The organism is Pseudoxanthomonas sp. 22568 (assembly GCF_052044485.1).
Taxonomy (GTDB): Bacteria; Pseudomonadota; Gammaproteobacteria; order Xanthomonadales; family Xanthomonadaceae; genus Pseudoxanthomonas_A; species Pseudoxanthomonas_A beigongshangi.
In genome coordinates, this window is record NZ_JBQENC010000005.1 from 223498 (window position 1) to 280420 (window position 56923).

Below are 56923 nucleotides of genomic sequence, written 5' to 3' on the forward strand. Positions count from 1 at the left end.
GAAACACAGGCCGATCCGCTGCAACACGCCCCAGGGCCGGAACCACGGCTTGTCGAGCCACCAGAACGCCAGCAGGTGGAGCAGCAGGCCGATGGCGATGATCTTCGTGCCGCGCCAGAGCACCGCGCGCAGCAAGGCACCGCGATCGCCGCCGGCTTCCAGCCGCGGCGAGACACCCAGCGAAATCGACACGCCGACGATGAACAGGAAGAACGGGAAGATCAGATCGGTCGGCGTGCAGCCATGCCACTCGGCGTGCATCAGCGGCGCATACACATGCCCCCAGTCGCCGGGATCATTGACCAGCAGCATCGCCGCCACGGTGAGGCCACGCAATGCGTCTACCGAAGAGAAGCGCTGCGGCGCCTTCGTGCTCATCTCCACTGCGCTCCGTCGGCGACCGCGATATCAGCCCGCGTGCGCGGCGTGCTGGCCGTCGATCCAGGTCGCCGCCACCTGCAACCGCTCGTCCAGCGCGACCAGGTTCGCGCGGAAGCCGGTGGCGATACGGCCGTGGGTGGCGGACAGTCCGAGGAACTCGGCCGGATAGGTCGAGGCCATGCGCGCGGCTTCGGCCAACGGCAGTCCCAGCAGGTTCACCGCGTTGCGCACCGCCATCGCCATGTCCAGCGCGGAACCGGCAAGCGAACCAGCCGCGTTGCGGACCACGCCGTCCACGGCGGTGATGGTCTCGCCATACAGTTCGTAGCTGGGATCGTCGGAACCCACCGGCGGCATCGCGTCGGTTACCAGGAACACCTTGCCGCGCGGCTTGGCCGCCAGCGCGACCCGCAGGCTGCCCGGATGCACGTGGTGGCCGTCGGCGATGATGCCGACCCAGCTGTCGGGATCCTCCAGCGCGGCGCCGACCGCGCCGGGTTCGCGTCCCTGCAGCGGCGACATCGCGTTGTACAGATGGGTGAAACCGCGGATGCCCACGGCCAGGCCGGCGCGGATTTCCTCGTAGCTGCCGGCGGTATGGCCGGCGGCGACGACCGCGCCGCGCGCCACCAGCGCATGGATGGTTTCGGTCGGCAGGCGTTCGGGCGCGAGCGTGATCAGGGTGACGCCATTGTCCAGCGACGAGGCGAGTTCGATCTCCGCCGCGTCCGGCACGCGGAACTTGCCCGCATCGTGGGTGCCCTTGCGCGCCGGGGCCAGGTACGGCCCTTCCAGGTGGATGCCGAGCACCCCGGGCACGCCCTCGGCGATCGCCTGGCGGGTCGCGGCGACGGCTTCGCGCATCACTTCGAGATCATCGCTGATCAGGGTCGGCAGGAAACCGGTGGTACCGAACCGGCGGTGCGCTTCGCCAATGCGGCGGATCGCCTCCACCGTCGGCGTATTGTTGAACAGCGCGCCACCGCCGCCGTTGACCTGGGCATCGATGAAGCCCGGCACCAGCCATGCACCGCGCAGATCGTGGCGCGGCAAATCGGCGGGCAAATCCGCTTCCGGCAGTATCGAAACGATATCGCCGCCGTCGATGACCACCGCCACGCCCTCGGCGAAGCCCTGCGCGGTCAGCACGCGGCCTTGGACAAGCGCGGTGCTCATACGGTTTCGGTGACCTTGTTCAGATGCGGCGGCACGTCGGGGTTGTAGCCGCGACGCAGCGCCAGCGCGTTGATTGCACGGTAGTAGCTCTGGATGGTCAGCAGCGGAGAGCAGGCCGGATGCGGTGCGCGCACCAGCGGCAGCGACTCGCCGGGACCGGCGGTCGGATCGGCTTCCTCCGAAGCCACCCACACCTGCGCGCCGCGGCCGCGGAACTCGCGCGCCAGCGCCAGGGTTCCGGCGCCGGTTTCATCCGGCTGGGCGAAGCACAGCACCGGGAAGCCCGGACCGACCAGTGCCATCGGACCGTGCTTCACTTCGGCCGAGCTGTAGGCTTCGGCGTGCAGGCCGCAGGTTTCCTTGAACTTGAGCGCGGCTTCCTGCGCGGCGGCCAGGCCCAGGCCACGGCCAAGCACGAACAGGTTGTGCGCATCCACCAGGCCGTCGGTGACCGGCGACCAGTCCGCCGCCCACGCCTGCCGCAGCGCGTCCGGCAGCAGCGGCAGCGCATCGCGCAGGGTCGCCTCGTCCTTCCAGTACGCGCCCAGTTGCAGGATCGCCGCCAGCGAACTCAGGTAGCTCTTGGTCGCCGCGACGCTGCGCTCCGGACCGGCGTGCAGCGGGATCACCGTGTCGGCCAGTCCCGCCAAAGGCGAATCCTCGACGTTGACGATTGCCACCACCCGCGCACCGGCCTCGGCGGCGGCGCGCGCGTTGTGCAGCAGATCCGGACTCTTGCCCGACTGCGAGATGACGATGTACAGCGCGTCCCTGAGCTTCTGCTTCGCTTCGTACACCGAGCCCACCGAGGGCGAGGCCGATGCGGTGACGAAACCCAGCTGGGTTTCGAACAGGTACTTGGCGTAGGTCGCGGCGTGATCGGAACTGCCGCGTGCGCAGGTCACCACGAACGGCGGCGGATTGGCGCGCAGATCCGCGGCCAGCGCGCGGATCGTGGCCTCGTTGCGCTGGTACTGCGCAGCGACCACGTCGGCGGTCTGCTGCGCCTCCTGGAACATCAGCGTATCGGCGGGAGCGGGAAGTGGGGAAACGTCGGTCATGTCGTGGGGTCGGGGCGTTCGGCGCGCAGGCGGACCGGCGCGGTGGATCCGCGCACCACCAGTTGCGGCACGAAGCCCTGGTTGTGCACGGGAGTGGGGTTGTCGTCGTAGGCGTCCTGCCGCAGCGTGGCGATCAACAGGCGCGCGGCCTGCTTGGCGATGTCCTCGGTGGCCTGCTTGGCGGTGGTCAGCGGCGGCCAGGACTGGCGCGAGAACGGACTGTCCTCGAAACCGGCGATGGACAGGTCGTAGGGCACGTTCATGCCCGCCGACTTGGCCGCCGCCAGCACGCCGGCGGCGATTTCGTCGTTGGAGCCGAAGATCGCCGTCGGCGGTTCGCGCAAGGCCAGCAGCCGGCGCGCACCGCGGAATCCGTCATCGAAGGTGTAGTCGCCGGGCACCACCAGGTGCTTGTCCAGCGGGATGCCGTAATCCTTCAACGCCTTCTCGTAGCCGTTGTAGCGCTCGATCGAGGAACGGTGCGCAAGCCCGCCCCAGAGGAAACCGATGCGCTGGTGGCCCAACTGGATCAGGTGCTCGGTGATCTCGTAGGCGGCGTCGTGATCGTCCACGTAGACGCAGGGCTGTCCGTCCTGCGGATCCTCGGTGGCGGCGATGATCCGCACCATCTTGACGCCGCGCGCGGCCAGCGCGTTCACCAGTTCCATCCGTTCGGACATCGGCGCGGTCAGCACCAGTCCGGCCAGGCGCGAGCGCTGCACGAACTCGGCCAGTTCCTCGGCCAGCAGCGGTGAAGTCGAGTCGCAGGGATGGATCTGCAGGCCGAAACCGGTTTCCCGGCACGCCGCCAACACGCCGTTCTGCACGCCGATGATGTGGTACGGGTTGGGGTTGTCGTAGACCAGCCCGATCACGAACGGCGTGCCGCTGCGCAGGTTGCGCGCGGATTGATCCGGTTCGTAGTCCAGTTCGGCGATGGCGTGCAGGACGCGCGCGCGCGTGCCCTGCATCACCGACGGCTCGTTGTTGATGACCCGCGAGACCGTCTTCAGCGAAACCTTGGCCCGCTCGGCGACATCCTTGATGGTGGGCCTGCGCATGCCGTTCTCAGCCATGGGAAATCTCCACGCGGTCCATGGCCGCTCAACCCGCCTTCACGCGGCCGACATTATGGCCGCGCAGGGCGAAGAACAGGATGTACAGGTAGCAGGGCACCGCCAGCGCGGTAAACACCAGCTGGAAATCGTGGCTCTGCTTGAACACCGCGAACAGCTGCGGAATCACCGCGCCGCCGGCGATGCCCATGATCAGCAGCGCCGATCCGGTTTCGGTGAAGCGGCCCAGGCCCTGGATCGCCAGCGGGAAGATCGCCGGCCACATCATCGCGTTGGCGAAGCCGAGCGCGGCAACGAAGCCGACCGACACATAGCCATGGGTCAGGAACGCGCCGATCGCGAACACGATGCCCAGCACGGCCGACACGCTGAGGTAGCGCTCCTGCGAGATGAAGCGCGGGATGGCGACCAGGCCGAACAGGTAGCCGATCAGCATCGCGCCCAAAGTGTAGGAGGTGAACACTTTGGTCTTGTCGAGCGGGAGGCCGAAACCTTCACCGTAGATGCCGATGGCGTCACCGGCCAGCACCTCCACGCCGACGTAGACGAACAGGCAGATCACGCCCAGCAGCAGGTGCGGGAACTGGAACACGCTGCGACGGTTCGACTCCGTGCCGCCCTCATTGGCGTTGGCTTCGGCCGTATTCACTTCCGGCAACGGCGAGAACAGGATGCCGACCGCCAGCAACACCAGCAGGCCAGCCATCACCATGTAGGGCCCGTAGACGCGGGCGGCGAACTCGTTGAGCAGGAGTTCCTCCGCCTCCGGGGCGGCAGCTTCAACCTGCGCGGCGAGGTCACCCATGCCGTGCATCACGAAAGCCGCCAGCGCGATGGGCGCGAGCATGCCGGCGACCTTGTTGCAGATGCCCATCACCGCGATGCGCTGCGCCGCGCCCTCGATCGGGCCAAGGATGCTGATGTAGGGATTGGCCGCGGTCTGCAGGATCGCCAGGCCGGCGCCGATGGTGAACACGCCACCCAGCGCGCCGGGATACCAGCGATGGGTGGTGAACTGGCCGAACACCAGCGCACCGATCGCCATCACGAACAGCCCCAGCGCCATGCCCTTCTTCATGCCGGTCTTGCGCAGGATCACCGAGGACGGCAACGCCAGGCAGAAATAGGAAATGTAGAACGCGCTGGGAATCAGGAAGGCGTAGGTCTCGCTGACATTGAACGCCAGCTTGGCGAAGGTGATCAGCGGCCCGTTGAGCCAGGTGACGAAACCGAAGATGAAAAACAGCAGGCCGATGATGGCAATGGACACGTATTGTCGCGAGCCTTGTACCGCAGTCATGTCTGGCGAACTCCCCTCTCTCTGATTGTGATGGCCGATCCGCGACCGGCGTCCACGCCCTGCCGCTGCGTGGCTCCCTCTGGAAACAACGTTGTCACAGAATCGTCCGCGAAGCCACCCGCGACCGGTTTCTCCTTGCACGCGTACAGCACGCTGGGGTTTCCGGATTTGTGGCACCGCAACAACGGGCACGGCCCGAAGGACGCCTCAAACCCTTAAATCTGAATGTATTTCTTCAGTTTTGAAACTGAACAGGAGAGTCTGCATCGGATCACACGCAAATTTGATCCGAGCACCACCCGCCCTGCCTGTATTTGATGACAGAGTGTTGACAACGTTGTCAAACCCCTCCCACACTCCGGCGCCATCGGGGCTGTTCGTTTTCGCCCCTTCGCGGACATGTGGGGAGACGTGTGGTCGCAATCGCCAATCCATTGCCGGTGGATCCCATGAGCCGGGCAGGCGACGCCTTCATTGCGGCGGATGTCGGCGGCACCCACGTCCGTGTCGGACTGGTGCGCGGCGGCAACGATCCGGCCGTGCCCATCAACGTGCTGGAATACCGCAAATACGCCTGCGCCGATTACCCGGGGCTGGCCGACATCCTGCAGGACTTCCTGGCCGGTCTGGGTGGCCTGCCTGTGAATCGTGGCGTGATTGCCAGCGCCGGCTACGCGCTGGAAGACGGTACCGTCATCACCAACAACCTGCCCTGGCGCCTGTCGCTGGCCGAACTCCGCGCGCGCCTGGGTTTCGATGACTTCCAACTGGTCAACGACTTCGAAGCGGTCGCGCACGCCGCCGCGCAGGTCGACGCCAGCCAGGTGCTGCAGCTCGCCGGCCCGGTCGGCGCGCCGCCGCGCGGCCCCATCCTGATCCTGGGTCCGGGCACCGGTCTGGGCGCGGCGGTGTGGATTCCGTCGGGCAAGCGCTCGGTGGTGCTGGCGACCGAAGCCGGCCAGGCCGCGCTCACCGCCGGCAACGCGCTGGAAATGGCGGTGCTGACGGAAATGCTGAAGACGCGTCCGCACGTGCCGATCGAACAGGCGTTGTCCGGCCCCGGACTGGTGAACCTCTATACCGCGCTGTGCGCCGTGCGCGGTGGCGTGACGCCCGCCCATTCGCGTCCCGGCGATATCACCGCCGCCGCCCTCGCGGGCGAAGACGCGCTGGCCCGCGAGACGCTCGACGTGTTCTGCGGCCTGCTCGGCAGCGTGGTCGGCGACATGGCGCTGCTGTACGGCGTGCAGGGCGGCGTCTACCTGGCCGGCGGCATCCTGCCGAACATCCGCGAATTCCTTATCCAGAGCAGCTTCGTACCGCGTTTCCTCAACAAGGGAACGATGCGCGAGGCGCTCGAACGCATTCCCGTGAAGCTGGTCGAGCACGGGCAACTGGGCGTCATCGGCGCCGCCAGCTGGTACCTCGATCAAACCGAAAGCAACTGAAGAAAAAAAGAAAAGAAACGAAGGCGTCGGGACAGGCGCCCGCAAAAAGAAACGGGTCGGAGCGGTCAGCCGATTCCCTGGCAGCAAAGGCAGCAATACGGCTCCGGATCACGCCCCGGCCGACAACCAAAAATCATGATGGGAGAGACACCATGAATCACCGTAAATCGCTACTCGCCGTCGCCGTCGCGACGGGCCTCGCGGTCTCCATGCACGCCCAGGCGCAGGACGCGGCCACCCAGCAACAGGCCCAGCCGGCCGCGCAGCAGCAAGCCACCGATCTGGACACCGTGGTCGTCACCGGTATCCGCGGCTCGATGGAGAAATCGCTGGATACCAAGCGCGAGGCCAATTCCCGCGTGGAAGTGGTCACCGCCGAAGACGTCGGCAAGCTGCCGGCCCATAACGTGGCCGACACCCTGCAGCGCCTGCCGGGCGTGAACATCAGCTCGTCGTCTTCCGATGAAGGCGGCTTCGACGAAGCCGACCGCGTCAGCCTGCGCGGCACCAGCCCCAGCCTGACCCAGACCCTGATCAACGGCCACACGGTCGGCTCGGCCGACTGGTTCGTGCTCAGCCAGGGCAACAACGTCGGTCGCAGCGTCAGCTACACCCTGCTGCCCTCCGAACTGGTCAGCTCGGTGGAAGTGCACAAGTCCTCGCAGGCCAAGCTGCCCGACGGCGGCACCACCGGCTCGGTCAACATCATCACCCGCAAGCCGCTGCAGTTCGCCGACAAGATCACCGCCGAAGCCTCGCTGGGCGTGGTCAACGCGGAACAGGCCGATTCCACCGACCCGCAGATCTCGGGCCTGTTCAACTACAAGAACGACGCCGGCACCTTCGGCGTGATGGTCCAGGCATTCAGCCAGAAGCGCGAACTGCGCCGTGAAGCGCAGGAGGTTCCGGGCGGCTTCTTCCAGATCTCGGCCACCGATCCGGCCGGCATCAGCAATCCGGATCTGGTTGGCGTCTGGGCCCCCGGCCTGCTCGGCTCGACCCTGTTCGAACAGACCCGCGAGCGCAAGGGCGGCCTGATCGAACTGCAGTTCAAGCCCAACGACGACCTGACCCTGGGCCTGAGCGGCTTCCGTTCGGACATGGACGCCAACAACTACAACCGCAACTTCATGATGTGGGGTGGCAATTTCGCCCGCGCATGGGCTCCGGATCCCGGCTACGTGGTCAAGGACGGCGTGCTGACCAACGCCACCTATACCGGCCAGGCCGGGCAGAACTACGCGGTGTACGACATGATCTACCGCGAGGCGTCGGCCAAGAGCGAATACGTCACCTTCGACGTCGACTGGCAGATCAACGACAACCTGAGCTCCAAGTTCCAGGTCGGCACCACCAGCGGCGAAGGTTCCACCCCGCGCCAGTTCATCGCCGAACTGAACATGGCCAATGGTGGCGGCGCCAGCTGGACCAGCCATGGCGCCGGCTCGCCGGTGGACTGGAACGTGGGCGGCGATCTGAGTCCCGCCAGCGCCACCTGGGGCGGCACCTGGGGTAACCAGGAGGTCACGGCGAAGGACGACGAGGACTGGTTCACCGCCGACTTCACCCATTACTTCAATGGCGGTGTGCTCTCCTCGCTCGACTTCGGCGCGCGTTACGCCGACCACACCCGCGAGGCGCTGTCGCCGGAAGGCGCCAGCCCCGGGGCGGGCATCTGGGACGCGCTGCAGAATGGCGCCACCGCGCCGTATCCGGGCGGCTTCGCCAGCAGCATCGGCGGCAGCTTCCCGCGCGATCTGTGGTACTTCACGCCGGGCGCGCTGAAGGACGCGATCATCAACAACTCGACGTGGCTGTACAACAACGATGGTCCGACCGGTCGCCACAACTACGGCGCCGAGTGGAAGGTGGAGGAGAAGAACCTCGCCGCCTACATCCAGGCCAACTTCGTCGGCGACAACTGGAGCGGCAACATCGGTCTGCGCTACGTCAACGTCGACCAGGACATCAGCTCCTACCAGGCCGTCGCCAACGCGGCCAATGCCGATGTCTCCAGCCTGTTCGGCCAGTGGATCCGCAAGTTCACCAACAACAAGCACAGCCGTGTCCTGCCCAGCGCGAACATCAAGTTCGACATGGGCGAGAACCTGGTGTTCCGCTTCGCCGCCTCGCAGACGCAGACCCTGCCCGACTTCTCCGCGCTGGGCGCTTCGTCCTGGGGCTCGGATCTGAACCGCACCGGTGGTGGCGGCAATCCGAACCTGGATCCGGTGGTCTCCACCAACTTCGATGCCAACATCGAGTGGTACTTCATGCCGCGCGGCCTGCTGTCCGTCGGCGCCTATTCGATGAACATGAAGGACTACGTCGCCTTCGGTACGGAAAAGCAGATGCTGTTCAGCGAGTTGACCAACCAGCTCGAGGAATACCTGGTGTCCGTGCCGGTCAACTCCGACGGCAAGGTCACCGGCGTGGAAGTGGCCTACGAGCAGCCGATCGGTGACAACTTCGGCGTGGTCGCCAACTACACCTACGCCAACGGCAGCACCTCGCACACCTGGGCCGACGGCAGCGACAATCTGCTGGGCACCTCGAAGAACACCTACAACGTGGGCGCCTACTTCGAGAACGACACCTTCGGTGCGCGCGTGAGCTACACCCGCCGCTCCTCGTTCCTGATCGGCCTGTCCGGCGCCAACCCGTACTACCAGGATGACTTCGGCACCCTGTCGGCGGCGCTGAGCTACAAGTTCAACGACCACCTGAGCTTCTCGCTGGATGCGCTGAACCTCAACGATCCGACCATCAAGTACTACCAGAGCGCGGCCATCCCGACCTCGTTCTACAGCAATGGTCGCCAGTACTACTTCAACGTCCGCCTGAAGTTCTGATGGCGGCCATCTGACAGAGCGCTCCCTCTGCGGGGCCTGGACTTGTCCAGGCCCTTTTTTTTGCTCGCCATTCCGGACTACAGGCGACGGAAAGCCGGCCGGGCCTCGATTGCCCGGGCACACACGGTTCGAGATCGCCTGCGGAACCACTGAAGACACGACCTGCGATGTGCCGGTCGCGCTCCCAATCCCCGGGCATGGCAGCATCCCGCGCCGATGGGTGACGACGACCGCGCGGACTGAAGACCACGGTACCGTGGTCCATCCAGCCGATGCGAATACACCCGTCGTGTTCGTCGCCGGATAGCCGCGCAGCCGCCGCGCGTTCGCGCTGGACGCGAAGCACCAGTCCGGCGCACGTCGAGCGTACTGGCGATTCGCGTGGACAAAGGCGCTTCCATCTGGCCGGCGGGAATGCGCTGTTGATGGACCCGACGACCTTGAAAGACGTACCCGACCTTCCCTGTCGCATGCCGGCACCTGGCGTGGTTTCAACAGCCGCACCTCGTGCCAAATCGCACCGGTCAACCTGCGGTACGGGGACATGCCGACCGATGCCATCGATTCACCGGCGGCACCGCGCCTGACGACGCCTTGTCTTCAACGAGCCACGTCGAAGGGACGCGACTTCCGAGTGGCTCACAGAGGATTTCGTTCCAGATAATTTTTTACAAGCAACAGCACGAAAACGACAATTCCCGGATATCCATAGGGGCATTTCCGGACACTCCAGCGCCGTAGCTAACAAAAACCCAGTCAAATCAACCATCTTATTGATGCGGCGCAGCACATCTTTTATGAAAATTTTTTGCAATTTGCTTGACAACGTTGTCAGCACTCTCCCACACTCGGCTTCGAAGGGGGCCTGAGGGGGCTCCCGTCTGCGGGACATGTGGGGAGACGTGTGGCTGCCATCACCAATCCAGCGCCCAGGGTGGAATCGCGACTGCGGGAAGAGTCCCTGTCCGCGGCCGCCGCCATGACCTGCTCGCCCGTCCGCACGGGCTCGATGCGCGCCGCCGATGCCTCCGTTCGACCGGCCATCGCCATCACCGACCTGGTCGCCGCCCGCGGAACACCGCAGGGCAACCCGCTCGAATGCATTCCCGCGACGCTGGCCATGGCTGGGCAACGGGACGTCGCCGACGCCCCCCGTTGGCAGCCCGGCCGGATCGCACCTCGGTAAGACAGCGGCGAGTTGCCCGCCGTGGGAGTCAGGCAACCGCACGACCCGCCAGCAAGGCGGGCCGACCACAAAAATCATGATGGGAGAGACAGCATGAGCCACCGCAAGACCGCACTATCCGCCGCAATCGTGATGTGCCTGAGCATCACCGCGCACGCGCAGGATGCCGCCCCGGCGCAGGCCGCCGCCGACACCGGCGAAGCCGTCGAACTGGACAAGGTCGTCGTCACCGGCATCCGCGCCAGCCTGCAGCAGTCGCTCGACACCAAGCGCAACGCCGACGCCATCGTCGACGTGATCACCGCCGAGGACGTCGGCAAGTTCCCCGCCACCAACGTGGCCGAGGCGATGACGATCATTCCCGGCGTGGCGATCGACCGCGCATTCGGCCAGGGCGAGAAAGTCAGCATCCTGGGCACCGATCCCTCGCTCAACCGCACGCTGCTCAACGGCCAGTCCATCGCCTCCGGCGACTGGAACATGTCCGAATTCCCGACCCGCACCTTCAACTATTCCCTGCTGGCGCCACAGCTGGTGGGCAAGGTGGAGGTGTTCAAGTCGCCGGAAGCGCGCATCGACGAGGGCTCGATCGGCGGCACCGTGATCATCAGCACCCGCAAGCCGCTGGACATGGCCAACGACATCACCATCGCCGGCCAGATCAACTATGTTCGCAATGACCGCGTCGAGGACACCGACCCACAGGCTTCCGCCCTGTTCGGTTGGAAGAACGACGCCGGCACTTTCGGCTTCATCGTGTCCGCGCAGAAGGCCAAGGAACAAATCCGCCGCGACGGCATCGAGTCCTATGGCACCGTCACCGCCGCCCAGTTCCGCGACGGTTCCGGCGGCGCGCCGGGCTCGGTCGGTTCCGGCAACTGCACCGGTACCTGCGAACAGACGCTGACAAACAACATGACCGCGGTCGGCCCCAACTCGATGAGCGCGCATTTCTTCGAGCAGGAGCGTGATCGCCGTACGTATTCGGCCTCGTTGCAGTTCAAGCCGGTCGAACAGCTGGATATCGAACTCAATGCGCTGAAGATCGACTCCAGCTACGATCACTCCACGCAGTCGATGTTCGCGATGCAAGGCAACACCTGGAACAGCCTGAGCAGGCTGACCGACGTCACCGTCCAGAATGGCCTGATGACGCGCGGCACCATGAACGACGGCCTGGTCATCTTCGACCTGCAGCATCGCGAAGCCTCCGTCGAGTCCGAAACCTATGATCTGAAGGCCACCTGGAACGACGAGCGTTGGTTCGCCTCGACCCAGTTGGGCTCGACCAAGGCCGATGGCGGCCCGCGCCAGGTGTTCGGCGAATTCCTTGCCCGCGCCGACTACACCTGGGACATCAGCAATGCGCCCAAGCATCCGGGCAGCCTGACCTTCCACGGCGCCAATCCGTTCCTGGATCCGGCGTCCTTCCAGATGGATGCGGGCTGGGGTGGCAACGTGGTGGAGAAGCCGACCCTGGACAAGGAGAAGTACGGCCAGGTCGATTTCGGCCTCAAGCTCGACTCGCCGGTCTATCTGCTCCGTTTCGGCTACAAGAAGCGTGATCACGAGACCAGCCAGATCCAGCGCGGCGTGATTCTTTCCGGCGTCACCACCGCCGCATCCCGGTTCAGCCCGCGCTGGCTGCCGGGCAACTACCTGGACGGCTTCAGCGGCTACGGCGATCTCGGCCGGCGCTTCACCATCGACGGTTCCCAGTTGGCCGACTATATCCTCGGCGGTGAATGGCTGCCGCCCGGCCAGAGCATGACGCCGATCTCCACCTTCAACTCGGCCGAGTTTGTCCGCAACACCTGGTCGATCAATGAAGACATCCAGGCTGCGTACGTCCAGGCCGATTTCAGCTTCGGCAAGCTGCGCGGCAACGTCGGCGTCCGCCATGTACGGACGGAATCGGAGAACGGCAGCTGGAAGTGCTCGGTCAACGTCGCCAACTGCGCGGTCAGCCAGTACGTGCCGCAGGTGCTGAAGAAGAAGTACAACAACACCCTGCCCAACGTGAATCTTGTCTACGACGTCAACGACGAGTTCGTGCTGCGCTTCTCCGCGGCGCAGGTGATGGCGCGTCCCAACTACGCGGACATGTCCAGCTACCTGTGGCTGGCGGACGCCACCCTCAAGGGCGGTGGCGGCAATCCGGACCTCAAGCCTTACCGCTCGACCAATCTGGACCTGTCAGCCGAATGGTACTTCTCGCCGAACTCCATCCTGGCCGGCTCGATTTTCTACAAGGACATCTCCGACTACGTGCTGATGACCTCGGGCAAGGAAGATCACTGGAACATCAACCAGAACCAGGTCAGCACCTACGACGTGGATCGCCCGCGCAATGCCGGTGACGCCAAGGTCAAGGGAGCGGCGATCGCCTACCAGCAGGACATCGGCGCGGGCTTCGGCGTCCTGGCCAACTACACGTTCTCCGATGCCCAGGCCAACAGCGGCCGCGACCTGCCGTTCAATTCCCGCCACCAGTTCAACATCAGTCCCTACTTCGAAAGCGGCAACTGGACGGCCCGGATCACCTATGGATGGCGGGACAAGTACTTCACCCAGGTCAGCGGCGGGCGCGAAATCTGGGTCAAGGACTACGCATCGCTGGATGCCAGCGTCGGCTACCGCGTCAACGACTTCCTGAGCGTCAGCCTGGACGGCATGAACCTGCTCGACGAGGAATACCACAGCTATTCGGGCGTGGAGCAGCTGACCCGAGGCGTGTATCGCACCGGCCGCCGCTTCATGACCTCGCTGCGCGTGCAGTTCTGATGCCATCGCTTTGCCTTTGACATTATTGTCTCTCCACGGGTCCAGGACTTCTGGGCCCGTTTTTTTTGGAACAGGGAATCCAGGAAAACCATGACATCCACAAACCATCACTTTCCGCGCCGTTTCGTCCTGCACCTGGGCCTGCTGACCGCGTTGGTCGCGGCGCCAGCCCTGGCTGGAGACGCCGCAACGTCTCCGGCATTCGCGCTGATCCCCGCTCCCGCCAGCCTGCAGCCGAACGAAGGCGCTTTCATGCTGGATGCCGGCACCACCTTGCATGCCGAGGGTGAAGTCGCGCGCAGGGTCGCCGGCCAATTCGCGGAATTTCTAGCGACAACGCGCGGCACGCGTCTTGTGCTTTCCGGTCCGGGAGAAGGCGGCGTTGTCTTCGCACTCGACCCGACGGCTTCGACTTCCTCGCCGGAAGGTTATCGCCTGGAAGTGACGCCTGAGCGGGTCCGCGTCACCGCCGCCCACGAACGTGGGTTGTTCTATGGCGCGGTCACCCTCTGGCAACTGGCGACGCAGGCTTCCGCGCTGCCGGCGCGGATACCGGCCGCCAGCATCCAGGACGCCCCCCGCTTCCCCTGGCGCGGCTTCATGCTCGACTCCGCGCGCCACTTCCAGTCGCTCGACGAGATCAAGCAGATCCTCGACACCATGGCGCTGCACAAGCTCAACACCTTTCACTGGCACCTGACTGACGATCAGGGCTGGCGCATCGAGATAAAGAAGTACCCGAAACTGACCGAGGTCGGCGGCTGCCGGGTCGCCGCGGGCGAGGCCGGCGTCGGCACTGATGGCCAACCGAAGCCCTATTGCGGTTTCTACACCCAGGACCAGATCCGCGAGATCGTGAAGTATGCGGCCGATCGCCACATTACCGTGCTGCCGGAAATCGATGTACCGGGCCATGCGCAGGCGGCCATCGCCGCGTATCCGGAACTCGGCGTGCTGGGCAGTACCCCACCGGTATCCAACCAGTGGGGCGTGCACAGCTACCTGTTCAATACCGAGGAAAGCACAATCACTTTCCTGGAGGATGTGCTGACCGAGGTGATCACGCTGTTCCCCGGACGTTACGTGCATGTCGGCGCGGACGAAGCGGTCAAGATCCAGTGGGAAAACTCCGCGCGCGCGCAGGCGCGCATCCGCGAACTCGGCCTGAAGAACGAGTTCGAGATGCAGAGCCACATCATCAAGCGGCTGGAGAAGTTCCTGGAAGCGCACGATCGCCGCCTGATCGGCTGGGACGAAATCCTTGAAGGCGGCCTGCCACCCGAGGCCACGGTGATGTCATGGCGCGGTACCGAAGGCGGGCTGGAAGCGGCCACCCAGGGCCACGACGTGGTGATGACGCCCAAGTCGCACCTGTACCTGGACTACCACCAGACCACCTCGCCGAACGAACCGCCGGGCCGGCCGACCCAGGTGCCGCTGGAAAAGGTCTACGGTTTCGAGCCGGTGCCGGAAGCGCTGGCACCCTCGCTGCGCCATCACATCCTCGGCCTGCAGGCCAATGTGTGGACCGAACACACGCGCTACTACGCACGCCTGCAGCATCATCTGTATCCGCGCCTGGCCGCATTGGCCGAAGTGGGCTGGACGCCGGCGGAACGCAAGGATTACGCCGATTTCCTCAAGCGCCTGCCCGCCCAGTTGCAGCGCTACCAGGCGCTCGGCATCGCCTATGCGAAGACGCCGTTCGAGGTGATGGTCACCGCGCAGGAACAGCGCGCGGCCGGCAAGGCGCAGGTCACGCTCGCCAATCCGCTGGGCTATGAAATCCGCTACACCGTGAATGGCAGCGCGCCCGCCGCCACCTCGCTGCGCTACGCGCAACCCTTCACGGTGACGCCGCCGGCGCAGGTGCGCGCCGCCGCGTTCTTCGACGGCAAGCCGCTGGCGGATGTCACCGGGCAGCTCGTGGATCGCGAATGGCTGCTGCGTCGGACCAGCGACGCGCTGGCGAGTTGTCCGGAAGGTGGCCGCCTGCTGTTGCGGCTGGAGGACGACGGCCCGCGCGAGGGTGCGCGCGCGATGTTCAACGTCACCATCTTCAATCCATGCTGGCAGTGGCCACAGGCGGATCTGGCGGGCATCGCGAAGTTGCGGGTCCGCGCCGGACGTATCCCGTACTACTTCCAGCTTGCCCATGACGAGGTCAACCGCAAGTTCGAGCCGGCCCGCTCGGCGCACGGCGAACTGCTGGTCCGCGCCGGCAACTGCAAGGCCGAACCGTTCGCCACGGTGCCGCTGCCGGCCCAGCCCGACGCAGACGGTTTCGTGACCTTGGATGCGGCGCTACCCGCCGGAATATCAGGCAAGCAGGAGCTGTGCCTGGTGTTCACCGGCGACACGCGCCCGGAAATGTGGGTGCTTGACGAGGTGCGGCTGGTACCGCGCTGACGCATCCGCGCATCACCGTGGTCTGGTGAGGGGCCCTCCATCCCTCGCTCCGCCCCTCGTCCACGCACGGACGGGGGGCTTTATTTATCTGTGCCGCAAGCCCGCCTAGACCGGCTTGCGGACCCTGCCCTCAAGCCGCAGCAGCAGGTCCCGCAACGGCGTCAGCGCCGTGGACAGGCCCAGCAGCACGCCGACGGTGTTGGCGATGGCGTCGAAGGGATCGCGCATGCGGTCGGTGGTGTAGGCCCCCTGTGCGAATTCCACGCCGATGCCCACGAGCACCAGCGCAAGCCCGACGGTCATCCAGCCGCCGCGGCTGCGGAACAACTGCACCGCCCCGGCCGCCAGCAGGAAGTAGGCCAGGCCGTGCTCCAGCTTGTCGGTGCCCGAGGGCATGTCCGGGAACGGCGGCGGCGGTCCCAGCGACAGCGCGACCACGGTCGCGATGGCCAGCAGCCACAGGCACAGCCACAGCCGGGGATGGCGGAACGGTTTCAGCAGGGTCATCTCACAGGCGCCAGGTCAGATCGTTGGCAAGGAAGGCCGGACCGAACTCGACGTCGCGCGCGAATCCCATCACCTGGAACCGCTCGCCCATCTCGCTGGGCAGGGTCAATTTCTTCGCCTCGTTGCGGAAACGCAGTTTGGCGACGTCATCGGCCCTTTCCTCGATCTCCTGCAGGCGCTCGGGCAGGCCGTTGCCGAGCAGGAAACTGGCCTGGTCGCTGTAACCGGCCAGTTCGAAGCCGGCCTGGGTGCCGGCCTCGGCCAGCGCGGTGAAGTCCACCGACGCGGTCAGGTCCTGCAGGCCCGGCCACAGATAGGGATCGGCGTGCATGTGCTGGCGGTAGAATGCGCGCAGCGTGCCCTCGTCGCGATCCGGCAGGTAGTACTCGCGGCGCGGATAACCGTAGTCGACGAACAGCATCGCGCCGGCGCGCAGTCCACCCATGACCGCCTGGATCCAGTACGGCAGTTGCGGCAGCAGTTCGGAGCGATAGCCATCAGGGAAAGGCTGTTCGAGGTAGCGCTCAACGTGGCGGACCGCGGCCGCCAGCAACGCGTCGGCCGGACGATCGGTGCGGATGAAGCGTTCGCCCTCGTCCAGTGCCACGTGTTCCTCGAACACCTCGCCATCGCGCAGGGTGAAGCGCGGCGTGGGCAGCGCGTCGATCACCTCGTTGGCGAACAGCACCCCGTTCCAGGTTTCACCCGGCGGTCCGTCCAGCCATTCGACCAGCGCGAACACCGGTGGAATCAGCCGCTGTGACAGGCGCTCGCGCTGGCGTTCGCGCAGGTCGGCGCTGGGTTCGAGGATGGCGTAGCGCGCCGGCAGCGCGTCCAGTTCCAGCAGTCGCTTGAGCATCACTTCGGCGAAGGCGCCGCTGCCCCCGCCCAGTTCCAGGAATTCGGCCTCCGGCCCCAGTTCCTGCAGCACCGGCGCGACCGCGCTGGCGACGCAGGCGGCGAACAGTGGACCGAGCTCGGGCGCGGTGACGAAGTCGCCGGCATCGCCGAATTTGGCGCTGCCGGCGCTGTAGTAGCCCAGGCCGGGCGCATAGAGGCAGCGCTCCATGAAACGCGAGAACGGCAGGAAGCCGCCGCTGGCGCGGATTTCCTCGCGCAGCAGGGCCGCCAGCCGCTCGCTGTGAGCGAGCGCGTCGGCATCGGGAAGGGGTAACTGGGCCGGCATGGGGCCACTCGATGTCTGCGGATCCGGGACTTATTGTACGTGTCCGCGGTTCAGCCTAGCCAAGCGGCGAGGCCGCGCCTAGAATCATGATGCACGGCAACAACGGAACCGCCATGACCTATTGCGTCGGCATCGAGGTGGACGAAGGCCTGGTCTTCGCGTCGGATACCCGCACCAGCGCCTCGTTCGATGACGTGCGCGTGTACCGCAAGATGCATAGCTTCGAATACCCCGGAGAGAGGGTGTTCGTCATCCTGTCGGCAGGCAACCTTGCCACCACCCAATTGACCATCTCGCGTTTGCAGCGCGACGCCGGAGATGCCGCGGCCCCCCGCAGCCTGCGTAGCTTCGCCCACCTGTATGAAGTGGCCGAGTACGTCGGCGACGTACTCGTGGCCAGCCAGGCCAAGGTCAGTGACGAAGCGCAGCAGAGCGGCGTCAGCGTGCAGGCCACGCTGATCCTGGGCGGCCAGATCGCCGGCGAGCGGCCGGGGCTGTACATGATCTACCCGCTCGGCAACTGCATTGCCGCATCGCCGGAAACCCCCTACCTGCAGATCGGCGAATCCAAGTACGGCAAGCCCATCCTGGACCGGATCCTGCGCCCGCAGACCACGCTGGAGGACGCCGCCCGCTGCGCGCTTGTATCGCTGGATTCGACCATCCGCTCCAACCTTTCGGTCGGCATGCCGATCGATCTGACATTGCTGCGCGCAGGTGATCTCAGGCTGACCCAGACGCTCCGGCTGGAAAGCGACACGCCCTTGTATTCGGAAATCCACGAGACCTGGTCGCGCAAGCTGGAGGCGGCGGTGCACGGCCTGCCGCGTTTTCCGTGGGAACCCCCGCGCGAGGTCGAGGAACCGGCTTCCACAGTGCCGGCAATGCCGCCACGGCGCTTGCCGTCGCGACAGGATCCAGGCGACATGCAGGGCCAGCAGTAAACGCTCCGCATCCGCGGAAGCTGGCGCCGCCAATGTCGGCTCAACCGTGAAAGTAGCCTTCGGCGATGGCGTCGTGCAGTCGTCCCAGGTTGACCTGGATCTCGTCCATGAACGCCGCCGGGTTGCGTTGCGCCAGCGATACCGGATCGGCGTTGCGGGTCAGCCCGATCACCCGGTTGAGATGGCGATCCACTCCCGGCCGCGGCGGCATGGTCGGCAACACGTTCTGCACGCGTGACAGACAGAACTGCACGCTGCGCGGAAACTCGCCGTTCTGCAGCAGGAAACGCAGCGCCAGCTCGGCGCTGACCCGTTGGCGCACATGCCGACGGAACATCTGGTAGGCCGCCAATGAACGCAGCACGCTCATCCACTGCATGTTGCGGAAAGTCTCGCGATCCTCGTCATTGCGTGGCCTGACCAGGCCCGAGGCGCCTGCGTCGATGATGCGGGTGGTCATGTCGGCCTGTTCCAGCGCGGTGCCCAGACGCAGGAACTGGAAGCCGATGTCACGGCTGACGTTGGCACTGAGCAGACCGGACACCTTGAGGCAGCCATCGACGATGCGGTTCAGGAAATCGACGCGATAACGGCGGCTCAGGCCACGCTCGCCGGTAGTCTCGATCTGCTGGTGCAGATCGTTGATGGCTTCCCAGACCTCCTGCGGAAGGCTGTCGCGGACGCTGCGCAGGAGTTCGCGCGCGGCATCCACCGAACTGCGCAACGACGAGGGGTTGCGGGATTCCAGCAACAGGAAGCGCACCACGTCCGCGTCGCCCACGTCGTCACTGGACTGGGGAAACTGCTGGGCGAAAAACTCGCCGGCGCCCACCGTATCGATCATCGGCCGCCAGGTGAAATGCACCGAACGCGGCAGATCCAGCTGCAGTTGGCTGCCGACGCCCACGAGCCGCGCGGTGTTCTCCGCGCGCCGCACATAACGACTGAACCAGTACAGGTTGTCGGCCACGCGCGACAGCATCAGGCCTCCTCCTCGTCGACATCGACAACCCAGGTGTCCTTGGCGCCGCCTCCCTGCGAGGAGTTGACCACCAATGACCCCTTGGTCATCGCCACCCGGGTCAATCCACCGGTGGTGACATAGATGTCCTGCCGCGACAGCACGAAAGGACGCAGATCCAGGTGCCGGGGTGAGGGTCCCTGCTTGGAGACGATGGGTGCGGTGGACAACGACAGTGTCGGTTGCGCCATGTAGTTCCGCGGATTGGCTTCGATCAGCTGGCGAAACCTGTCGCGCTGGCGCTTGGTGGAGCGTGGACCGATCAGCATGCCGTAGCCACCGGATTCATTGGCCGGTTTTACCACCAGGTTTTCCAGGTGATCCAGCACGTACCTGCGTTCCTTGGGGTTGTGGCACAGGTAGCTGGGTACATTGGGCAGGATTGGTTCCTGATCCAGGTAGTACTTGATCATCTTCGGCACGTAGGCGAACACCACCTTGTCATCGGCGACGCCGGCGCCGGGGGCGTTCGCCAGCGCCACCTTGCCGGCGCGCCAGCTGCGGATCAGGCCGGGAACACCCAGCACGGAATCCGGATGGAATACTTCCGGATCGATGAACAGATCGTCCACCCGTCGATAGATGACGTCGACGCGCTGCGGCCCGTACACCGTCCGCATGTAGGTGCAGTCATCATCGGCAACGAACAGATCGCTGCCTTCCACCAGTTCGATGCCCATCGCCTGCGCCAGATAGGCGTGCTCGAAATAGGCGCTGTTGAACACGCCCGGCGTGAGCAGGACGATGCTGGGCGTGTCCCCCGGCCGCGGCGACAAAGCCGCCAGGGTGTCGTACAGCTGCGAAGGATATTCATCGACCGGCAGGATGGCGCTGGTTTCGAACAGTTCCGGAAACACGCGCTTGGCAACCATGCGGTTTTCCAGCATGTAGGACACGCCGCTGGGAATGCGCAGGTTGTCTTCCAGCGCATACAGGGTGCCGTCGCCGTCACGGACCAGATCGGAACCGCAGATATGCGCCCATACCCCCAGTGGGGGCGAAATGCCAACGCAGTGCGCCCGGAAGTTGACCGAATCCTTCAGCAGCATCGCCGGGAATACTTTGTCGCGGACGATGCGCTGCTCGCCGTAAATGTCGCCGATGAACAGGTTCAGCGCCTGCATGCGCTGCTTCAGGCCGGCTTCGGTGCGCTGCCATTCGCGGCGATCGATAACCCGCGGAATCAGGTCGAACGGGAGCGTGCGGTCGACGTTGCGACCATCGGAATAGACGGTGAAGGTGATGCCGTGGGCGCGGGCGACCACGTCGGCGGCAAGTTGGCGCTGGGCGAGTTCGCGGCTGCCCAGACCGGAGAGGTAGTCGACCAGACGGCGCGCGGCGGGACGCGGGCTGCCGTCAGGCTGGATCAGCTCGTCAAAGGTGGTGGTACGGTACTTGGCCCAGTCCATCCGCTCTTTCCGCGCCGCCACCGGCGACATGCCGGCGGGGTTATTGCATTGCAACATGCGCGAAACCCCGCGAGGCGTCAAGCGGCATGCCTCCCCCGGGCCGACCGGCGACAATGGGGCTCGTTTTCCAGGAGGTTCCACATGCCCGAGTCGTCCCCCGTCGCCCTTGTCACCGGCAGCGCCAAACGGGTGGGTGCGGCCATCGCCCGCGGCTTGCACGCCGAGGGTTACGATCTGGCCCTGCACTATCGCCATTCCGGCGAGGCGATGCAGGCGCTGGCCAGCGAGTTGGAGGCCGTGCGCCCCAATAGCGTGCTCACCCTGCACGCGGACCTGGCCGAATTTGATCGACTGCCGGAACTGATCGCGCGCACCGTCGGCCACTATGGCCGGCTCGACGCCCTGGTCAACAACGCCTCGGCCTACTACGCCACGCCGATTGGCCAGACCACACCACAGCAGTGGGACGAATTGTTCGCCTCCAACGCGCGCGCGCCGTTTTTCCTTGCGCAGGCCGCCGCACCCCACCTGAAGGCCAGCCACGGCGCCATCGTCAGCATCGCCGACATCTACGCCGAGCGCCCGCTGGGCGGACACACGGTCTACTGCATGGCCAAGGCCGCGCTGGTGATGATGACCAAGTCGCTGGCACGCGAACTCGGGCCGGAAGTGCGGGTGAACGCGGTCGCGCCGGGCAACGTGCTGTGGTCCGAGAATCCGGTCAAGGCGGAAACCCTGGAACTGGTGCATGCGCGCACCGCGCTCAAGCGCCAGGGCGCGCCGGACGACATCGTCTCGGCGGTGCGCTGGCTGCTGAGCGGCAACGGTTACATCACCGGGCAGGTGATCGCCATCGACGGCGGGCGCTCGCTGTTCATCTGACCGGGGCAACCTGCGCCGCAAGATCCACGAATACCGGGTGCCCGAGCTTGGCCGGGTTTTCCCAGCGCAATTCGCCGTCCGGGGCATACTCGCGGGCCAGATCCAGATCGATGGCGCAAGCCGCATCCCCGGGATGCCGGCCGAGTTCGACCTCCAGGGCCTTCAGTCGCGCGTTGAATGCGGTTCTTTCCAGCGCGGTTTCGAACAGCAGCGCCTGGTTGGCGTAGCGATGCGGATCGCCCGCCACCACGCTGCCACCGCTGATCATCGGCGACAGCGCCAGGATCCTGCCCTCGCCGGCCAGCGCGGCGCGCGCGCGCGCCAGTTGCGCCTCGCCATCGGCGCCGCTGCCCAGGATCAGCAGGTAGCGGTGCGCGCTCATGTCGAGGGCGAGGTCCGCTGGTCCGCCTGTTTCAATGCGGCGGTCGCCATCAGCGCGGCGGTGACGCCCGCGTCGGAGGATTCCTGGAACACCCGCAGGCCAAACTCCGGCAGGATCGCCAGCAGGTGGTCGAAGATGTCCGACTGGATGTTCTCGTAGACGCCCCAGCGGATGTCGCGGGTGAAGCAGTAGATTTCCAGCGGCAGGCCGGTGGATTCCGGCTGCTGCTGGCGCACCAGCAGGGTCATGTCCTGGTGGATGCCCGGATGCTGGCGCAGGTAGTTCTCCACGTAGGCGCGGAACGTGCCGAGGTTGGTCACCCGGCGCGCGTTCACCGGATGGATGCCGCGCTGTTCCAGATCGCTGTTCCAGGCGGAGATCTCCCTGCCCTTGTCGTTCAGATAACGGTCCAGCACGGTGAAGCCGTGCATGCGCCGCAGTTCCTCGTCGGTAAGAAAGCGCACGCTGTGCTGGTCCAGGTACAGCGCGCGCTTGATCCGGCGTCCACCCGCGTCGCTCATGCCACGCCAGTTCTTGAACGAATCGTTGATCAGCTTCTTGGTCGGGACGGTGGTGATGGTCTTGTCCCAGTTCTGCACCTTCACCGTGTGCAGGGCGATATCGATCACTTCGCCGTCGGCGTTGAGCTGGGGCATCTCGATCCAGTCGCCCACCCGCACCATGTCGTTGGAACTGATCTGCAGACTGGCCACCAGCGACAGGATGGTGTCCTGGAACACCAGGATCAGCACCGCCATCATCGCGCCCAGCCCCGACAGCAGGATCAGCGGCGAGCGGTCGATCAGGGTCGCCACCATCAGCACCGCCGCGATGGTGAACACCACGATCTTCAGCAGTTGCAGGTAGCCCTTGATCGGCCTGTTGTGGGCATCCGGACGGCGCTGGTAGATCTGGTTGACCAGATCCATCGCGCCGGAGAAGGCCAGCGCCAGGGTCAGGATGATGAAGGCGGTGCAGACGTTGCGCACCACCGTGACCAGGTGTTCCGGCAGATCCGGCACCGCCACCACGCCGGCCGAGAGCACGATTGCCGGGATGACGTTGGCCAGGCGTGGAATCACCCGCAGGCGGATCTCGTGCGGTTCGCCCAGAGGCAGCGAGTTGATCATCCGCCGCAGTCCCCGCAGTAGCACGCGCTTGGTCACCCAGTTGGCCAGCCAGGCGGCCATCACCAGCGCGCAGATGGTCAGCGTGGTGTAGGCCCAGGGATAGGGTTCCAGCCAGGCGCGCAGTTGTTCCAGCCGCTGGTTCATGCCGGCTGCACCGAACCGCGTTCGATGATCACGCCCACGCCCGCGGCATTCGCCACCGCGCCGGGCTTGGTCAGCCGCAGGCGCAGCCAGGCCACTCCGAATTCGTCGATCACCAGCGCGGCGCAGCGCTCGGCCAGGGTTTCGACCAGACCGAATTCGGATGCCTGGATGAAGGCGGTGAGGCGGCGGCTGATCGCGTCGTAGTCGAGCGTGTCGGCGACGTCGTCGCTGGCGGCGGGCTTGCGGTTGTCGAACCCGAGTTCGAGATCCAGGCGCAGGGTCTGGCGGATGCGCCGCTCCCAGTCGTAGATGCCGATCACCGCGTCGGCCTGCAGGCCGTCGATGAAAACCTTGTCCATGTGCAGCGGAAATCGAGAATGCGGAACCGGCATGGTACCCGCCCGTGGCCGAACCTTCCCTGTGCCGCGCCTGCGTCGTGCCTGTTACCCGCCTGCTCTCGCCTGTTACCGGGTGATTTCCGCCGGTTCCGGCGCCACCACCGGCGACAGTGTCGCCATGTCCCAGCGCGGCGTCACCTTCACTTCCGCGCTCTCGTGCTGGCCGGCTTCCAATCGCAACGCGCCGGCGAAGGCGATCATGGCGCCATTGTCGGTGCACAGATCCAGTCGCGGGAAACACACCCGCCCACCCGCGCGCCGCGCGGTCATCTCCTGCAAGCGCGCGCGCAGGCGCTTGTTGGCGCCCACGCCGCCAGCGACGATCAATGTGTCGCAACCGGCCTCATCGAGCGCGCGCCCGCACTTGATCGCCAGCGTGTCGACCACCGCATCCTCGAAACCACGTGCGATGTCGGCCTTGGTCTGCGGCTGCTGGTCGCTGTCGCGCCAGGCCAGCAGCACCTGGGTCTTCAGGCCCGAGAAACTGAAATCCAGCCCGGGCCGGTCGGTCATCGGGCGGGCGAACCGGAACCGTCCGGGCGTGCCGGATTCGGCCAGTTTGGCCAGTTGCGGGCCGCCCGGATACGGCAAGCCCATCAGCTTGGCGGTCTTGTCGAAGGCCTCGCCGGCCGCGTCGTCCAGGGTCTCGCCCAGCAGTCGGTAGCGGCCGATGGCGTCCACCGCCACCAGTTGGGTATGCCCACCGGAGACCAGCAGGGCCACGAACGGCGGTTCCGGCGGGTCATGCTCGATCAACGGGGCCAGCAAGTGGCCTTCCATGTGGTGCACCGCCACCGCCGGCAGGTCCAGTGCCCAGGCCAGCGCCCGCGCCACGCCGGCGCCCACCAGCAGGGCGCCGACCAGGCCGGGGCCGGCGGTATAGGCGACCCCGTCCAGATCGCGGGTGTCCAGGCCGGCCTCGGCCAGGGTCTGGCGGATCAGGGGCAGCAGCTTGCGGACGTGATCGCGGCTGGCCAGCTCGGGCACCACCCCGCCATACTCGGCGTGCAGGGCGATCTGGCTGTAGACCGCATGGGCCAGCAGGCCGTCCGCCCCGGCCCGGCCGGTGTCGTAGACCGCCACGCCGGTCTCGTCGCAGCTGGTTTCGATGCCTAGGACCTTCATGGGCGCTATGTTGCACTTTTCCGAGGGCCGCCGCTATAATGCGCGGCTCACCCGGTATGTCCGGGTCGTTTCCATCAACGAGATTACGTATGCCCAGCGTCAAAGTCCGCGAAAACGAGCCGTTTGAGTTTGCGCTCCGTCGCTTCAAGCGCACCTGCGAAAAGGCCGGCGTGCTGGCTGAAACCCGCAAGCGCGAGTTCTACGAGAAGCCGACCCAGGAACGCAAGCGCAAGGCCGCTGCCGCGGTGAAGCGCCAGCTGCGTCGCTCCTCGCGCGACGTCACCAAGCGCCAGCGCCTGTACTGAGCGACGGCGGTTCGCCAGAAGCCGGCACGCGCGAGCGTGGCCGGCTTTTTGCGTTTCTGGATCCCGTACATTCCCCATCCCTTTCCTGCCCCCCGGCAGGCCCCCGGAGAACCCCCATGCCCCTGAAGCAGCAGCTCACCGACGACATGAAGGCCGCCATGAAGGCGGGCGACAAGGACACCCTGGGCGTCATCCGCCTGGTCAACGCCGCCATCAAGCAGCGTGAAGTGGACGAGCGGGTGGAGCTGGACGACGCCGCGGTACTGGCCGTGCTGGAGAAGATGGTCAAGCAGCGCAAGGATTCGGTGAACCAGTACGAGGCCGCCGGCCGCGAGGACCTGGCCGCGGTCGAGCGCACGGAAATCGTGGTGATCGAGCGCTACCTGCCGGCCAAGCTGGGCGAAGCCGAGATCCTGGCCGCCATCGACACGGCCATCGCAGAGACCGGTGCCAGCGGCCCGGCCGACATGGGCAAGCTGATGGGCGTGCTCAAGCCGCGCCTGGCCGGCCAGGCCGACATGGGCCAGGTTTCGGCGCTGGTAAAGAAGAAGTTCGCGGGCTGAGCCCGCCTGGCCGGCGGGATGGCGGCGCGGCGCCGGCCGCTCCGCCTTCGCCGGTATGCTTGGGCCTCCCTCCACACCCGGCGGAGCAAGCTCCGCTCCACGATGTCCCCGACGATCCTCCTGCGGGCGGCGACCCGCGCCGACCTGCCGCACATCCTCGCCTTCATCCGCGAACTGGCCGAATACGAGCGGCTGGCCCATGAAGCGGTCGCCACCGAGGCGCTACTGGACCAGCATCTGTTCGGCCCGCGTCCGGCCGCCGAAGTGGTGATCGCCGAGGTCGATGGCGAACCCGCCGGCTTCGCCCTGTTCTTCACCAGCTTCTCCACCTTCCTCGGGCTTCCGGGCCTGTACCTGGAAGATCTGTTCGTGCGGCCGTCGTTCCGCGGGCTCGGCGTGGGCAAGCGCCTGATGATCGATCTGGCGCGGCGCGCGGTGGAACGCGGCTATGGCCGCTTCGAATGGTCGGTGCTGGACTGGAACGAACCGGCCATCCGCTTCTACCGCGGCCTCGGCGCGCTCGGCCAGGACGAATGGACGGTACAGCGCGTCACCGGCGACGCCCTGCACCGGCTGGCGGCAACCCCGGCGGACTGATCGCGCCGCACCCCGCGCTCACGGCGCGACGACAGGCGCCTGTCATGCTGGCAGCGTGTCTGGACCGATGCCGAATCCGATGCGGGGCCTGCGCGATCAGTTGCTGCGATGGCTGAAACGGTTCCACGGCAGCCTGCCGGTCGCGCTGGCGCGACGGTTCATCGAAATCGACGTGATGGCGCAGGCGGCGTCGCTGGCGTTCTACGCGTTGCTGTCGCTTGCGCCGTTGCTGGTGCTGCTGTTGTGGCTGACCACCGCGCTGTATCCCAGCGCGCAGGACGCGCTGCTGCGGCAGATCGGCGATCTGGCCGGACGGGATGCCGCCGACATCGCCACCACCGTCCTGCGCAACGCGCGCAACCGTCCCAGCGTCGGCTCGCTGGCCGGTGGCTGGAGCACGGTGCTGCTGTTCATCGGCGCCACCGCCGTGTTCGGCCAGTTGCAGCAGGCGCTGAACCTGATCTTCCGCACCGACGCCCAGCGCCTGGAAGGTCCGTGGGCATGGTTGCGCAAGCGGATCTTCTCGTTCGGCGTGGTGCTCGGGCTGGGTTTCCTGCTGCTGGTGTCGATGACCCTCAACACCCTGCTGCAGGTGCTGTTCGCGCGGGTGCCGTCGCTGTTGCCCGCGCTGGGCGACCTCGCCTCGCTGGCGCTGTACGTGTTCGCCTTCGCGTTGCTCTACCACTACCTGCCGGATCGGCGGGTGGCGTGGCGACGCGCCTTTCTCGGCGGCGCGCTGACCTCGGTGCTGTTCATCGCCGGCCGCTGGGCGATTGGCCTGTACCTCGCGCAGGCGGCGCCCGGTAGCGCCTATGGCTCGATGGGCACGCTGGTCATCCTGCTGGTCTGGATGTACTACGCCACGGTGGTGTTCCTGGTGGGTGCCCTGCTGACCGCGCTGATCGACGAACGGCTGGCCCGGCGCCGGCAGGCGGGCGCCCACCGGGCGTCCTGACGTCACCGGCCGGGCGTGGAATACTACGCAGTCCATGGCCCGCATCCCCGACGCCTTCATCGACGAACTGCTCGCCCGGACGGATATCGTCGAGGTGATCAGCACGCGCGTGCCGCTGAAGCGGCAGGGCAAGGAGTACTCGGCCTGCTGCCCGTTCCACGACGAGCGCTCGCCCTCGTTCACGGTTTCGCCGACCAAGCAGTTCTATCACTGCTTCGGCTGCGGCGCGCACGGCACCGCGCTGTCGTTCCTGATGAACTACGACCGCCTGGAGTTCCTCGACGCGGTCGAGGAACTGGCCCGGCGCAACGGCATGGAGGTTCCGCGCGAGACCCAGCAGCGCAACCAGGACAACGACACCCGCGATCTGTTCGGCGCGCTGGAAGCGGCCGCGCGCTTCTTCCAGCGCCAGCTGGAAGGCAGCGACAAGGCGCGCGCCTACCTGGACGGACGCGGCGTGGACGCGGCCACCCGGGCGCAGTTCGCCATCGGTTACGCGCCGGATGGTTTCTCCGCGCTGAAGGACGCGCTCGGCACCGACGAGCGGCGGATGAAGCTGCTGGATCGCGCCGGCCTGTTCTCCAAGAACGATCGCGGCCACACCTACGACAAGTTCCGGGATCGGGTGATGTTCCCGATCTACGACCGCCGCGGACGGGTGATCGCCTTCGGCGGCCGCGTGCTGCAGAAGGACGACGGCCCGAAGTACCTCAATTCGCCGGAGACCGCGCTGTTCCACAAGGGCCGCGAACTGTACGGCCTGTGGCAGGTGCGCCAGGCCAACCAGAAGATCGCGCGGCTGATCGTGGTCGAGGGCTACATGGACGTGGTCTCGCTGTTCCAGTTCGGAGTCAAGCAAGCAGTCGCCACGCTCGGCACCGCGACCACGCCCGACCACGCCGAACTGCTGTTCCGCAACGCGCCGGACGTGTACTTCTGTTTCGACGGCGACGCCGCCGGCCAGCGCGCCGCCTGGCGCGCGCTGGAATCCGTGCTGCCGCGCATGAAGGATGGCCGCCAGGCGTTCTTCCTGTTCCTGCCCGACGGCGAGGATCCGGACACCATCGTGCGCCAGGAAGGCGCCGCCGCGTTCGACGCACGCTTGCAGCAGGCAATGCCGCTGTCGGAGTTCTTCTTCCAGGAACTGGGCAAGGACATCCGCCTGTCCACCCTGGACGGCAAGGCGCGCCTGGCCGAGCGCGCGCGTCCGCTGCTCGCGCAGATTCCGGACGGCGCCTTCGGCGATCTGATGCGGCAGCGGTTGGGCGAGATCACCGGTGTCGGCGCCGCGTCCGCGCCCCCTCCCGCCCGGCCCGCTTCGCGCGCTCCCGCGCATCGCTCCGCCAACAACAAGCCCAGCCTGGTGCGCAGCGCGATCGTGTGCCTGCTGCACAAGCCGTCGCTGGCGCTGGCGCTGCAACCGCCGCATGCGTTCGCCGGCCTGCGCCTGCCCGGTGTCGAACTGCTGCTGGAATTGCTGGACATCGTGCACGCGCGCCCGGACATCACCACCGGCGTGCTGCTGGAACATTTCGCCGAGCGCGAGGAACTGCCCGCGTTGCAGAAACTGGCGATGCAGGAACTGCCCGGCGACGAGAACATCTGGCAGGCCGAACTGCTGGACGCCGCGCACCAGATGGAAAGACAGCTGTTGCAGCAGCGTATCGACGAACTTCAGGTGAAACAGCGCAACATCGGCCTGGACGAAGCCGACAAATACGAATTGCGCGCCCTGCTGCAGGCGCGCGTGGCCCGCTGAACGAGGAGATTCCCATGAACCGTGGATCCCGCCGCACCGTTGCATCGTTCCGTCACCTGCTGGGAAGCGCCGTGCTGCTGTTCGCCCTGCAGGTCCAGGCCGGTGATTTCACCCAACCGCGCCCCGGTCTGCATACCGGCGGCCAGCCCACCGCCGATCAGCTCGCCGATTTCTCCAGGCAGGGCGTGCGCACCGTCATCGATCTGCGCGCCCCGGGCGAGGATCGCGGTTTCGACGAAGCCGCGGCCGCCGAACAGAACGGCATGCGCTACGAGCGCCTGCCCATCGCCGGCGCCGACGACCTCACCGCCGCCAACGCCGCGGCACTGAAGAAACTGCTGCAGGAAGGTGGCGACAACGTGCTGTTGCACTGCGCGTCCGGCAACCGGGTCGGTGCCTTGCTGGCGCTGATGGCCAAACAGGAAGAAGGCGCCAGCAACGAGAAGGCGCTCGAACTGGGGCGCCAGGCTGGCCTGAAATCACTCGCGCCGGTCGTCGAGCAGAAGCTGCAGGCACCGTAAGCATTCACGGGGCGACCGGACGCGCTCCGGTCGTTCCCGCATCGCGGCCAACCTCCGACACTGGCCGGGAATGACGGAACGTGGTTAACCTCGGGCTCTTTCATCCCGGGGAGAACCTTCGCATGACCCGTCATCCCGGCAGATACCTGCCGTTGCTGCTGTCTGCGCTCACGCTTCCGGCACTGGCCCAGAGCACCGCGACGCCCTCCCAGGCGCAGGCACGCGAACAAATCGGCAATCGCATCACCGAATACGTGCCGGCGATTCCCGCCGAACTGACCGAGCGCCTCAACCGCTACCAGAACACGCGTGGCGCCGGCTTCGCCGGCTGGACCCGCGAAGGCTGCGTGCTGATCACCACCCGTTTCGCCGAGACGAACCAGGCCCATCGCGTCTGCCAGCCGATGGGCATGCGCGAGCAGCTGACCTTCTACCGCGAACCCATCAACAGCGTCGGCACCGCACCGGCGAAGTCCGCTCGGGATGGCTTCGTGTTCGGCAAGGACGTAGGCGGCAACGAGTTCTGGCAGTTGCACTGGTTCGACCTGGCGACCCGCGAAACCACTCTGCTCACCGACGGCAAGGCGCGCAACCAGGGACCGTTGTTCTCGCATGACGGCAAACAACTCGCCTGGAGCAGCACCGCCCGCAACGGCAAGGACACCGACGTCTGGGTGATGGATCTCGCCACCCACAAGGCGCGCACGGTGGTCACCGAAGGCGGCCAGTGGAGCGCGATGGATTTCTCGCCGGATGGCAAGACGCTGCTGGTCAACCAATATGTATCGGTCAATGAAACGCATCCGGGCAAGGTGGACCTGACCAGCGGCAAGCTCACCCTTTTCCCGATCGAGGGTGGCAAGGCGGCGTCCGGCGGATTCCGCTACGCGGGCGACGGCCGCGGGGTGTTCTACGTCTCCGACGAGAACCTCGACGGCAAGCCGCAGGAGTTCAGCACCCTGCGCTACCACAATCCCGCCACCGGCGAATTCAAGGTGGTCAGCGCGGACATTCCCTGGGACGTGGATCAGCTGGATGTTTCCGACGACGGTCGCCATGTCGCCTACGTGAGCAACGAGGACGGCATCGATCGCCTGCATGTGTTTGCCTGGCCGTCGTTCCAGCCGGTCGCATTGCCGGAACTGCCCATCGGCATCGTCGGCCGCATGGGCTTCTCGCCCGACGGCGGCAAACTGGCGTTGACCCTCAACACCGCCACCTCGCCCAGCGATGTCTACGTGATCGATCTGGCGGCGGCGAAGCTGGCCCGCTGGACACGGAGCGAAGTCGGCGGACTGGATGCCGGCGGCTTCGTCGCGCCCACGCTGGTGCGCTATCCGACCTTCGATCAGGTGGACGGCAAGCCGCGCACCATCCCGGCGTTCTACTACAAGCCGGCCAAGCCGGCGAAGAATGGTCGCCATCCGGTGCTGATCGACATCCACGGTGGTCCGGAAGGACAGTCGCTGCCGGCCTTCAATGCCATCATCCAGTACCTGGTCAACGAGATGGGCATCGCCGTTCTGGTGCCCAACGTGCGTGGTTCCACCGGCTACGGCAAGACCTACGTGCAACTGGACAACGGTTTCAAGCGCGAGGACTCGGTCAAGGACATCGGCGCGCTGCTGGACTGGATTGACCAGCAGCCGGAACTGGATGCCAAGCGCGTGGGCGTCTACGGCGGCAGCTATGGCGGCTACATGGTGCTGGCCTCGCTGATGCACTACAGCGATCGCATCCGCGCCGGCATCGACGTGGTCGGCATTTCCCACTTCGGCACGTTCCTGAAGAACACGGAAAGCTACCGCCGCGATCTGCGCCGGGCCGAGTACGGTGACGAACGCGATCCGGCGATGGCCGAGCACTTCGAGAAGATCTCTCCGCTCAATCACGCCAACCGCATCACCTCGCCGCTGTTCGTCGCCCAGGGACGCAACGATCCACGCGTGCCCTACACCGAGGCCGAGCAGATCGTGAAGGCGGTGCGCGGCAACGGCCAGCCGGTCTGGTACCTGGAATTCTCCGACGAAGGCCACGGCTTCCAGAAAAAGTCCAACAGCGATTACTACATCGCAGCTTCCATGTTGTTCTGGCAGCGTCACCTGCTGGAGTGACGCACCGCCACGCGTCCGGAAAACGGAAAGGCCCGCTCGCGCGGGCCTTTCTTCATTGCGGTGGGTTCATCCCGCGACTACAGCCAGTGATCCACCAGCAGGAAGGCGAACAGCGCCATCAGATAGACGATGGAGTAGTTGAACATCCGCATTGCGAAGAACTCGTCCGGCGGATCCAGCAGGCGCCAGGCGTACCACAGGAACACCAGCCCCAGCACCAGCGCGCCGCCCAGGTAGAACAGGCCGCTCATGCCGAACACCACCGGCAACACGGTCACCTCCACCAGCAGCACCGTATAGAACAGGATTTGCCAGCGCGTGTAGGTGACGCCGTGGGTGACCGGCAGCATCGGCACCAGCGCGCGCGCGTAGTCCTCGCGGCGGAAGATGGCCAGCGCCCAGAAATGCGGCGGCGTCCACACGAAGATGATCAGCACCAGCAGCAGCGCGTGCGCCCAGTCCCACTCGCCGCGCATGCCGGTCATGGTCGCCCAGCCCAGCAGCGGTGGCGCGGCGCCGGCGATGCCGCCGATGACGATGTTCTGCGGCGTCGCCCGCTTCAGGAACACGGTGTAGACCACCGCGTAGCCGATCAGCGAGGCGAAGGTCAGGATCGCGGTGATGACGTTGACCCACAGCACCAGGATCGCCATCGACAGCGCCGCCAGGCACAGCGCGAACACCAGCGCCTGCCAGGGCTTGACCTGTCCCACCACCAGCGGACGCCAGGACGTGCGCGCCATCTTGGCGTCGATGCGGGTGTCGAGCAGCTGGTTGATCGCCGCCGCGCTGGAGGCGGCCAGCCAGATGCCGAGGAAGCCCAGCGCGCCGCGGCGCAGCTGATCCAGGTCCGGCAACCCATCGATGGCCAGGAACATGCCGACGATCGCGGTGAACACGATCAGCGCGACCACGCGCGGCTTGGTCAGGTCCCAGTACTGGCGCAATGCGATGCTCATTCGGGCTTGCGCAGGCGCGCGATCAGCGAGACCAGGGTGAACAGCAGCAGCACCGCGCCGGCGTTGTGCGCGACCGCGACATGCAGCGGCAGGTTCAACTTCACGTTGAGGATGCCGAGGGTGAACTGGGCAATGATCAGCAGCACCAGCAGGGTGGCCCAGCCGCGCATGCCCGGCGTGCGGAACAACCGCACGCCCAGGCCCAGCACATACAGCGCGACGATGACCGCCATGATCCGGTGGGTCATCTGGATGGCGATGCGTGACGCGCCGTCCAGCACGCCGCCTTCGTAATCCACGCCGATGCCGCGCCACAGGACGAAGCCTTGACTGAAGTCGGCCGGTGGCCACCAGCGTCCCACGCACTTGGGGAAATCCAGGCCGCAGGCGACCGCGGCGTAGTTGGCGCTGACCCAGCCACCCAGCGCGATCTGGATGCCCAGCAGCACCAGCCCGCCGATCACCCAGCGGCGCAGCGACACCGCATCGGCCAGCTTGATGGGCTGATCGGTGGCGCGCCAGGCCATCCATACCAGCAGCGCGAACGTGGTCAGGCCACCGAGCAGATGCCCCATCACCACGATTGGCTTGAGCAGCCAGGTCACCGTCCACATGCCCAGCAGCGCCTGGAAGATGATCACCGCCAGGGTCAGCGCGCTGACCCGCGCCAGATCCAGGTTGGACCAGCGCAGCGCGGCGAACAGCAGGATCGCCTCGCCGATGATCGCCAGCACCGATGCGGCGACATGTTCGCCATGCATGTACAGCGGGATCGCGGTGGCGACGAACGCCGAGGCCAGCAGGATGGTGGCGATGCCGAAGCGACGCCGGCGCGCGGCCAGCAGCGACAGGATCAGCACCAGCATGCCCAGGGTCGCGGCGATGTGGCGGTGCACCTGCTCGCGCCAGGCCTTGTGCGTCTCGAACGGACGGATCGCGCTGGCGGCGTGGTCCACGACTTCATGCGTGCTCTGCGGCCAGGTGGCGCGGCCATAGCAGGTCGGCCAGTCCGGGCAGCTCAGGCCCGCGTTGGACAGGCGGACGAAGGCGCCGAAGATGATCACGCACAGCGCCAGGCCGACGGCGAGCCAGGCGATACGATGGAAATGGCGATACAGCACGGGCCGGGCGACGGCATTCATCTCGGGCGCACCCTCAAATCAGTTTCAGCAGCTTCGCGACGTCCTTGTACAGGCCGCCGGCGTCGAAGCCGGGCGGATAGCGCAGGATCACGAAACCATGGGGATCGATGACATAGACGGGTACGCCCTTGGGATCCTGCAGGCGCGGCAATGCCGCCAGCAGTTCCGGCGAAGCCTGCAGCTGGCGGCGTGCTTCGGTCGCCGGCGCTCCCGCTGGCAGCGGGCCGATCCAGAGAATCTCCACCTTGTCGGCGTTGTGCCCGAACAGACGCCAGACCTTGTCCAGGTCCTGCGCCAGCTTCAGGCAGTCGGCGGCGCAATCGGCTGGCGGCGCCACCACGATGCGCCAGATCCGTTCGCCCGGCTGCCAGGCGTAGGGCCGGCCATCAACCAGGCGGGGCACGATCTGGCGGGCGTCGGACGGCGGTTGCAACATTTCGCCGTTGTTCTTGTGGCCAGCGGGCTGCCAGCCGGCGAAGCGCAGGACGCCGGCACCGAACACGGTGCCGAAGAACAGGGCGAACAGCGCGATCAGCATCCAGCGTCCGCGGGCGCGGCCGGCATCGGGGGGCATCGAAGTCATCCGGCTATTTTCTCATGCACGGCGGCTCAGCGCTCCTGCTGTCGGCGGCGGCCACGACGACTCACCACCAGCGCGGTGATCAGCACCGCCAGCGCCAGCCCGAACCACTGCACCGCATAGCCGAGGTGGCGTTCGGGCGGCAGCGTGTTGGGCAGGATGTCGAGATCGCGCGCGTAGCCCAGCGGCAGCGCGGGATCGGGCCGGAACACGCGCGGCGCGAGCGCCGGCAGTTCCAGGTCACGCGCCAGTGCGGCCATGTCCAGTCCAGTGATCAACCGGTCCCCGCTGGACTGGGTCGCGCTGACCGCCTTGACCAATCCCTCGGCGGGCGGAGGCGCGAGCAGGCCGCTCAGGGTGTACGCGCCCTCGGGCAACGGAATCGCCGGCAGGCGCCGATCGCCGGGCAGAGGCAACCAGCCCAGCTCCACCAGCAGCGGCGGCGCGCCTTCGGGCTGGAACACCCGGTAGGCGCGGATGCCCGCGCGCCCCTCGCGGTTCTGGTTGTCCAGCAGCACCGCCGGCCCCGGCAGGAACCGGCCATGGCCGGAGGCCCAGGCGTAGTCGCCACGCGATCCCGGCCGCGCGGCGTCGGCCAGCGGGACCGCCCGGCGCTCGCTCAGGATCTTCTGCGAGGCCGCCAGCATGGCCTCCTTCTGCTTGGCGCGTCCCAGCTGCCAGGTGCCCAGGCCGCAGAACAGCGCGATCACGGCCAGGGCCAGCGCCCAGCCGACCGCCAGCGGCATCCGCCGGCGGCTCACGCGCGATTTCCCATCGGCTGCAATAATGTGTTCATGCCCGCTGCACGCCCTTCGAGGCACCCATGAATGATTCGTTGAAAACCCTGCTGATCATCGCGTTCCTGATCCTCATCATCTGGAACCTCGGCGCCGGGCTGTATTACCTGCTGGTGGACAAGGGCCAGAGCAAACGCACCGTCAACGCCCTGACCCGCCGCATCGGCTTGTCCGTGGCCCTCATCCTGCTGGTCATCCTCGCCATCTACATGGGATGGATCAAGCCGCATGGGGTGGGAGCGTGAAGACGGGAATGGTGAATGGGGAATCGGGAATGGCGTGATCCCGGCACATGCCCCTCCCGAACGACAAAGGCGACGGCAATGCCGTCGCCTTTGTTTTTGAATCGGTCTCCAACCTGGAGCACGCGGCTTTTGCCGTTTCGACTCCCGATTCTCGATTCCCTATTCCCGTTACAGCACGTACACGAACAGGAACAGGCCCAGCCACACCACGTCGACGAAGTGCCAGTACCAGGCCACGGCTTCGAAGCCGAAGTGGTCGTCCTTGGTGAAGTGGCCGCGCGCGCAGCGCAGCCAGATGATCGCCAGCATGATCGTTCCCAGCGTCACGTGCGCGCCGTGGAAGCCGGTCAGCATGAAGAAGGTCGAACCGTAGATGCCCGAACCCAGGGTCAGGTTCAGCTCCTTGTAGGCGTGGATGTACTCCTCCGCCTGGAAGAACAGGAACACGCAACCCAGCAGGACGGTCAGGCCCAGGAACACCAGCAACTGCTTGCGGTGGCCCGCCTTCAGCGCGTGGTGGGCGATGGTGATGGTCACGCCCGAGGTCAGCAGGATCAGGGTGTTGAGCAGCGGCAGGCCCCAGGCCGGGATGGTCTGGAACTGGCCACCGACCTGGCCCGGACCGGCGCTCGGCCAGGCCGAGGAGAAGCCATCCCACAGCAGCGCGTTGGTCATCACGCCGTCGCCTTCGCCGCCCAGCCACGGCAGCGCGAATTGGCGGGCGTAGAACAGCGCGCCGAAGAACGCGGCGAAGAACATCACTTCGGAGAAGATGAACCAGACCATGCCCATGCGGAAGGACACGTCCACCTGCTTGTTGTAGTTGCCGCTGACCGACTCGCGGATCACGTCGCCGAACCACATGAACAGGGTCGCGCAGAGCAGGAACACGCCGGCGAAGAAAGTCCACTTGCCCCAGGCGGCGTCGTTGAGCCAGCTGGCCACGCCGACCATGGTGACGAACATGGAGATGGAGCCCACGAACGGCCACTTGCTGCTGTGTGGCACGAAGTAGATGTTGGCGTCTGGCGAATGAGCTTGTGCCATGGCGTGTCTTCCGGTTCCTAAGGCTCGATCAGGGTGCCGCGTGCGGCGAATTGGACGCGTTGCCCGCGCCCAGTTGCGCGGTCATGGCATCGTTCTTGTAGAAGGTATACGACAGGGTGATGGTCTTCACGTCGGCCGGCAGGTTGGGATCGACGATGAAGCGCACCGGCATGTCGCGCACTTCACCGGCCTGCAGGGTCTGGGCGGTGAAGCAGAAGCATTCGGTCTTGGTGAAGTAGCCCGAGGCGCGCGCCGGGGCCACCGACGGCACCGCGCTGCCCACGATCGGCCGCTGGCCGTCGTTGCGCGCGAAGTACTTGGCCTCGTACAGCTCGCCCGGCACCACCTGCATGGTCAACTGCTCGGGATGGAACGCCCACGGCAGCTTGGAGTTCACGCCACCGTCGAACTGCACGGTGACGACGCGCTTGGCCTTGACCTCGGCGACCTGGGCCTGGCCCGGTCCCTTTTCCAGACGCACGCCGAACACCTTCTCGCAGGCAATCCGGTACAGCGGCACCAGCGAGAACGTCAGCACGAACACGCCCAGCGCCACGCCCACCAGCTTGAGCAGGCCCGCCGAATTGGACGCCTTGCCGCTCATGCGCTCAGCACCGCGCGCAGGATGAACAGCACGAAGATGGCGAAGGCCAGCCCGCCCACGATCCACGCCGTGCGCAGCACCGCCTTGCGGCGGCGCGCGGTTTCTTCCGGCGAGAGCATCGGAGCGTTCATGGACTCAGCCACCCGTCACCCGGCTCAGTGGGTCACGTCGCCGTGCGCCAGGTCGCCATCCTTGATGACCGGCGGGGTGCTGAAGGTGTGGTGCGGCGCCGGCGACGGCACGGTCCACTCCAGGCCACGGGCGTTTTCCCAGGCGCGCGCATCGGCCTTGGCACCGTTGCGCAGCGAGCTCCACAGGATGAAGGCCATCATGAAGGGCGTCAGGAACATGCCGAACGCGCCGATCGAGCTGACCAGGTTCCAGTCCGCGAACACCGGGTTGTAGTCCGGAATGCGGCGCGGCATGCCGGCCAGGCCCAGGAAGTGCTGCGGGAAGAACAGCAGGTTGACGAAGATCACCGTCCACCAGAAATGGAACTTGCCGGCGGTCTCGTTGTACATGCGGCCGGTCCACTTCGGCCACCAGTAATAGGTGGCGGCGATGATGGAGAACAGCGCGCCGGTCACCAGCACGTAGTGGAAGTGCGCGACCACGAAGTAGGTGTCGTGGTACTGGAAGTCCGCCGGCACGATGGCCAGCATCAGGCCGGAGAAGCCACCGATGGTGAACAGGATGACGAAGCCCACCGCCCACAGCATCGGGGTTTCGAAGCTCAGCGAACCCTTCCACATCGTGCTGACCCAGTTGAACACCTTCACGCCGGTCGGGATGGCGATCAGCATGGTGGCGAACATGAAGTAGATCTCGCCGCCCAGCGGCATGCCCACCGTGAACATGTGGTGCGCCCACACGATGAACGACAGGAACGCGATCGAAGCGGTCGCGTACACCATGGCCTGGTAGCCGAACAGCGGCTTGCGGCTGAAGGTCGGGATGATTTCCGACACCACGCCGAACGCCGGCAGGATCATGATGTAGACCTCGGGGTGGCCGAAGAACCAGAAGATGTGCTGGTACATCACCGGGTCGCCGCCGCCGGCGGCGTTGAAGAAGCTGGTGCCGAAGAACTTGTCGGTCAGCAGCATGGTGACCGCACCCGCCAGCACCGGCATCACGGCGATCAGCAGGAACGCGGTGATCAGCCAGGTCCAGCAGAAGATCGGCATCTTCAGCAGGTCGATGCCCGGGGCGCGCATGTTCAGCACGGTCGCGATGATGTTGATCGCGCCCATGATCGAGCTCACGCCCATCATGTGGATGGCGAAGATGCTGAAGGCCACGTTGGCGCCGCCCTGCAGCGACAGCGGCGGATACAGGGTCCAGCCACCGGCCGGCGCGCCGCCCGGCAGAAACAGGGTCATCAGCAGCAGGGTGAAGGCGAACGGCATGATCCAGAAGGACCAGTTGTTCATGCGCGGCAGCGCCATGTCCGGCGCGCCGATCTGCAGCGGAATCATCCAGTTGGCGAGGCCGACGAAGGCCGGCATCACGCCACCGAAGATCATGACCAGCGCGTGCACAGTGGTCATCTGGTTGAAGAACTCGGGCTTGACGAACTGCAGGCCCGGGGTCATCAGCTCGGCACGGATGATCACCGACATGCCCGCGCCGATGATGAACATGATGAAGCTGAAAATCAGGTAGAGCGTACCGATGTCTTTGTGGTTGGTCGAAAAGAACCAACGCTCGATGAAGCTCTGCTGGTGACCGTGGTGATCGTCGTGGTGATCGACGGCGGTGTGGGCCATGTTCGTGATCTCTTGCAGCTGAAGCGGACGATTAAGCCTGCGCCTGGGGCGCGGCCGGCTCGCTGGTGGGGGCGGCGTCGGTGGCCGGGGCCGGAACGGCCTGGCCATCGGCGGGCACGGCTTCCGCCGGCGTGGCGGGAGCAGCCGGGGCCGCCGGAGCGGGCGCCGGGGCCGGCTTCCTCTCTGCCAGCCACTTCTGGAATTCTTCCTTCGGCACCGCGCGCACGACAATCGGCATGAAGCCGTGGTCCTTGCCGCACAGCTCGGCGCACTGGCCGCGGTACACGCCCGGTTCCTTGATGTCGGTCCAGGCCTCATTGACGATGCCCGGGATAGCGTCCTGCTTCCAGCCCAGCGCCGGCACCCACCAGGCGTGGATGACGTCGTCGGCGGTGATCACGAAGCGGATCTTGGTGTTGACCGGCAGGACGAGCTCGTTGTCCACGTCCAGCAGGTAGTGCGGGTTCTTGGCCAGGTCCGGCTTCTCGCCGCTCTGGCGGATGCGGTCGGACTCGCGGTCCAGGCGGCTGGTGAAGGACACGTCCTCGCCCAGGTATTCGTACTTCCACATCCACTGGTAACCGGTGACCTTGACGGTCATCTCGGAGTCGCGGGTGTCGTACATGGCGATCAGCTTGGCGGTCGCCGGCCAGGCCATGACCACCAGAATCAGCACCGGGATGACGGTCCAGATGATTTCCGCGGTGGTGTTGTGGCTGAACTGCGCGGCCACCGCACCCTTGGACTTGCGGAACTTGAACATCGCGTAGCCCATCGCGCCGAACACGATGATGCCGATCACGATGCACACGATCAGCGCCACCATGTGCGCGTCGTAGGCATGCTGGGACGAGGCGGTGACGCCCTTGCCCATGTTCAGCTGCCACGGCTTCGGGTCCGCCGACTGCGCCCACGCCAGCGCCGGCGAAGCCAGCAGCGCGCAGGCCGTCATCAAACGCTTCCAATACCCATTCACTTGCGTCATTGCCTAGACCCCAAATGCGTCATCGGTTGCGACCGCTCGCGGCCGCCAGTAAATCCTGCAACTTGTCCGCCAGCTGCCGGCGCTCGCCCGGACCGAGGAAATTGCCCACCTCGACCCGGCGACCACTGGAAGCCAGCGAAATCCTTTCGCCATCCGCCTCGATACGGAGCCGCACCCAATAAGGATGCGCCCGGAACACCGGTCCGGCCTCGGGGGTGCGGCTGACTTCCACGACCTCCGGACCGATGGTGATGTCCTCACCCCGCTCGCCGCTGCGCCATAGCCAACGCAACGCCGCGCCCACGAATGCGCTGTGCAGCAGGGCGAAGGCCGGTGCGAAGGCGTTGCCGGCCAGCCAGCCCAGCAGGGCCACCAGCCACATCGCCCCGGCCAGCGCGGCGAACAAGGCCACGAACTGGCGGGCCGTCAAAGCCCGGGGCGGTCGCAGCCGGAGCCGCGCGCCGTGGATACCCGGCAATGACGGAAGCACTTCGATCATGCTGCCAACCGCGCAACGAGGCCGCGGAAAACCCCTAAATGTTAGCCTCACCCCCCTGTTGCGGCAAGTTGCAATGATCTCGGTCAATCGGCCGGACCCCGCGCGCGCCGTTTCCGGCGGCCCCGGATGGCGTGAAACCCGCGCCATCCGGTTCCATCCATTCGCGAACGGTGGTCCGGCTCACTACACTATCGGGCTCCATCGCCCGCTTCCGATCACGTTCATGAGCTCCCAGCCCCAGTCCGGCACCGAGGCGGCCCCGCCGCCGGCGACCGCCGGCATCGTTTCCCCCGAACTCCCCGCCCCGCCGTCGGCCCTGCGGGCCGCCATCACCGCGGCCTGGCTGCGCGACGAAGCCGAACACGTGCGCGAACTGCTCGCCCAGGCCCGGCTGCCGGCCGACGAGCAGGCCCGCGCGCAGGCGCTGGCCGCCGATCTGGTCGCGCGGGTCCGCGCCCGCGCCCAGGATCAGGGCGCCATCGAGGCCTTCATGCGCCAGTACGACCTGGGCAGCGAGGAAGGCGTACTGCTGATGTGCGTGGCCGAGGCGCTGCTGCGCATTCCGGACCAGGAAACCGCCGACAAGCTGATCCGCGACAAACTGGGCGACGCCGACTGGGAAAAGCACCTGGGCCAGAGCGATTCGGTGCTGGTCAACGCCTCCACCTGGGGCCTGATGCTGACCGGCCGGCTGGTCAATCTCAACGATCTGACCCGCCACGACGTGCCCGGCGCCTTCAAGCGCCTGATCGGCCGCGTCGGCGAGCCGGTCATCCGGCTGGCGGTGCGCCAGGCCATGCGCATCATGGGCCACCAGTTCGTGATGGGCCGGACCATCGAGGAAGCGCTGGGCCGTTCGCGCAAGGGCGACAACGCCAACTACCGCTATTCGTTCGACATGCTGGGCGAGGGCGCGCTGACCTCGAAGGATGCCGCGCGCTATCTGGAGGCCTATCGGAAGGCCATCCATTCAATCGGCAAGACGGGCCCCTTCCCCGACGTCTTCGCCGCTCCCAGTATCTCCATCAAGCTCTCGGCCCTGCATCCGCGCTACGAGCACGCCAAGCGCGCGCGGGTGATGAAGGAACTGGCGCCGGGCATCCTGGAACTGGCGCAGCTGGCCAAGTCGTACGGCATCGGCTTCACCATCGACGCCGAGGAAGCCGACCGGCTGGAACTGTCGCTGGATCTGATCGAGGCCACCTTCTCCGACCACTCGCTGGACGGCTGGGAAGGCTACGGCCTGGCCGTGCAGGCGTACCAGAAGCGCACGCCCTACGTGATCGACTTCCTCGCCGATCTGGCCCGCCGGGTCGGCCGGCGCATGCCGGTGCGGCTGGTCAAGGGCGCCTACTGGGACGCCGAGGTCAAGCGCGCGCAGATCGACGGCCATCCGGGCTATCCGGTGTTCACCCGCAAGCCGAACACCGACGTGTCCTACCTGGCCAACGCGCGACGCATGTTCGAGCACGGCGACGCGCTGTATCCGATGTTCGCCACCCACAACGCGCAGACCATCGCCGCAATCCGCTCGATTGCCCGGGGCCGCCCGTACGAGCACCAGAAGCTGCATGGCATGGGCGACGACCTGTACGCGGAAGTGATTCCCGCCGATCGCCTGGGTGTGCCCTGCCGCGTCTACGCGCCGGTGGGCTCGCACGAGGATCTGCTGCCGTACCTGGTCCGCCGCCTGCTGGAGAACGGCGCCAATTCCAGCTTCGTCAACCGCATCACCGACGAGAACGTGGCCATCGAGGACCTGATCCGCGACCCGGTGGAAACCGTGTCCGCGTTCGATTCCATCCCGCATCCCCGCATCCCGCTGCCGCGCGATCTCTTCCGCAACCAGGCAGCCCCCATCCCGACTTCTGACAGGAACAACTCCATGGGCGCCAACCTCGCCAACGACAACGACCTGCGCGTGCTGGCCGAGCGCGTCAATGCCGCGGTCAAGCCGTGGCGCGCGGCGCCGCTGGTGCCGGGCGCGGTGGTCGCGGGCGCGGCGCTGCCGGTGACCAACCCGGCCGATCGCCGCCAGACCGTGGGTGAATGGCAACCGGCCGACGGCGCGGCGGTGGAAAAAGCGCTGCAGAACGCCGTGGCCGCGCAGCCGGCCTGGGATCGCACCCCGGCCGCCAGCCGTGCCGCGATCCTGGAGCACGCCGCCGACCTGCTGGAACAGCGCATGCCCGAGTACATCGCGCTGTGCGTGAAGGAAGCCGGCAAGACCCTGCCCGACAGCGTTGCCGAAGTGCGCGAGGCGGTGGATTTCCTGCGCTACTACGGCGCCCAGGCGCGCGCGCAGTTCGGCGCCGCCGAACGCCTGCCCGGCCCGACCGGCGAATCCAACGAGCTGCAGCTGCACGGCCGTGGCGTGTTCGTCTGCATCAGTCCGTGGAACTTCCCGCTGGCGATTTTCCTTGGCCAGGTCAGTGCCGCGCTCGCCGCCGGCAACAGTGTCATCGCCAAGCCCGCCGAACAGACCAACCTGATCGGCCACGCGGCGGTGAAACTGCTGCACGAAGCCGGCATCCCGGAAAGCGTGCTGCAGTTCCTGCCCGGCGACGGCGCCACCGTCGGCGCCGCGCTCACCAAGGATCCGCGCGTGGCCGGCGTGGCTTTCACCGGTTCCACCGAGACCGCTCGCGCGATCAACCGCTCGCTGGCCGCGCGCGATGCCGCCATCGGCGTGCTGATCGCCGAGACCGGCGGCCAGAACGCGTTCATCGCCGACTCCTCGGCGCTGCCGGAACAGCTGGTCAAGGACGCCATCGGTTCGGCCTTCACCTCCGCCGGCCAGCGCTGCTCGGCCGCGCGCGTGCTGTTCGTGCAGGACGACATCGCCGACAAGGTGATGACCATGCTGGCCGGCGCGATGGAGGAACTGAAGGTCGGGGATCCCGGCTTGCTGTCCACCGACGTCGGCCCGGTGATCGACGCCGACGCGCTGAAGATCCTGGAGGACCACGCCGCGCGCATGGCCACCGAAGCCCGCCTGATCAAGCAGGCCAACCTGGGCGAGGACGCCGCCCACGGCACCTTCTTCGCGCCACGTGCGTGGGAGCTGAAGTCGCTGGACCAGCTGCATCGCGAGATCTTCGGACCCGCCCTGCACGTGGTGCGCTGGAAGGCCGATCAGCTCGACCAGGTGATCGACGCCATCAACGCCACCGGTTTCGGCCTGACCCTGGGCGTGCACTCGCGCATCGACGAGACGGTCGATCGCATCGCCGCGCGGGTCAAGGTCGGCAACGTCTACGTCAACCGCAACCAGATCGGCGCGGTGGTGGGCGTGCAGCCGTTCGGCGGCCAGGGCCTGTCCGGCACCGGCCCCAAGGCCGGCGGTCCGCACTACCTGCCGCGCTTCGCCACCGAAAAGACCGTGACCGTCAACACCACGGCCGCCGGCGGCAATGCCTCGCTGCTGACCCTGGGCGACTGAGTTCCGGCGGAGGCCGCCAGGCCGTCGTTCCCCCTCAGGGCCGCCTCGCGCGACCCTGTTGTTTTGTGACGTAGTGCCGATAACATGCCCATGGGGATCCACGGGCTGGCAGGCGCATGAGTTGGGCGGTTTTGCTGACGCTATTGAGCGACTGCCTGCTGGCGGTCGTGCTGTTCGTCCTGTTCTGGTACGTGGCGCGGGTGTCGCGCAACATCCAGGGCGTGTTCACCTGGGGCGCCGCGCACGTGGTCTACACGATCGGGGCGACCCTGTTCGACGCCGGCACGGCCACTTTCGCCGACGCCGGCCTGGCAACCGCAGCCGCGTTGTCCACCCATCTGGGTTCGGCCGTCCTTTGCGGCGGGATGGCGGCGCTGGGCTGGGCGGTCGTGCAGTTCGCCCGGCGGCGCGCACTGCACCGGCTGGAAATCGCGGTCGTGCCCATGGCCGTCGCGCCGCCGCTGCTGGTCTGGGGCCTGGGCGGTGGCTGGGAGGCGCAGAGCGTCGTCCTCAATTGCGTGGAATTGCTGGTCCTGTTGTGGATGATCTGGCACCTGCATGTCCTGCGCGAGGATCCCTACCGGCTGCCGGCGCGGATGATGATGCTGGGGTGTGGACTGCTGGCGGTGCTGTACGGCAGCGTGGTGCCCGGGTGGTCGCTCAGCCATTTCGGTTTCGACGAGATCTGGGTCAGCGTGGACCTGTCGATCTGGTTCATGCTCAATTTCTGCATGCTGATGCTATGCAGCTTCCGCGCCGCCGAATCGCTCAAGCTCAGCGCCATGTTCGATCCGCTGACCGGTGCGCTGAACCGGCGCGGCCTGCACGGCGAACTCAGCAGTTGGCCGGATCGCGACCAGCCCGGACTCAGCGTCATCGCCATCGATCTGGATCATTTCAAGGCGATCAATGATCGCCATGGCCACGACACCGGTGATCGGGTCCTGCAACGCTTCAGCGAAACCGTGCGCAGCGGCCTGCGCAGCGATCAACTGTTCGCCCGCATGGGCGGCGAGGAATTCGCGGTGGTCATGCCGGGAACCGATCGCGAAACCGCGCGGCACCTGTCCGAGCGCCTGCGCAACCAGATGATGCGGCTGGAGTTCAGTCCTCCCGAGGGGCGCCCGTTCCGGGTGACGATCAGCCTGGGCATCGCTTTCGGGGGAAGCGACGGAGAGCCGTTCGTGGAGCTGATGCGACGCGCGGACGACGCGTTGTACGCGGCCAAGCGCAAGGGCCGCAACCGGGTCGAGATGCAACCCTGAATGCGGCCGTGGCGCTCCGCCGCGCCGCCTTCCCGCCGATAGCCGGAATTGGCCGCGTTCTGCGTTGGTACGGGGAACAGGACGTTGCACCGCGCCAAAGGCAAGACCGGCTTGATGACCACCGATTTCTACCATCTGCTGATTAGCGACTGCGCGCTGGCGGCAGTGCTGCTGGGACTTTTCTTCTACGTGTCGCGGGTATCGCGCGGCGTGCGCGGCATCACCGCCTGGGGCGTGGCCCATTTCGTCTACTCGCTGGGCGCGGCCCTGCTCGACGGCACCTCGCAGGTGGCTTCGCGTTCCGGCGCGCAGGATCTGGCGCATGCCATCGCCGGGCTGGGTGGGCTGCTGGCCTGTGCCGGCCTGATCGGCCTGGCGTGGTCGGTGATCCAGTTCGTGCACCAGCGCGCGCTCCTTCCCGGTGAACGCGCGCTCATGCCGCTGGCCCTGGCGTTGCCGCTGGGCGGCTGGCTGCTCTACGGCCATGGGGATATCCAGGACGCACAAGGCGCGGCGATGAGCGCGGTGGAGGTGTTCGCGCTGGCGGTGGTGATCTGGCAGCTGCGCCTGTTGCGGGCCGGCCCGGACCATGTGCCCGCCCGGCTGATGATGACCGCGTGCGTGGCGCTCCTGTACCTCTATGGCCGCGATCTCGCACATGCGCTGACCGGGCGTTATGGCCCGAATCCGTCATGGGTGAACGCGGATCTGTCGATCTGGTTCATGCTCAATTTCTGCATGCTGATGCTGGCCAGCTTCCGCGCCGCAGAAGCGCTGCGCCAGAGCGCGCTGCTGGATCCACTCACTGGCGCATTGAACCGCCGGGGCCTGGACAGCGAACTGCGTTCCAGCGCCCGCTTCGTCACCCTGGAAGGCGGCCTCGCGGTGATCGCGCTGGACCTGGATCACTTCAAGGCGGTCAACGATCACCACGGCCACGAAACCGGCGATCAGGTTCTGCAGCGGTTTTCAGACGTGGTGCGCGGATGCATCCGCAGCAACGATCTGTTCGTGCGGCTGGGCGGGGAGGAATTCATGCTGGTGCTGCGCGAGACCTCGCCGGAAGTCGCGCATCGGCTGGCCGAACGCATCCGCATGCAGGTGATGTCGCTGGAATTCCCCGCGCCCGCTTTCCGGGTCACCGTCAGCCTGGGCATCGCCCACACCCGCTATCGCCATACCGGATTCAACGATCTGGTGCGGCTGGCGGACGAGGCCCTCTACGCGGCCAAGCGCAATGGACGCAATCGCGTCGAACTGCGGATGCATCCCGCGCCTGTTCTCTAGCTCGGGCAACACGCCCGCATTCAATGGCGCGATCACGGAAAAGAAAAACCCCGCCGAAGCGGGGTTTTCCGGTGTCGCGTCGGCAATGCCGGGATTCGATCAGAACTTGTAGTTGATCGAAGCCGCCAGCACATCGCCCGCCACGTCGTAGGAACCGGACAGCGTGCTGCCGGTCGCCGAGACCTGATCGACGGTCGGGTCCTTGGTGAACAGGTGGGTGTAGCCGAAGCTGTACTCCGCCTTTTCCGACGGCGCCCAGGTCAGGCCGAGCGACAGCCACTTGCGGCTGGTGTCCGGCACGCGCACGTCGCGGTGCTCGGCGGTGGTCGGGGTCTGGTCGTAGGCCACGCCGCCGCGCAGGGTCAGCGTGTCGCTCAGGCGGTAGTCCGCACCGATCGAGCTGAAGGTCGTGTCGCGGTAGTGGAACGGCAGCACGTTGTTCGGCTGGTTCGACTGGAAATCGACGGTGACCGCGTCGAACGAGGGCGCCCAGAAGGTGCGCGTCACGTCGGCCATGATGGTCAGCTTGTCGTTGACCTGGCGGGTGAAGCTCAGGGTCGCCGAGGCCGGCAGTTCGATGTTCGCGCGGCCACCGGTGTTCACGAACAGGCCGCGCGCGGCCAGCACCGCCTGGCCCTGGGTGGCCCGGGCATTGGTCGCCGTGAAGGTGGCCTTGCCGTTGGTGATCTCGTGCTTGACCTTGGAGCGGTAGCTCAGGCCGATGTGGGTCTGGTCGTTGACGCTGAACAGGCCGCCGACGGTGAAGCCCCAGTCATTGCTGCTGCCTTCGAGCTGGCTGTACAGGTCGGCGTTGCCCGGCAGGAAGCCAAGCGCGCCGCCGCCCTGCGAGAACATCACCGCGCCCAGATCGACGGCGTTGCTCAGGTCCACTTCCAGGCGCTCGACGAACACCGACGCGCCGAAGGACACGTACGGGTTCACGTCATAGGAAATCGCCAGGCCGAGGTCGGCGGTCTTCAGGTCGGTCTTGACGCCATGGTAGCGGCCGACCCAGTTGCGGTCGTATTCGGTCTTGAAGCCGAACGGCACGGTCAGCGACGCGCCCAGGTGGGCCTTCTCGCCGATCATGGTGTGGAAGTACGCGGCCGGAACCGCCGCGATGGTGCCGGCGTCGCCGCCGTTGCCGCCGGAGATCGGCATGCCGGTGCCCGCGCCGGTCGGACCGGCGAGGCGTCCGCCGCCCTCGAAATCAGCCGAGAAGCTGATGGCGCTGACGTCGGCCTGGAATTGGGTTTCCTTCATGTGGCGCATCGCGGCCGGATTGGTCGCGATCACCGAGGCGTCGCCCGGGGCGCTGCCCGAACCGGCGAACGCGCGGCCGAGACCCTTGGCGCTGTTTTCCTTCAGCTGGAACGCGGCGCCGTGCGCCTGACCGAAAGCCAGAACGCCGGCAATGCCGAAGGCCAGCGCGGAAATACGGGCAAAACTGTTGACGGAATGCATGGTGTCTCTCTCCGGAGGACGTGGGTTACGGTCAATGCGCCGCTGGAAGCGACCGGCGTTATGCCCGCCGGTTCGTCCGCCGGAAGCCCCTCCCGACATACGACGCCGTATGCAGTATACCCATGTCTTCTAACCGAAAGCTAACAAACTCTTGGCACGGTCCGAGGGGTTTTCCTGAACAGGGAAACGACACGGGTGACAGGCGCTGCGAGTTAAAGTGAGGCGGCATGTTCGTCTCCTTGCCCTCCCGCCGGAAGCCTTCGCTGCGCTGGGCCACGCCCGCGCTGCTGGGCCTGTTGTGGCTGGCGTTCCTGTGGGCGGCGATGCAACCGGATCGTGCGTTGCTGCTGCAGGAATGGGGCGCGTTGTCCGGCGGCCTGACCTCGTTGCCGGCCTGGCTGGCCGATCTCCAGGACGGCAGCGTGCTGCGCCTGTTCACCGCCTTGTTCCTGCATGCGGACTGGGCCCACCTGCTGGGCAATCTGGTGTTCCTGCTGATCTTCGGGATGCCGGCCGAGCGGACCATGGGGCCGTGGCGGTTCCTGATCCTGTTCCTGTTGGGCGGCGCGGTCGCCAACCTGGCCGCGGTGCTCACCATCGGTGCGCCCGACCGGGTGGTGATCGGCGCCAGCGGCGCGGTCTCGGCGGTGATCGGCGCCTACCTGGCGCTGTTCCCGACCGCCAAGCTCGGCGTGGTGCTGCCGCTCGGGCTGTTCCTGGAATTCGTCAAGGCGCCGGCCTCGCTGCTGATCGGCATCTGGGCGCTGCTGCAGGTGGTGTTCGCCTACACCGGCCCGGCCTTCGGCGCGGTGGCCTGGTCGGCGCACATCGCCGGATTCCTGTTCGGGGTGGTGTTCGCCCTGTTCGTCCGCGCCGCCATCGCCCGGCGCCTGCGCAAGCGGCAGGGCTATTGAAGCGGCGGCGGGGCGGCCTCACTTTCCCCCCATCGCATCGGTTTCCCCACTCCCCGCCCCATGGCAAAGAAGCTCTACAAGGTCACCTTCCTCAACCACAACAAGGTCTACGAGTTGTATGCGGGCCACGTGGGCGCCAGCGGCCTGTGGGGCTTCACCGAAGTGGGCGAGCTGGTCTTCGATCTGCACGACGGGCTGGTGGTGGATCCCACCGAGGAGCGTCTGCGCGACGAGTTCGGCGATACGCGCGTCCTGCACCTGCCGATGCAGAGCATCATCCGGGTCGAGGAAGTCGAGCGCAAAGGCCAGTCGGCCATCCGCGACGCCGCCACCGGCGAGAAGGTGGTCACCCCGTTCCCGCTGCCGGCCAAGCCGCGCTGACCGGCGCCGGCGGGTAACCGCCAGTACGCTCCGCCGTCCCCGCCGACCGCCTATGATGGCGCGTCGAGTCCCGGGGTTGTCTTGATGTCCACGCCGCAGTTGTCCGTCTACTTCTTCCTGCAGGCGGGCATCATCATCCTGGTCTGCCGCCTGGTCGGCCGCCTCGCGCAACGTTTCGGACAACCGCAGGTGGTCGGCGAGATGATCGCCGGCGTCACCCTGGGCCCCTCGCTGTTCGGCGCGCTGATGCCCGAGACCCAGCTGGCGCTGTTTCCCAAGCCGACCCTGGACATGCTGTATGTCGGCGGACAGGTCGGCGTGGGCATGTACATGTTCCTGGTCGGCACCGAGTTCCGCGCCGATCATTTCCGCGCGCGCTACCGCAGCGCGATGGCGGTGTCCTGGGCCGGCATCGCCGTGCCATTCCTGCTCGCGTTCGCGCTGGCTCCCTGGCTGCAGCACGTGCCGGGGCTGTTCTCGGACAAGACCCGCTTCCTGGAAGTCGCGTTGTTCCTCGGCGCGGCGATCGCGATCACCGCGTTCCCGATGCTGGCGCGCATCATCCACGAGCGCGGACTGACCGGAACGCCGCTGGGTACCCTGGCGCTCACCGCGGGCGCGATGGACGACGCCGCGGCCTGGTGCATCCTGGCGATCGTGCTGGCCAGTTTCGGCGGCAGTTGGGCGCAGGCATGGCTGGCGATCGGCGGCGGCATCGCCTACCTGAGCTTCATGCTGCTGGCGGGCCGGCGCCTGCTGGCACCGCTGGCTACGCGCGTGCCGGAGCAGGGACCGCTGCCGTCCTCGGTGTTGGCCTGGGTGATGGCCCTGTTCTTCCTGTGCGCATGGGCGATGGACGCCATCGGCATCCACGCGGTGTTCGGCGGCTTCATCCTCGGTGCCTGCCTGCCGCGCGGCGTGCTCACCGAACGCCTGCGCGAACTGCTGCAGCCGATGGTGGTGGTGGTCCTGCTGCCGCTGTTCTTCACCTATTCCGGCCTGAAGACCCAACTGTCGGTGTTCATGGATCCGGCGATGCTGCTGCCGGCCATCGCGATCCTGCTGGCCTCGTTCGGCGGCAAGGCGATCGCCTGCTGGGCGGCGGCGCGATTGTCGGGCGAGCCGCCGCGTGACGCGATGGCGATCGGCGCCCTGATGAACGCCCGCGGCCTGATGGAACTGATCATCATCAACATCGGCCTGCAGGCCGGCGTCATCGAACCGGGCCTGTTCTCGATCCTGGTGATCATGGCGATCCTCACCACCCTGATGGCGACACCGTTGTTCAATCGGATCATGCGCGACCGCCGCGCCGCCAGTCCGCCGATGGCCGGGGATCCCTCGCTGCCCTGACCGTGCGGTTCGCGGGGATGGATGGCCTAGAATCGCCACTCCCTTCCCGCTCCCCGATCGGCCATGCGCAAGGATCTGCACGAAGGCAATCGCCATTCCTGGAATGCCGCCACCGTGGCGCACAACAGCCACAAGCGCGATCAGGCGTCGTTCTTCCGCGCCGGCGGCAGTACGCTGTTCCCGGAAGAGATCGCGCTGCTGGGTGACATCGCCGGCAGGAGGCTCATCCACCTGCAGTGCAACGCCGGCCAGGACAGCCTGAGCCTGGCCGGACTCGGTGCGCAGATCACGGGCGTGGACATCAGCGATGCCGCGATCGAGTTCGCCCGCCAATTGGCGGGCGACGCGGGCATCCGTGCCGGGTTCGAGCGCGCCGATGTATACGATTGGTTCGAACGGGCACGGGCGGATGGACGGCGGTTCGACATCGCCTTCAGTTCCTACGGCGCGTTGTGCTGGCTGTCGGATCTGGATGCATGGGCAGGTGGATTGGCGGAAGTGCTGGAACCTGGCGGACGCTTCGTCTGCGTCGAGTTCCATCCGGTGGCGATGATTTTCGATCCGCAATGGCAGCCGAAGTATCCCTACTTCGCCCATGGCGAACCGCTGGTCTGGGAGGATGGCGTCAGCGACTACGTGGCACTGTCCGGCGAGGCGCTGGCGCCTTCCGGCAACCAGCCCGGCGTACGGGATTTCCGCAATCCGCATCCGAGCTACGAATTCCAGTGGAGCCTGGGCGAAGTCGTGGATGCGTTGTTGCGCGCGGGGCTGCGGCTGCGCCGGTTGCAGGAGTATCCCTACGCCAACGGCTGGCGTGGATTCGACGGCATGCGCGAAGCGCAGGGCCGGCGGATGTATCCGCCGGCGACGATGCCCAGCCTGCCATTGATGTACGGCCTGGTGGCGGAACGCTCCGCCTGACGCCGCCGCCGGCTCAGCGGCGCGCCGGTGGTGCCTTCGCCGACGTGGCCGGCGCGGACGCGAGCTGCTTCTTCAACTCGGCCAGGGCGGCGGCGATCGGTTTCTCGCCGTCCAGCACTTCGCCCGCGGTATAGCCTTCCTGGCCCTCGTCATCGCCACGCAGGTGACCGGGCAGGGTGGCCTCGCTGTAGTCGATGATCCCGGGCTCGCCGTCTTTCGTTTCCGGATGCAGTTCCACGTCCGGGACGATGCCGCGCGCCTGGATCGACTTGCCGCTGGGCGTGTAGTAGCGGGCGGTGGTGAGCTTCACCGAATCGCCGTTGTCCAGCGGCAGCACGGTCTGCACCGAGCCCTTGCCGAAGGTACGGCTGCCGACCACGCGCGCGCGCTGGTTGTCGCGCAACGCGCCCGCCAGCACTTCCGAAGCGCTGGCCGAACCGGCATCCACCAGCACCACCACCGGCACGCCTTCGAGCAGATCGCCGGGCGTGGCGTCGAAGCGCGAATCGCTGACCACGATGCGCCCGCGGGTGGAAACGATGTTGCCCTTGTCCAGCAGATCGTCGGCGATCTGGACCGCCGCCAGCAGCAGGCCGCCCGGATTGCTGCGCAGATCCAGCACCAGCCCGCGCAGCTTGCCCTTCGCCTTCAGGTCGGCCACGTGCTTCTGGAAGTCCGCCGCGGTCTCGGTCTGGAACGCACTGATCCGCACGTAGCCGTAACCCGGTTCCAGCATCCGGCTGCGCACGCTGGCGATGCGGATGACGTCGCGCACCAGGCTGACGTCGAATGGCTTGGCGGTGCCTTCACGCACGAGCGTGAGGGTGACCTTGCTGCCGGGCTTGCCGCGTAGCGGTTCCATGCCATCGGTCTTCTCGATCGGCTTGCCGTCGATGGCCACGATCACGTCTCCGGCCTTGATCCCGGCCTTGGCCGCCGGCGTGTCGTCGATCGGCGAGACCACCAGCAGGGTATTGTCCGGCTGCTGCAGCAGGTCCACGCCGATGCCTTCATAGGCGCCGGAGGTCTGCTCGTCGTAGGCCTGCGCGTCTTCCTTGTCGAAATAGATGCTGTGCGGATCCAGATCCAGCAGCAGGCCACGGATGGCGGACTGCATCAGCTTGCGATCCTCGACCGGCTCGACATAGGCCTCCTTGACCGCATTGAACACGGCCACGTACCGGCGGATTTCCTCCAGCGGCACCTTCGAGGGCGCGGTCTCGGCGGCGGAGGGATCGTCGCTGGCGCCCACCTCCGGTTCCTTGGCGGTCTCTTGCGCGAACGCGGGCGCGCCGGCGAGGGCGAGCAACAGGGCCAGGGGCAGGAAAGAACGCATCGAAACTCCGTGGGAAAGCGGCGGAACCATGGACCCCGCGCGGTCCACGGAGTTCGCCCGATTATGCGCGAACCGGCGGTGAATGGCGTTCCGGTTCAGCGCCGCTGCAGCCAACTGCCCGGGTCCACCGGCTGACCGTTGCGGCGCAGTTCGAAGTACAGCGCCGGCGTGCCCTGGCCGCCGGACGTGCCGACCTTGGCCACCGGATCACCACGCTTGACCTGGACGCCGGTGTCACGCAACAGGCTCTCGTTGTGCGCGTACAGGCTCATGTAGCCGTTGCCGTGGTCGATGATCAGGATCAGTCCGTAGCCGGTCATCCATTCGGAGAACACCACCGTGCCGTCGGCCACCGCGGTCACCGTGCTGCCGGCCGGCGCACCGATGAGCACGCCTGAACTGGTACGACCGTCCGGCATCCGCCCGCCATAGCGGGCCAGCAGGTTTCCGGACAGCGGCCAGCCCAGCCCGCCAACCTTCAATGCGGGCGCGTTGGCCACTTCCGGCCGTGGGCGCGAAGGGGTTTGCGCGCCTCGCGTGGCGCCCTGGCGGGCCTGCGCGCGCGCGCGCTCCTCGGCCGCCTTGCGCGCGGCCGCACGGCGCTCGGCTTCGGCGCGCGCCGCCGCCGCCCGCAGGTTGGCGAGCAGGCGCTCCAGCGACCGCACATCCTGGCCGAGCGCCTTTTCGCGGTCGGCACGGTCCTGGTAGCGCTGATCGAGATCGGCCACCAGGCGGGCCCGGCTCTGCCGATCCTTCTGCAACTGGTTCATCTGTCCGCGCAGGCGCTGGCGATCGGTATCCAGTTGCGCGCGCCGGCTGGTGATGTCCTGTTCGACCTGCGCCAGCGCCCGCAGCTCGGTGGTCAGACCGTCGATGCGGGCGGCGCGATCCCGCTGCAGGTAGCGGTGATAGGCCAGGGTACGGCTGGCGTCGGCGGCGCTGTCCTGCGACAGCAGCACCTTCAGCGGCGCGTCGCCGCCGGTCATGTAGGCCGAGCGCACCAGCGCGGCCAATTGTTCCCGCTGTCCACCCAGCCGCTTCAGCATGTCCTCGCGGCGTTGCTGCAGTTCGGCCAATGCGGCCTCCTCGCGCCGCAGCGAGGATTCGGTTTCGGACAGCGTGCGGCTGCTGCGGCCAACCTGCTCGTCGGCCTCGCGCAGCTTGCGCGAGGCATCGCCGCGTTCGCCCTCCAGCTTGCGCCGCTCCTGGGCGATCGATTTCAGTTCGCCGCGCGCCTTTTCCAATTTCTTCTGCGCGTCGCGCTGGCTCTGCGCCGACACGCCTCCGCTGATCACGCCCAGCGCGATCAGCAGGCCGAGGCCGGTGCGGAGCAGGCGACGCGTCATTGCGCGGCGGCGATCAGCGACTGGCCGGACATCTCGGCCGGTTGCGGCAGGCCCAGCAGATCCAGCAGGGTCGGGGCGACGTCGCGCAACGCGCCACCCGCGCGCAGCCTCACCGCACGCTCGCCGACGTAGACCAGCGGCACCGGCCCAACCGTATGCGCGGTGTGCGGCTGTCCGGTTTCCGGATCCCGCATCATCTCCAGGTTGCCGTGATCGGCGGTGATGATCAGCGCGCCGTGCGCGGCGCGCACCGCGGCGTCCACCGCACCAATGGCCTGGTCCACCGCCTGCGCGGCGAGGATGGCGGCCTGCAGATCGCCGCTGTGACCGACCATGTCCGGATTGGCGATATTGCAGACGATCACGTCGAAGCGGCCGGAACCGATCGCGTCGACCAGCTTGGCGGTCAGCTCGGGGCAGCTCATTTCCGGCTGCAGATCGTAGGTCGCGACCTTGGGGCTGGGCACCAGGATGCGCTCCTCGCCGGCGAAGGGATCCTCGCGTCCGCCGCTGAAGAAGAACGTCACGTGGGCATACTTCTCGGTCTCGGCGATGCGCAGCTGGGTCAGGCCCTGCTCGGCCAGCAGTTCGCCCAGCGTGTGCCGCAGGTCATCCGGCGGGAACGCCACCGGCGCCGGCAGTTTCGCGTCGTACTCGGTCAGGCAGACGAAGCGCGACAGCCGTGGGCGGCGGGCCTGGAACCCGTCGAAATCCGGCGAGACGAACGCGGCCGTCAACTGGCGCGCGCGATCGGCGCGGAAGTTCATGAACACCACTGCGTCGCCATCGGCCATCGGCTGCGCGCCGTCGATCACCGTGGGCAGCACGAACTCGTCGTTCTCGCCGCGCGCGTAGGCCGCCTGCAACGCGGCCACCCCGTCGGCGGCACGGTATTCGCTCTGCGCCTCGACGATGGCATCCCACGCCTTGCGCAGGCGATCCCAGCGCTTGTCGCGATCCATGGCGTAGTAGCGGCCGCTGACCGTGGCCAGGCTGGCATTGCCCAAGCGTGCGCAGACATCCTGCAGCGCGCGCAGGCTGGGTTCGGCCGATTGCGGCGGGGTGTCGCGACCGTCCAGGAAGGCATGCACGGCCACCTTCGGCACACCGCGGCGATGGGCCAGTTCCAGCATGGCGAAGATGTGGTTCTCGTGGCTGTGCACCCCGCCCGGCGAAAGCAGGCCGAACACGTGCAGGACATGCCCGCCGGCCTTGGCAGCATCGCAGGCCGCCGCCAGCTCCGCGGTGTCGAAGAAGCTGCCGTCCTCGATGGCGGCGTCGATGCGGGTCAGGTCCTGGTAGACGATGCGGCCGGCGCCCAGGTTCATGTGGCCCACCTCGGAATTGCCCATCTGGCCGTCCGGCAGGCCGACATGGCGGCCCTCGGTGTGGATGAGGGTGTGCGGCGCGGTCGCCAGCAGGCGGCGCCAGTTCGGCAGTTCCGCCTGTGCCAGCGCGTTGTCGGTGGGATCTTCACGGTGGCCCCAGCCATCGAGGATCAGCAGGACGACGGGCTTGGGACGCGGGGAGGCGGACGGCGTTGGGGACACGGTGGGGGTTCCGGTGACTTCAGGCAGGTGAAGATTGTAGCGAAGCGTACTGCGATGGCGGCGTTACCCTGAACGCGGCGGGAGGTCCCGTCGCCAGGCCCGGTTAAACCCTTTGGGCGACCCCGGCATCCAACCCGTACTTTCGACGAACAGGACTTCACCATGACCCGTACTTCCCCTGCCCTGCTGCTGACCCTGGCACTGGCGGCCACACCCGCCTTCGCCGGCAACGACATCTCCAAGGTCAACGGCTCCATCACCGCCCAGGCCGGCCAGAGCCACGGCGACCTCAGCACCGTGAACGGCTCCATCGTCGTCGAGGACAATGCCACGACGGGCTCGGTTGAAGCCGTCAACGGTTCGCTCAAGATCGGCGATGGCGCCCGCACCGGCGGCATGGAAACGGTCAACGGCGGCATCCGCGCCGGCAGCAAGGTCCAGGTGGACGGCGACGTGGAAACCGTCAACGGTCCGATCTTCCTGGATCGCGGCAGCCGCGTGCGCGAGGGCGTTTCCACGGTCAACGGCGGCATCGGCCTGGTCGGCACCGAAGTCGGCGGCAGCATCGAGACGGTCAACGGCGACGTCACCGTGGGCGTGGATTCGCACGTGCGCGGCGGGCTGAAGGTCGAAAAGCCCAAGGGCAACTTCAACATCGAGCGCAAGCGTCCGCCCCGCATCGTGATCGGCCCGAACGCAACCGTCGACGGCCCGCTGGTGTTCGAGCGCGAAGTGGTCCTCTACGTCCACCGTACGGCCAAGATCGGCCCGGTCACCGGCGCCACCGCACGCCCGTTCGATACGCCGACCGCGCCGGCCGACTGAGCGCCGGGCACATCGCGCGGGACGATCGCATACACTCGGGATTCCTGGATTTGAGGAATCCCGATGTCCCGCAAGCTCCCTCTGGCGGCGGCCGTGCTGGCCGCCACCACCCTGCTCGCCGCGTGCAAGAAGCCTGACGCCGAAGCACCGGCCGCCACCGCGCCCGCCGCGCCGGCACCCGCGGATCACGCCTTCGCCCCGGCCATCAACGAGGCCGACTTCGCCCAACTGGTGAAGACGCTGTCTTCCGACGAATTCGAAGGCCGCGGTCCCGGTTCCACCGGCGAGGAGAAGACCGTCGCCTACCTGGAAGCGCAGATGAAGCGCATCGGCCTGCAGCCGGGCAACAACGGCAGCTTCTTCCAGGACGTGCCGATGGTGGAGACCACCGCCGACGAAGGCACCGTGCTGAAGCTGGAAAGCAACGGCAAGACGCGCGAGCTGAAGTTCGGCGTGGATTTCGTCGCCGGCACCCGCACCGGCGAGAAGGAAGTGAAGGTCGACGCCAGCGAGATGGTGTTCGTCGGCTACGGCGTGGACGCGCCGGAACAGCAGTGGAACGACTATGCCGGCCAGGACTGGAAGGGCAAGACGGTC

The 56923-nt window shown here is 66.8% G+C and carries 50 protein-coding genes and 1 pseudogene (2 of these 51 running past the window's edge); 24 read left to right on the forward strand and 27 right to left on the reverse strand.

The genetic code is table 11. From position 1 onward, the window contains the following. The 5 genes in view from ACTJI2_RS08570 to ACTJI2_RS08590 are tightly spaced (at most 43 nt apart) and all read right to left on the reverse strand, a layout consistent with a single transcriptional unit that may run on beyond the window. A protein-coding gene (locus tag ACTJI2_RS08570; RefSeq protein WP_440841769.1) for an acyltransferase family protein crosses the window boundary here: on the reverse strand, positions 1-378 show its 5' end (the start). Its footprint begins 699 nt before the window's first position; the window shows 378 of its 1077 coding nt (coding positions 1-378); the start codon lies at positions 376-378; the stop codon falls past the left edge of the window. Between the two features lie 30 nt (positions 379-408). Continuing rightward, on the reverse strand, positions 409-1557 hold the full coding sequence (gene nagA / locus ACTJI2_RS08575) for an N-acetylglucosamine-6-phosphate deacetylase (protein ID WP_440841771.1): 1149 nt from the start codon (positions 1555-1557) through the stop codon (positions 409-411). Continuing rightward, positions 1554-2618 (reverse strand): SIS domain-containing protein, encoded by a 1065-nt coding sequence (locus ACTJI2_RS08580; protein ID WP_192198113.1) that lies wholly within the window; start codon positions 2616-2618, stop codon positions 1554-1556. The genes nagA and ACTJI2_RS08580 overlap by 4 nt, the downstream gene beginning before the upstream one ends. Next, complete coding sequence (locus ACTJI2_RS08585) at positions 2615-3679, reverse strand: LacI family DNA-binding transcriptional regulator (RefSeq protein ID WP_141454635.1); 1065 nt, start codon at positions 3677-3679, stop codon at positions 2615-2617. Before ACTJI2_RS08585 ends, ACTJI2_RS08580 begins: the two co-directional genes overlap by 4 nt. Positions 3680-3722: 43 nt before the next feature. Beyond that, entirely contained in the window at positions 3723-4994 is a 1272-nt protein-coding gene (locus ACTJI2_RS08590) for a sugar MFS transporter (protein ID WP_440841774.1), read from the reverse strand. 413 nt (positions 4995-5407) lie between these two features. Here ACTJI2_RS08590 and ACTJI2_RS08595 point away from each other — a divergent pair, with 413 nt between their 5' ends. The 5 genes from ACTJI2_RS08595 to ACTJI2_RS08615 all read left to right on the forward strand — a co-directional run bounded on the left by ACTJI2_RS08595 (position 5408) and on the right by ACTJI2_RS08615 (position 15673). After that, positions 5408-6442 carry a glucokinase family protein gene (locus ACTJI2_RS08595; RefSeq protein ID WP_440841776.1) on the forward strand — a complete coding sequence of 345 codons (1035 nt, stop codon included), beginning with the start codon at positions 5408-5410 and terminating at the stop codon, positions 6440-6442. A gap of 152 nt (positions 6443-6594) precedes the next feature. Next, positions 6595-9294, forward strand: a complete 2700-nt coding sequence (locus ACTJI2_RS08600; protein ID WP_440841778.1) for a TonB-dependent receptor — start codon at positions 6595-6597, stop codon at positions 9292-9294. Between the two features lie 904 nt (positions 9295-10198). Then, the gene (locus ACTJI2_RS08605) at positions 10199-10480 is read left to right on the forward strand and encodes a hypothetical protein (protein WP_440841780.1); all 282 of its coding nucleotides are present in this window, start codon (positions 10199-10201) and stop codon (positions 10478-10480) included. A gap of 93 nt (positions 10481-10573) precedes the next feature. After that, positions 10574-13264 carry a TonB-dependent receptor gene (locus ACTJI2_RS08610; protein WP_440841782.1) on the forward strand — a complete coding sequence of 897 codons (2691 nt, stop codon included), beginning with the start codon at positions 10574-10576 and terminating at the stop codon, positions 13262-13264. 90 nt (positions 13265-13354) lie between these two features. After that, positions 13355-15673 (forward strand): family 20 glycosylhydrolase, encoded by a 2319-nt coding sequence (locus ACTJI2_RS08615; RefSeq protein WP_440841784.1) that lies wholly within the window; start codon positions 13355-13357, stop codon positions 15671-15673. A gap of 105 nt (positions 15674-15778) precedes the next feature. Here the strand turns inward: ACTJI2_RS08615 and ACTJI2_RS08620 are convergent, their stop codons facing one another. After that, entirely contained in the window at positions 15779-16180 is a 402-nt protein-coding gene (locus ACTJI2_RS08620; protein WP_440841786.1) for a VanZ family protein, read from the reverse strand. Position 16181: 1 nt separating this feature from the next. Beyond that, a complete protein-coding gene (locus ACTJI2_RS08625; protein ID WP_440841788.1) occupies positions 16182-17366 on the reverse strand; it encodes a class I SAM-dependent methyltransferase in 1185 nt (394 codons plus the stop codon). A 113-nt stretch (positions 17367-17479) separates the two neighbouring features. Between ACTJI2_RS08625 and ACTJI2_RS08630 the strand changes: the two genes are divergently transcribed. After that, on the forward strand, positions 17480-18310 hold the full coding sequence (locus ACTJI2_RS08630) for a 20S proteasome subunit A/B (protein WP_440841789.1): 831 nt from the start codon (positions 17480-17482) through the stop codon (positions 18308-18310). Positions 18311-18350: 40 nt separating this feature from the next. Here the strand turns inward: ACTJI2_RS08630 and ACTJI2_RS08635 are convergent, their stop codons facing one another. Together ACTJI2_RS08635 and ACTJI2_RS08640 are read right to left on the reverse strand one after the other, a co-directional pair. Beyond that, the gene (locus tag ACTJI2_RS08635) at positions 18351-19292 is read right to left on the reverse strand and encodes an alpha-E domain-containing protein (RefSeq protein ID WP_440841790.1); all 942 of its coding nucleotides are present in this window, start codon (positions 19290-19292) and stop codon (positions 18351-18353) included. Then, positions 19292-20740 carry a circularly permuted type 2 ATP-grasp protein gene (locus ACTJI2_RS08640; RefSeq protein ID WP_440841879.1) on the reverse strand — a complete coding sequence of 483 codons (1449 nt, stop codon included), beginning with the start codon at positions 20738-20740 and terminating at the stop codon, positions 19292-19294. The genes ACTJI2_RS08635 and ACTJI2_RS08640 overlap by 1 nt, the downstream gene beginning before the upstream one ends. Before the next feature lie 141 nt (positions 20741-20881). On the opposite strand from ACTJI2_RS08640, the gene ACTJI2_RS08645 reads away from it, so the two are divergent. Beyond that, positions 20882-21622 (forward strand): pteridine reductase, encoded by a 741-nt coding sequence (locus ACTJI2_RS08645; protein WP_440841792.1) that lies wholly within the window; start codon positions 20882-20884, stop codon positions 21620-21622. On the opposite strand, the gene ACTJI2_RS08650 is transcribed toward ACTJI2_RS08645, so the two are convergent. The 4 genes from ACTJI2_RS08650 to tsaD all read right to left on the reverse strand — a co-directional run bounded on the left by ACTJI2_RS08650 (position 21615) and on the right by tsaD (position 24801). Continuing rightward, on the reverse strand, positions 21615-22004 hold the full coding sequence (locus ACTJI2_RS08650; RefSeq protein WP_440841793.1) for a 2-amino-4-hydroxy-6-hydroxymethyldihydropteridine diphosphokinase: 390 nt from the start codon (positions 22002-22004) through the stop codon (positions 21615-21617). The genes ACTJI2_RS08645 and ACTJI2_RS08650 overlap by 8 nt on opposite strands. Then, positions 22001-23278, reverse strand: coding sequence for a mechanosensitive ion channel family protein (locus tag ACTJI2_RS08655; protein WP_440841795.1), 1278 nt, complete (start codon positions 23276-23278; stop codon positions 22001-22003). Before ACTJI2_RS08655 ends, ACTJI2_RS08650 begins: the two co-directional genes overlap by 4 nt. Beyond that, a complete protein-coding gene (folB, locus tag ACTJI2_RS08660; RefSeq protein ID WP_183640429.1) occupies positions 23275-23637 on the reverse strand; it encodes a dihydroneopterin aldolase in 363 nt (120 codons plus the stop codon). The genes ACTJI2_RS08655 and folB overlap by 4 nt, the downstream gene beginning before the upstream one ends. Positions 23638-23742: 105 nt before the next feature. Continuing rightward, positions 23743-24801, reverse strand: coding sequence for a tRNA (adenosine(37)-N6)-threonylcarbamoyltransferase complex transferase subunit TsaD (gene tsaD, locus ACTJI2_RS08665; protein ID WP_203322286.1), 1059 nt, complete (start codon positions 24799-24801; stop codon positions 23743-23745). Between the two features lie 89 nt (positions 24802-24890). Here tsaD and rpsU point away from each other — a divergent pair, with 89 nt between their 5' ends. The 7 genes and pseudogenes from rpsU to ACTJI2_RS08700 all read left to right on the forward strand — a co-directional run bounded on the left by rpsU (position 24891) and on the right by ACTJI2_RS08700 (position 31615). Further along, positions 24891-25106: a 30S ribosomal protein S21 gene (gene rpsU, locus ACTJI2_RS08670; RefSeq protein WP_002808376.1), complete on the forward strand. Its 216-nt coding sequence runs from the start codon at positions 24891-24893 to the stop codon at positions 25104-25106. Positions 25107-25222: 116 nt separating this feature from the next. Beyond that, the gene (locus tag ACTJI2_RS08675; protein ID WP_440841825.1) at positions 25223-25669 is read left to right on the forward strand and encodes a GatB/YqeY domain-containing protein; all 447 of its coding nucleotides are present in this window, start codon (positions 25223-25225) and stop codon (positions 25667-25669) included. A gap of 90 nt (positions 25670-25759) precedes the next feature. Then, a pseudogene (locus ACTJI2_RS08680) lies at positions 25760-26266 on the forward strand (N-acetyltransferase family protein); the annotation flags it as partial. Positions 26267-26345: 79 nt separating this feature from the next. Further along, on the forward strand, positions 26346-27221 hold the full coding sequence (locus ACTJI2_RS08685) for a YihY/virulence factor BrkB family protein (protein ID WP_440841880.1): 876 nt from the start codon (positions 26346-26348) through the stop codon (positions 27219-27221). A 34-nt stretch (positions 27222-27255) separates the two neighbouring features. After that, positions 27256-28980 carry a DNA primase gene (gene dnaG / locus ACTJI2_RS08690; RefSeq protein WP_183640417.1) on the forward strand — a complete coding sequence of 575 codons (1725 nt, stop codon included), beginning with the start codon at positions 27256-27258 and terminating at the stop codon, positions 28978-28980. A 14-nt stretch (positions 28981-28994) separates the two neighbouring features. Continuing rightward, on the forward strand, positions 28995-29501 hold the full coding sequence (locus ACTJI2_RS08695) for a fused DSP-PTPase phosphatase/NAD kinase-like protein (protein ID WP_440841826.1): 507 nt from the start codon (positions 28995-28997) through the stop codon (positions 29499-29501). A 122-nt stretch (positions 29502-29623) separates the two neighbouring features. Beyond that, complete coding sequence (locus ACTJI2_RS08700) at positions 29624-31615, forward strand: alpha/beta fold hydrolase (RefSeq protein WP_440841827.1); 1992 nt, start codon at positions 29624-29626, stop codon at positions 31613-31615. 77 nt (positions 31616-31692) lie between these two features. Here ACTJI2_RS08700 and cyoE read toward each other — a convergent pair whose 3' ends face one another. The 4 genes from cyoE to ACTJI2_RS08720 are packed head-to-tail and all read right to left on the reverse strand — an operon-like array spanning position 31693 to position 35042. Then, a complete protein-coding gene (gene cyoE / locus ACTJI2_RS08705; RefSeq protein WP_183640409.1) occupies positions 31693-32574 on the reverse strand; it encodes a heme o synthase in 882 nt (293 codons plus the stop codon). Then, positions 32571-33716: a COX15/CtaA family protein gene (locus ACTJI2_RS08710; protein WP_203322281.1), complete on the reverse strand. Its 1146-nt coding sequence runs from the start codon at positions 33714-33716 to the stop codon at positions 32571-32573. The genes cyoE and ACTJI2_RS08710 overlap by 4 nt, the downstream gene beginning before the upstream one ends. Positions 33717-33729: 13 nt before the next feature. Further along, positions 33730-34299, reverse strand: coding sequence for a hypothetical protein (locus tag ACTJI2_RS08715; RefSeq protein ID WP_440841828.1), 570 nt, complete (start codon positions 34297-34299; stop codon positions 33730-33732). Between the two features lie 26 nt (positions 34300-34325). Then, positions 34326-35042, reverse strand: coding sequence for an SURF1 family protein (locus tag ACTJI2_RS08720; RefSeq protein WP_440841882.1), 717 nt, complete (start codon positions 35040-35042; stop codon positions 34326-34328). A gap of 77 nt (positions 35043-35119) precedes the next feature. Here ACTJI2_RS08720 and ACTJI2_RS08725 point away from each other — a divergent pair, with 77 nt between their 5' ends. After that, a complete protein-coding gene (locus ACTJI2_RS08725) occupies positions 35120-35338 on the forward strand; it encodes a twin transmembrane helix small protein (RefSeq protein ID WP_183640400.1) in 219 nt (72 codons plus the stop codon). Between the two features lie 168 nt (positions 35339-35506). On the opposite strand, the gene ACTJI2_RS08730 is transcribed toward ACTJI2_RS08725, so the two are convergent. The 6 genes from ACTJI2_RS08730 to ACTJI2_RS08755 are packed head-to-tail and all read right to left on the reverse strand — an operon-like array spanning position 35507 to position 40242. After that, a complete protein-coding gene (locus ACTJI2_RS08730) occupies positions 35507-36385 on the reverse strand; it encodes a cytochrome c oxidase subunit 3 (protein ID WP_183640398.1) in 879 nt (292 codons plus the stop codon). A gap of 28 nt (positions 36386-36413) precedes the next feature. Next, positions 36414-36989 (reverse strand): cytochrome c oxidase assembly protein, encoded by a 576-nt coding sequence (locus ACTJI2_RS08735; RefSeq protein WP_141454509.1) that lies wholly within the window; start codon positions 36987-36989, stop codon positions 36414-36416. Next, on the reverse strand, positions 36986-37120 hold the full coding sequence (locus tag ACTJI2_RS08740) for a hypothetical protein (protein WP_255431422.1): 135 nt from the start codon (positions 37118-37120) through the stop codon (positions 36986-36988). Before ACTJI2_RS08740 ends, ACTJI2_RS08735 begins: the two co-directional genes overlap by 4 nt. 24 nt (positions 37121-37144) lie before the next feature. After that, a complete protein-coding gene (ctaD, locus tag ACTJI2_RS08745; RefSeq protein WP_183640395.1) occupies positions 37145-38758 on the reverse strand; it encodes a cytochrome c oxidase subunit I in 1614 nt (537 codons plus the stop codon). Between the two features lie 31 nt (positions 38759-38789). Next, positions 38790-39743, reverse strand: coding sequence for a cytochrome c oxidase subunit II (coxB, locus tag ACTJI2_RS08750; RefSeq protein WP_440841829.1), 954 nt, complete (start codon positions 39741-39743; stop codon positions 38790-38792). A 19-nt stretch (positions 39744-39762) separates the two neighbouring features. Beyond that, complete coding sequence (locus tag ACTJI2_RS08755) at positions 39763-40242, reverse strand: DUF2244 domain-containing protein (RefSeq protein WP_141454512.1); 480 nt, start codon at positions 40240-40242, stop codon at positions 39763-39765. Between the two features lie 223 nt (positions 40243-40465). Between ACTJI2_RS08755 and putA the strand changes: the two genes are divergently transcribed. The 3 genes from putA (at position 40466) to ACTJI2_RS08770 (ending at position 46236) form a co-directional block, all read left to right on the forward strand. Next, positions 40466-43684 carry a bifunctional proline dehydrogenase/L-glutamate gamma-semialdehyde dehydrogenase PutA gene (putA, locus tag ACTJI2_RS08760; RefSeq protein WP_440841830.1) on the forward strand — a complete coding sequence of 1073 codons (3219 nt, stop codon included), beginning with the start codon at positions 40466-40468 and terminating at the stop codon, positions 43682-43684. Between the two features lie 116 nt (positions 43685-43800). Further along, a complete protein-coding gene (locus ACTJI2_RS08765; protein ID WP_440841831.1) occupies positions 43801-44949 on the forward strand; it encodes a diguanylate cyclase in 1149 nt (382 codons plus the stop codon). Between the two features lie 84 nt (positions 44950-45033). Continuing rightward, a complete protein-coding gene (locus tag ACTJI2_RS08770) occupies positions 45034-46236 on the forward strand; it encodes a diguanylate cyclase (protein ID WP_440841832.1) in 1203 nt (400 codons plus the stop codon). A gap of 99 nt (positions 46237-46335) precedes the next feature. On the opposite strand, the gene ACTJI2_RS08775 is transcribed toward ACTJI2_RS08770, so the two are convergent. Then, the gene (locus ACTJI2_RS08775; protein WP_440841833.1) at positions 46336-47700 is read right to left on the reverse strand and encodes an outer membrane protein transport protein; all 1365 of its coding nucleotides are present in this window, start codon (positions 47698-47700) and stop codon (positions 46336-46338) included. A gap of 227 nt (positions 47701-47927) precedes the next feature. Here ACTJI2_RS08775 and ACTJI2_RS08780 point away from each other — a divergent pair, with 227 nt between their 5' ends. The 4 genes from ACTJI2_RS08780 (at position 47928) to ACTJI2_RS08795 (ending at position 51269) form a co-directional block, all read left to right on the forward strand. Beyond that, complete coding sequence (locus ACTJI2_RS08780) at positions 47928-48614, forward strand: rhomboid family intramembrane serine protease (protein ID WP_141454517.1); 687 nt, start codon at positions 47928-47930, stop codon at positions 48612-48614. A 60-nt stretch (positions 48615-48674) separates the two neighbouring features. Beyond that, positions 48675-48995: a DUF1820 family protein gene (locus ACTJI2_RS08785; RefSeq protein WP_183640377.1), complete on the forward strand. Its 321-nt coding sequence runs from the start codon at positions 48675-48677 to the stop codon at positions 48993-48995. 84 nt (positions 48996-49079) lie between these two features. Next, complete coding sequence (locus ACTJI2_RS08790; protein ID WP_192198134.1) at positions 49080-50348, forward strand: cation:proton antiporter; 1269 nt, start codon at positions 49080-49082, stop codon at positions 50346-50348. 63 nt (positions 50349-50411) lie between these two features. Continuing rightward, complete coding sequence (locus ACTJI2_RS08795) at positions 50412-51269, forward strand: class I SAM-dependent methyltransferase (protein WP_440841834.1); 858 nt, start codon at positions 50412-50414, stop codon at positions 51267-51269. 13 nt (positions 51270-51282) lie between these two features. Here the strand turns inward: ACTJI2_RS08795 and ACTJI2_RS08800 are convergent, their stop codons facing one another. The 3 genes from ACTJI2_RS08800 to gpmI all read right to left on the reverse strand — a co-directional run bounded on the left by ACTJI2_RS08800 (position 51283) and on the right by gpmI (position 55501). Continuing rightward, complete coding sequence (locus ACTJI2_RS08800; protein ID WP_183640369.1) at positions 51283-52605, reverse strand: S41 family peptidase; 1323 nt, start codon at positions 52603-52605, stop codon at positions 51283-51285. 95 nt (positions 52606-52700) lie between these two features. Then, a complete protein-coding gene (locus ACTJI2_RS08805) occupies positions 52701-53951 on the reverse strand; it encodes a murein hydrolase activator EnvC family protein (RefSeq protein WP_440841835.1) in 1251 nt (416 codons plus the stop codon). Continuing rightward, complete coding sequence (gene gpmI / locus ACTJI2_RS08810; protein ID WP_440841836.1) at positions 53948-55501, reverse strand: 2,3-bisphosphoglycerate-independent phosphoglycerate mutase; 1554 nt, start codon at positions 55499-55501, stop codon at positions 53948-53950. The genes ACTJI2_RS08805 and gpmI overlap by 4 nt, the downstream gene beginning before the upstream one ends. Positions 55502-55663: 162 nt before the next feature. Here gpmI and ACTJI2_RS08815 point away from each other — a divergent pair, with 162 nt between their 5' ends. Together ACTJI2_RS08815 and ACTJI2_RS08820 are read left to right on the forward strand one after the other, a co-directional pair. Next, positions 55664-56326: a hypothetical protein gene (locus ACTJI2_RS08815; RefSeq protein WP_183640362.1), complete on the forward strand. Its 663-nt coding sequence runs from the start codon at positions 55664-55666 to the stop codon at positions 56324-56326. A 63-nt stretch (positions 56327-56389) separates the two neighbouring features. Beyond that, positions 56390-56923: the start of a M28 family metallopeptidase gene (locus ACTJI2_RS08820; protein ID WP_440841837.1), read on the forward strand. Its footprint extends 1173 nt past the window's final position; 534 of the gene's 1707 nt are visible here — the first part of the coding sequence; its start codon is at positions 56390-56392; the stop codon falls past the right edge of the window.

Coding starts and splice junctions, on each gene's coding strand:
- ACTJI2_RS08675 (WP_440841825.1), top strand. CDS start 25,223: ATGCCCCTGAAGCAGCAGCTCACCGACGACATGAAGGCCGCCATGAAG.
- ACTJI2_RS08635 (WP_440841790.1), bottom strand. CDS start 19,292: ATGCTGTCGCGCGTGGCCGACAACCTGTACTGGTTCAGTCGTTATGTG.
- ACTJI2_RS08615 (WP_440841784.1), top strand. CDS start 13,355: ATGACATCCACAAACCATCACTTTCCGCGCCGTTTCGTCCTGCACCTG.
- coxB (WP_440841829.1), bottom strand. CDS start 39,743: ATGACGCAAGTGAATGGGTATTGGAAGCGTTTGATGACGGCCTGCGCG.
- ACTJI2_RS08720 (WP_440841882.1), bottom strand. CDS start 35,042: ATGCCGCTGGCGGTCGGCTGGGCGCTGGCCCTGGCCGTGATCGCGCTG.
- ACTJI2_RS08775 (WP_440841833.1), bottom strand. CDS start 47,700: ATGCATTCCGTCAACAGTTTTGCCCGTATTTCCGCGCTGGCCTTCGGC.
- ACTJI2_RS08600 (WP_440841778.1), top strand. CDS start 6,595: ATGAATCACCGTAAATCGCTACTCGCCGTCGCCGTCGCGACGGGCCTC.
- ACTJI2_RS08710 (WP_203322281.1), bottom strand. CDS start 33,716: ATGAATGCCGTCGCCCGGCCCGTGCTGTATCGCCATTTCCATCGTATC.
- ACTJI2_RS08685 (WP_440841880.1), top strand. CDS start 26,346: ATGCGGGGCCTGCGCGATCAGTTGCTGCGATGGCTGAAACGGTTCCAC.
- ACTJI2_RS08800 (WP_183640369.1), bottom strand. CDS start 52,605: ATGCGTTCTTTCCTGCCCCTGGCCCTGTTGCTCGCCCTCGCCGGCGCG.
- ACTJI2_RS08790 (WP_192198134.1), top strand. CDS start 49,080: ATGTCCACGCCGCAGTTGTCCGTCTACTTCTTCCTGCAGGCGGGCATC.
- ACTJI2_RS08645 (WP_440841792.1), top strand. CDS start 20,882: ATGCCCGAGTCGTCCCCCGTCGCCCTTGTCACCGGCAGCGCCAAACGG.
- ACTJI2_RS08785 (WP_183640377.1), top strand. CDS start 48,675: ATGGCAAAGAAGCTCTACAAGGTCACCTTCCTCAACCACAACAAGGTC.
- ACTJI2_RS08640 (WP_440841879.1), bottom strand. CDS start 20,740: ATGGACTGGGCCAAGTACCGTACCACCACCTTTGACGAGCTGATCCAG.
- ACTJI2_RS08740 (WP_255431422.1), bottom strand. CDS start 37,120: ATGAACGCTCCGATGCTCTCGCCGGAAGAAACCGCGCGCCGCCGCAAG.
- ACTJI2_RS08695 (WP_440841826.1), top strand. CDS start 28,995: ATGAACCGTGGATCCCGCCGCACCGTTGCATCGTTCCGTCACCTGCTG.
- ACTJI2_RS08650 (WP_440841793.1), bottom strand. CDS start 22,004: ATGAGCGCGCACCGCTACCTGCTGATCCTGGGCAGCGGCGCCGATGGC.
- ACTJI2_RS08730 (WP_183640398.1), bottom strand. CDS start 36,385: ATGGCACAAGCTCATTCGCCAGACGCCAACATCTACTTCGTGCCACAC.
- ACTJI2_RS08755 (WP_141454512.1), bottom strand. CDS start 40,242: ATGATCGAAGTGCTTCCGTCATTGCCGGGTATCCACGGCGCGCGGCTC.
- ACTJI2_RS08655 (WP_440841795.1), bottom strand. CDS start 23,278: ATGAACCAGCGGCTGGAACAACTGCGCGCCTGGCTGGAACCCTATCCC.
- nagA (WP_440841771.1), bottom strand. CDS start 1,557: ATGAGCACCGCGCTTGTCCAAGGCCGCGTGCTGACCGCGCAGGGCTTC.
- ACTJI2_RS08725 (WP_183640400.1), top strand. CDS start 35,120: ATGAATGATTCGTTGAAAACCCTGCTGATCATCGCGTTCCTGATCCTC.
- folB (WP_183640429.1), bottom strand. CDS start 23,637: ATGGACAAGGTTTTCATCGACGGCCTGCAGGCCGACGCGGTGATCGGC.
- ctaD (WP_183640395.1), bottom strand. CDS start 38,758: ATGGCCCACACCGCCGTCGATCACCACGACGATCACCACGGTCACCAG.
- ACTJI2_RS08580 (WP_192198113.1), bottom strand. CDS start 2,618: ATGACCGACGTTTCCCCACTTCCCGCTCCCGCCGATACGCTGATGTTC.
- ACTJI2_RS08610 (WP_440841782.1), top strand. CDS start 10,574: ATGAGCCACCGCAAGACCGCACTATCCGCCGCAATCGTGATGTGCCTG.
- ACTJI2_RS08630 (WP_440841789.1), top strand. CDS start 17,480: ATGACCTATTGCGTCGGCATCGAGGTGGACGAAGGCCTGGTCTTCGCG.
- ACTJI2_RS08625 (WP_440841788.1), bottom strand. CDS start 17,366: ATGCCGGCCCAGTTACCCCTTCCCGATGCCGACGCGCTCGCTCACAGC.
- tsaD (WP_203322286.1), bottom strand. CDS start 24,801: ATGAAGGTCCTAGGCATCGAAACCAGCTGCGACGAGACCGGCGTGGCG.
- putA (WP_440841830.1), top strand. CDS start 40,466: ATGAGCTCCCAGCCCCAGTCCGGCACCGAGGCGGCCCCGCCGCCGGCG.
- ACTJI2_RS08715 (WP_440841828.1), bottom strand. CDS start 34,299: ATGACTTCGATGCCCCCCGATGCCGGCCGCGCCCGCGGACGCTGGATG.
- dnaG (WP_183640417.1), top strand. CDS start 27,256: ATGGCCCGCATCCCCGACGCCTTCATCGACGAACTGCTCGCCCGGACG.
- ACTJI2_RS08780 (WP_141454517.1), top strand. CDS start 47,928: ATGTTCGTCTCCTTGCCCTCCCGCCGGAAGCCTTCGCTGCGCTGGGCC.
- ACTJI2_RS08585 (WP_141454635.1), bottom strand. CDS start 3,679: ATGCGCAGGCCCACCATCAAGGATGTCGCCGAGCGGGCCAAGGTTTCG.
- ACTJI2_RS08805 (WP_440841835.1), bottom strand. CDS start 53,951: ATGACGCGTCGCCTGCTCCGCACCGGCCTCGGCCTGCTGATCGCGCTG.
- rpsU (WP_002808376.1), top strand. CDS start 24,891: ATGCCCAGCGTCAAAGTCCGCGAAAACGAGCCGTTTGAGTTTGCGCTC.
- ACTJI2_RS08700 (WP_440841827.1), top strand. CDS start 29,624: ATGACCCGTCATCCCGGCAGATACCTGCCGTTGCTGCTGTCTGCGCTC.
- ACTJI2_RS08590 (WP_440841774.1), bottom strand. CDS start 4,994: ATGACTGCGGTACAAGGCTCGCGACAATACGTGTCCATTGCCATCATC.
- ACTJI2_RS08765 (WP_440841831.1), top strand. CDS start 43,801: ATGAGTTGGGCGGTTTTGCTGACGCTATTGAGCGACTGCCTGCTGGCG.
- cyoE (WP_183640409.1), bottom strand. CDS start 32,574: ATGAGCATCGCATTGCGCCAGTACTGGGACCTGACCAAGCCGCGCGTG.
- ACTJI2_RS08815 (WP_183640362.1), top strand. CDS start 55,664: ATGACCCGTACTTCCCCTGCCCTGCTGCTGACCCTGGCACTGGCGGCC.
- ACTJI2_RS08795 (WP_440841834.1), top strand. CDS start 50,412: ATGCGCAAGGATCTGCACGAAGGCAATCGCCATTCCTGGAATGCCGCC.
- ACTJI2_RS08735 (WP_141454509.1), bottom strand. CDS start 36,989: ATGAGCGGCAAGGCGTCCAATTCGGCGGGCCTGCTCAAGCTGGTGGGC.
- ACTJI2_RS08620 (WP_440841786.1), bottom strand. CDS start 16,180: ATGACCCTGCTGAAACCGTTCCGCCATCCCCGGCTGTGGCTGTGCCTG.